Here is a 56910-nt window from a genome sequence, read left to right on the forward strand (position 1 = left end):
GTAGTGCTGACAGGCTGCGCTTCGCAAATGCCGCACCCATCAGTAGCGTCATGCGGGATTTCGGCCCTCCCGACAATATCTATAAGATGAGCGCAAACGAGCAAGCCTATCGATGGAGCCGAACCAAAACGCAAGTCGTTGTTGGTAAGTATAACGGAGAGGTAAAAGAGACACCTCGCGGAGAACGTTATAAAGGAACTGAAACTCGCGGATATGTCGAACATACCGGGTGCTTCTACACCTCCTATCCGCGAAGATCGGGCCATGACTGGTTAGTGGCAAACTTCCGTCGACCACCCCTACAATGCGAATGATTTCAAAGTGTAATTCGCGCATCCGGGCGAAGACTGGTGTTTAAAAAAACTAAGGCTTTCGAGACATTTTAGCATCGAAAGCCTGGTATTTATGGCAGGTGTCTGATGGAGTTGCAAAAGCAAGACCCGATCAGTTCTTCTTCCATTGAACCTCTTCAATTGCGACTTTACCTGAACGCTTATCGTAGAGGCAAATAACCGTCGTGTCTTTGGATTGCTTGCGATTGCGGGTCGACCCTTCACGCAACAGCAGTGCAACTTTCCCAACTCTATCATCAAAGTCGACAGGCTCGGAAACAAAAGGACTGACCATGGACGATTTCGCCATGCATGAACTGACGACTTTGGTATGAAGCGCCTCCCAAGCAGCCGAACTGGATGCATGAGCAGAGCCCACGCAAAAAGCAAACGCAGTAAGTGTAAATGCTACCGTCTTCATTGACAGACCTTTCAAGCAGGATAGTTATTGCTTGCCGATCAGTATCGCACATTGAATAGGCTGTCGGCTCTAACATTTCTAACAGTGAATAAGCCGCAAAAAAGGCATTGTTGCAGGAGGGCGATCACCGCCCTTCTGCCGGTTAGACCAATTCAATCCCGACTTAGCGCGAACTGATGGTCCAGAAATCCTGCCAATCCTGAAGCTTTGAGTAGTCGCTTTCAGCGGTCTCAGAATGCGGGACATAGAGCTGGTCGATGACTTTCACGATGCCAGACACTTCGCTTTCTGGAATTTTCGCGTCCTTATTTGACGAAATCTTTCCGTCTGCCAACTGCGGAGCCATGCCCTCTTCCGTCATCATGTAATGCACGAAGAGCTTGGATGCATTCGGGCTTTTCGTACCGGACGCGATAACGGCAACGCGTGGCGTCAGCTGTCCTGCCCAAGGCTTCATGCCGGCACAAATTCCCATCGTGTAGCCATTCTTCTTGGCATCACGGAAAATCGAGGTGCTGAGGAAGCCCATAAATGGCTTTTCCTGCCCCTTTGCACCGATGATCGGGCCAACTTCCGTATCGCTCCGTGTAACGCTCGGGCGGTTCTTGGCGAAGCGCTTGACCCACTCAGCGGTCGCGCTTGCTTCATCGGTTTTCAATGGCTCACCGAAGAACTCTTCATATGCATTGCGCATGGCTTCATCATCATGCTCGGCAATCTGATTGAACCAGAACATGGTTTCGTTGCGCAGGAGCGGATCAGGAATAGCTATGCGGCCCTTCCATTCTTCCGTGGTCAATGCCCAAATATTGTCAATTGGGCACTTATCGCCATGGACATCCGAGTTATAAGCCCACACCCATGGGTTAAGGCTGGTGATAGCCGGGTTCTGATATTCCACAGGCACCTGATCCTTGAGATCGACAGGAAGCCAACTGAGACCTGCGCCCTGAACTATGATCTCCGATGTAACTGATGGCAGATTGCTCATATTGAAGACATCCGTGCGAACATTGTTCGCAGCAGCTTCACGCAGAATGACCTGTTCCTGGTTCTGGCCGTTCATCTTCACGCCTGTAGCCTTCACACCGTATTTTGCGGTGAAGGCTTCAGCCATGGTGACGATCTTACCAGTGGCGTCCACAACGGTAATACCGGGCTCTTTCTTGGCCGCTTCAATCAGTGCTTCTAGTGAGAAATCCGCATCCTTGATGCCGATTTCAGCGACCGGCTCTGCGAAGGCAGCCGTGCTTGCCAGAAGTGCGGCACTCAACGAAAGGGCTGTATATTTGCGAAGGGTTGAACTCATTATTTCCTCCAAAGTTGATAATTATTGTTTGAAAGCGAAAGCATCGACGCGCATTTGATGCGTCTCTTTTCAGTCGCTGATGCGCTTGCCTTCTCTGTCAAACACATGGACGTGACTGCGTTCGACAGAGAACCAGATTTCATCGCCAGCCTTCTGGGCTGGAGTATCTGCAGCGATTGCAAAAAACTGCTCGCCGTGAACTGACATTTCGACGATCCAGCTACCGCCGGTAGGCACGATATCGACCACTTTGGCCACGCATCCCTGCTCAACAGGCGTATCGCTGAGACGTACGGATTCAGGCCGGACACCGACGGATCCGACATTGCTTGCCGCAAGGCTCTGCGCCTTGAGGTAATCGCGTGCCCATGTCGCCAACGCGCCGTTATTGCTGTCATTAAGCTCAATGATATTGATCGGCAGATTGCCGATGAATTCAGCCACAAAGCGATTGGCCGGGCGCTCGTAAATGTCGTCAGGCGTGCCAAGCTGCTGCAACTCGCCTTCGCTCATCACCGCAATCGTGGTTGCCAATGTCATGGCCTCCCACTGATCGTGGGTTACGAATACGACCGTCGACCCCATTTCCTGATGAATACGCTTGAGTTCCGCGCGCATTTCGAGACGCAGTTTCGCATCGAGATTGGACAGTGGTTCATCGAGCAGAATAATATCGGGCTTAAGCGCCAGCATACGCGCAAGCGCTACGCGCTGCTGCTGACCGCCAGACATCTGCGCTGGCAAACGGTCGCGATAACGCTCAATGCCAAGCTTCTGCAGAACGTCATCGATAATACGCTGACGCTCAGCCTTTGCGACCTTATGCAACTTCAAGCCGAACTCGACATTTTGTTCGACAGTCATATGCGGCCAAAGGGCATAGTTCTGGAACACCAGCCCCATGCCACGCTTTTCGGGTGGTACATAAATGCCGTCATCAACCGACACAATCTTCTGACCATCGACGAGGATCTGACCTTCGGTTGGATATTCAAGACCCGCAATCATGCGGAGCGTCGTCGTCTTACCGCAGCCCGAAGGTCCAAGCAGGCAGAGAAACTCCGACTTTGGAATTTCGAGTGAAAGCTTTTCAACTGCGGCGCGGGCGGCTTTGCCGTAGCTCTTTCTGACATCGCGAATAGTAATGCTCGACATTATTTGCCTCCCAATCCGTCAGACAATTTGCTGTTGGTGAGTTTTTGAACGATGACTGTGCCGCCAAAGGCGATGACACAGATCATCAAAACGACTGCATTTGCGGCCTGGCTGTAGCTGTAGTCGACGAGGCGCAATGCATAGGTGGTGAGAACATCCGTGCCCGGCACAGCCAGCACGACGACGAGGCTCAAGCCTTTGATGCCAGAGATAAACGGCAACAGAATACCTGAAACCAGAGAGCCTTTCTGGATCGGCGCGACAATCGAAACCAGACGACGCCAGAAACCGGCACCCACCATCTGGGCCGCTTCTTCAGGTGCTTTGCCAAGTTGCATCATTGCCGAGATACCCGCACGCGATGCGAATGGCATCTGATCGGCAAGGATCGCGAGAACCAGCAGAATCGGCGTTCCGTAAAGTGCCGGAAGCGGACCACGCTGCACTGCAAACATAGTGAGATAGGCCGCAGCAAATGCAATGCCCGGAACCAGATACGGCAAGAATGTCACCTGACGCAGAAACGTGCCAACAAGCGAAACAGGCGTACGAGCCACGACATAGCCGACCAAAAGACCAAGCAGGCCTGCACCCAATGCAGCCGAGCCGACGATCCACAACGTGTTCCAGGTCGCTTTCCAGAACTCGCCAGTCAGGAGGATGCCATTGCTCATCGCGGTGGTGTTAAGATCGGTGCCGATCCAGAAATCCAGCGTGAAATTATCAAGCGTGAAAACGCCCGGCACGCGCATAACCGTCGTCAGCAGAAGCGCCATCAGCGGAATGAACGCACTGACAACGAACATGAGTGCGGCGAAGCTGAATGCAGGCACACGAAAACGACCGAGGTCTGTCTCGCGGTTCATAGAACCCTTGTTGCCAATAGTGACGAAACGGCGCGCTTCCTTGAGCAGATACATATCGAGGAAGATTGAAATGCTACCAAGAACGACAATGGTTGCCGCAAGAACGGCACTCATGCCAGCCTGACTGGTTGAAATTGCACGGAAAAGAGACGTTGCCAGAACGTCAAAACCAACCGGCACGCCAAGAATATAGGCGACACCAAAGTCGCCGAGACATTTGGCGAAGATCAGCGTTGAAGCCGACACAAGCGAGGGCAGCATCAATGGAAGAATGATCCGGCGCGCAATCAGCAACTTGCCTGCGCCCATGACACGGGCTGAATCTTCAAGCGTGGAATCAAACTGCCGCAACGCATTGCCGAAAAGCAGGATCACGAATGGCGTATAGTGCATGGCCAGAATGAGCGTAATTGGCAACATGCCGTAAGCAAGCCAATCAGGTGGCGAGAAGCCCAAAGCTTCCATCCAGCTTGGCTGACCACCGGTGGTGCGGTTTTTAAACAGGGTCAGCCAAGCCAGCGCGAAGGTCCACGAAGGCAGCATGTAAGGAACGATCAATGCTGTCGAGAACCACTTCTTGCCCGGTAAATTTGTGCGGCTCAAAAGCCATGCGAGTGGAATGCCCGTGACAAGCGCAAAGGCAATCGAACCAAGTGCGATGATTGCCGTGTTCCAAAGCGGACGCCAAAACACATCCGTCGAAATCGCCGAGAAGAACGCACGGTTGAGATAATAAAAGGTCAATTCACCAATCTGCTGGCCCGAGCGTGCCCGATCAGCAAATTGGACAATCACTGCATCTGACAAAAGCAGCACGATTGGCGCTGCAATCAGATAGGCAAAAACGATTGCCAGCATAACCCCGATCAGTGTCGTGGGGTCTGCATTATAGACCTTATATTTGTAGGTTAGTTGCTTGTAAAAACTCATTATTTTATCCACTTTGAGCCGAAGAGACTCCGACCGAAACCCAATCGGGTTGCAGTTGACTGTGTTCTGGCTTGCTGCGGGAGCTGGCACTCAGAGAAATGCCATGCGAATTGATCGCTTACTAGGAAGCGAATTATGGAGGCGGTGCGCCAGCCTTCTCGCTCACCTCGCGCACCACCGACCACGCGGCTGCGTAATCTATCGGAATGAAGTGATTGTCGCCCTGAAACTCGGCTCTCATTTCAGACGTAAATGTGAAATTAAAGAAGCAGCGCTTCATTTCCGCCACAAGAGGTGGAGCAAGATTGTGAGCATATGCAAATGATGAGGTTGGAAACAGATCGCTCTGATAAATCAGACGAATGGCATCACGCTTCACAAGCCCCCGCTCGATCATGCGTTCAAGCACATCGGAGGCAACCGCCGCCATATCGTAATCACCGGCGACAACACCGAGGATCGATTTGTCGTGTCCGCCCGACATGATAGGCGCATAGTCCTGCCCCGGCGTGAGACCCTCTTTTGGAAAGAGAGCGCGTGGCGCGACATTGCCGGAATTTGAGAACAATGATGCATGGGCGACGCGATGCCCTTTAAGATCACCCAATTTTTCATAGGAAGATTCCGCGCGCACGACCGCGACCAGCCTATAGCCGCGCATCTGATCGCCAGTGCCTTTGGCGGCAAAAGGAACGGCACCTGCGCGACTGACCGCCTCAATTGTCGGCCCTGTAGAGAACCCCGCAAAATGCAGACGTCCTGAACGCATCGCCTCAACTTCATCGGCGCTGGACTGAATTGGATAATAAACGATCTGCCGTCCAAGGCAGGCTTCAAGATGCTGGGTGAATGGCTTGAAAAGTCGCGCATAAACCGCCGGGTCTTCGATGGGCGAATAAGCCCATACGAGTGTTTGCGGATCACGCCACTGGGAAGCGTCTTTGGGTGTATCTGCGACAAGGTCGCGGTTCTCGTCGCAATAACGCTCATCCAGCGCACCGCGATAAGCGCAAGCAGCATCAGCGGCATTCGCATAAGCGATGCACAGCTGAAGCCCAAACAAGGTCATGCCGATTCGACATGCCAACCCGCGCCAGAACATTTTTTCCTCCCTGGACACTTGCTATGATACAAGCGCCGCAGCCTCATCCAGTATTGTCTCAGATACTAGCAATTCTAACTGTCAGAATCCTGTCGTCCCGAAAACCTTGAATAGAATCGTCGAACACAACATGCGTATCCTTCTTGTAGAAGACACAATCGATATTGCGTTTGCTATTGCTTCAAAGCTTGAAAAGGAAGGCCACTCTGTCACGACTGTCTATGATGGCGTGCAAGGGGAAGATCTGGCTGTGAATGGCTCCTTTGATCTGGTCGTACTCGACATCAACCTTCCGGGACGTGACGGTTTTGTCATCCTGCGCAGTATGCGCGAACAATCCTTGTCATGTCCGGTATTGGTAATCACCGCTCGCAATCAGATTGCCGACAAGATCGATATTCTCGAGCTTGGCGCTGATGACTACCTAGTCAAACCCTTCGATCTCAGGGAGCTTGTTGCCCGTATCAGAGCAGTCGCAAGACGGCATATGGGCGTGGCGCAGCCGGTCTTGCGGATCGGCGAACTATCGATCAACCTGACACAAAGATCAGTGATGCAGGGTGACGAGCCACTGGATTTCGGGCGGCGCGAATTCGACGTTCTCGAGATGCTTGCCACCCGTTTCAATGTCACGGTCCCAAAAGATATGCTGGTTCTGAAACTGTTTGGCCATGAAGATACCGGCACACCCAATGCTATCGAACTGCTGGTTTCACGCGTGCGGAAGAAGCTCGAGAACAGCACAGTTGAAATTGTCACACAACGCGGCGTGGGCTATCTGCTCAGGCTTAAAGCGCTGCAACTCTGATGGTCAAAGGAGCCGCAAACAGGGAATATTCAATCCAGCGCCGCATTCTGGTGGGCAGTGGATTGACGCTGCTTGCTGTCACCGTTCTGCTCTTCTTTCTTGGCCGCTGGTATGCGCATCGTGCGGCCGATGAAGCATTCGATCGTGTTCTTGGTGCCGCCGCCCTATCCATCGCAGACACGATAACTCTGCAGGATGGTTCGCTCAGCGTCGATCTTCCCCACTCCGCCTTTTCCATTCTGGGCACCTCGCGTCTCAATCGCATTTTCTATCGTGTCGTCGCACCCGATGGCAGCCTCCTGACCGGTTCACCCATTCTCGGGCTAGAAATTCCGCATGGCAATAATAGCCGCGTTCGCCTCAGCGACAGTATGTATCGTGGGGAAAAAGTACGAATTGCTGCAGTCGCACGCTATCACAGCGACGCAAAAGGCGGCGGTTGGGTCGATGTTCTGGTTGGGGAAACGCGGGAAGCACGGAGACAGCTGACCTTGCAACTAAGCCTCAATACTCTCTTGCCTGCGCTTGGAGTGGCTTTGCTCGCACTGGTGCTTATCTGGCTCGCAATCCGATTTGCATTCAGACCGCTGCGGATGGTTGAATCTGATCTGCGCCAGCGTTCCTCATCCGATCTCAATCCACTGGCCGGCCCTATTCCTAAGGAAGTCAGCGCACTTGTTACAGCACTCAATGACTTCATGGGACGTCTGAACAATGTGCTTGCCGGATTGAAGCTGGTCACTGCTGATGCAGCGCATCAGATGCGCACGCCACTCACAGCCTTGCGTGCCCTGACCGAACTGTCGCTCGAAGAAACTGATCCAAATCGGCAAAAGGAAATCCTTGCCCGTGTCCATGCCAATTCCATAAGCGCAAGCCTTCTCGCAAATCAGCTTCTGTCTGAAGCGACCACACTGCACAGTATTCAGTCGCGAAAGCTCGAAACGCTCGATCTGCGGCAGGTTACACAGGAAGCAGTCCGGAGACTGCGCGCTGAAGGCAGCTATTCTGATCTGCAACAAACCATCAGCTTTGATGTGCCTGATGAGCCGCTCTATGTGAGTGGCGAAACCACCAGCCTCAGAGAAATGATTCGCAATATCGTCGAAAATGCACTCGTTCATGCACCCGGCCCTTTGACTATCAGCCTTAGCCAGAATGGAGCTACGATCACACTTGGCGTTCATGACAGAGGGGCTGGGCTTGCGACCGACATGAAAGACCGTGTCTTCGAGCGTTTTGTCCAAGTGGACCAGTCAAAGCCCGGTTCCGGCCTTGGTTTGTCGATAGCAAAAATGGTTGCGGAAGCACTAGGCGGCCAGATCGAACTGCGTGATCGCGAAGGTGGTGGAACAAGCGTGCTGGTGACATTGCCCGCGACGACGCCGGAGCAACGCACATGAAACGCATTATCCTGCAATTCTGTGCCGTTCTGATATTGATTGTTCCTTCATGGCATAACACGCATGCGCAAAATGACCTGGCATCAAAGCCCGAGTTTCAGATTGTCGGTGACATTGCACCCGAAACCATAGCCCCCGTACAAGCTGGTCTGGCCCGTCAGTTGCCTAGCGTCAATATCGCTTATCGACAGATCAGACCGGGCGAATGGACCTCGCGGCTTCTAGCTGGTGCCGAAGAAGCGAGCGCCGCCGATCTCGTTATCCTCTCGACACCCGATCTTGCGGTACTCATCGCCAATGAAGGCGGCGCGCAGCCAAGAAATGGAATTGTTCGCAATGCAGGATTAGCACCACAAGCTCACTGGCGCAGCGAATTGTTCAGCATCGGTTTCGATCCAGCGGTGAGTGTTGTCAAACGCCGCGCGCTCAACAATGAACTGCCAACGACACGCATCGAACTCGCACGATTGCTGGAGCAAAACGCAACGCTTTTTCAACGGCGTGTCGGGCTCGTCAATATCGGCATTGATAATGTCAGCTACACACTGGCGGCTCAGGATTCGATCCGATCACCGCTGTTCTGGCGTATCGTCCGTGCTTTCGGCGCATCACAAGCGCGTATTTTCGATACAAGCGAAGAGCTGTTACAGGCGTTGTCGGCTGGCAACATCGATCTCGCCTATAATGTGCCGTTGTCAGACGTAAGCAAATGGCAATATGACGCCCGGGATTTTGCAGTCATCGTACCACAGGATTACGTTGTCGCCCTGCCCTGGACCGCGCTCATCCCGGATCGAAGCAAACACGCAAACATCGCCGAACAGGCGATCACATTTCTTCTGTCTTCTAACGGTCAGGCGATCCTTCAAGAAACTGGTCTTGTATCGGAAACGAGTCCCTCGGACGTAGCATCACTGCAACCTGTCGAGCTTGGACCGGAGCTTCTGGTTTATCTCGACGGATTAAAACGCAGTCGTTTTCTCGACACCTGGTTCCAGCTTATCGTGCATGAATGATATTTCATATCACGATATGCGATCGTCTAATTTGATCAACGTGCTGGGCGATTCCTCGCCCAGCATCACAGTTTTTGGATTATCTTCAAAGATATCGCGCAGCTGGGTTTGAATTGCCAAACAGCGTGGAGAGTTCACCGCGCGCAGCTTCAAAATCTGTCCATTTCTCAACATCATGCAGCCCTGGAATGGTAACGCGCTCGCCGTTTTTGAGACCGGCAAGTGCAGCATCGACCATATCATCCGTCGACATCACAATGCTTTGCGGCAGCTCTTCCACTGGTTTACCAGCAATGCTCCAGAAGTCGGTGGCCGTCGCGCCCGGTAGAACTGCTTGAACACGAATACCTTTGTCTGCCAGCTCATGGTTGAGGGAGTGGCTGAAACTCAAAACATACGATTTCGAGCTGCCATAAACGCCATTCAATAGCTCTGGTGCTATCGCAACAACTGAGGCGATGTTGATGATCGTCCCCCGCCCCCGCGCGATAAACCCAGGTACGGCGGCATAAGTCAGTCGTGTCAGTGCGGTGATATTGAGCGTAATCATCCTCTCCATATCGTCCACATCGCTATCGAGCAGGGGCTTCACGCCACCCGCGCCAGCATTGTTGATCAAAAGACTGATATTCTTGTCAGATTTAAGTACATCTTCCACGGCGCGGACATCATGAGCGTTCGTCAAATCCGCTGGAAGCACTTCAACTGATCGCCCTGTCGCAGCGATGAGTTTCTTCGAAAGAGCTTCGAGTTTATCCGCACTTCGCGCCACGAGGATGAGGTCGTAGCCTTGTTTGGCAAGACGATCAGCATAGACAGCACCGATGCCAGTTGAGGCACCAGTTATGAGGGCTTTACCTAATGAATTAGCAGACATTCTAGTTCTCCAGATGATCGGAACGACCCGATATCTGATAAATAAGCTAGACGCCTTACGTCTCAAATGACGTATATATTACGTAATTAGGACAAGTGCTGTTCCGCAAAGAGTGTGATTAGATCACCCCCTGCCGCGCATTACGACGGATGGCCTGAGGTGGCTGGCCGAAACCACGAAGAAAAGCTTCACGCATCCGCCGCCTGTCAATGAAACCGGTTTGTCCGGCGATCTCATCAATGCTGTGTCGGCTTTGCTCCATCATAAGACGCGCGGCTTCAAGGCGAAGATTTTCAACGGCCTTCGCGGGAGAATGTCCTGTTTCCGCCTTGAAGGCGCGGCTGAACTGCCGCGGACTAAGTCTTGCAACCTCAGCCAAATCTTCAACTGTTAACGCCCGCGAGAGATTTGCGCGCGCATATGTAAGGGCTGTTTGGATACGATCCGACTTTGCGCCCATATCAAGCAGAGCAGAATGCTGCGACTGACCGCCGGCACGCCTGTGGTACATCACAAGAGCCTGCGCAACGCGGCGGGCAACATCCGGGCCATGATCTTCCTCCACCATTGCAAGTGCCAGATCGATGCCTGCAGTCATACCCGCCGATGTCCAGACTTTGTCGTCTTTCACAAAAATGCGGTCTTCATCCAGTATGACGGTTGGGAAACGTTCTTTCAGGCTGCGCGCACAAGCCCAATGGGTCGTCACCCTTCGGCCATCTAGAAGCCCTGCCTGTGCCAGAACAAAAGCGCCAGTACAGATGGAAGCGACACGACGCGACGATTGAAAACTCCTGCGCGCAAAGTGGATCAGCCCTTCGGAAGCGTCCTCAAAAACCGTCGTCCCACCAGCGATAATCACGGTATCAAATATATTGTCTTGCAAAGGAGCGGTCATGATCGAAAGACCACCAGACGAACTTACAAGCCCGCCATGCTCTGAGAAGACAGCCGCGTGATACTTTTCCTCACCCAAAATCGAGTTAGCTGCCTCGAAAACCGGCTGCGCGGCCAGAGCCATTGATGAAAATCCGTCGATGACTACAAAAGCTATTGTTTGCATTCAGTATGCCTCAATGAGGTGAAATATCTCTTTTATGTAATATAGGCTGATTAACGGACACATTAAACCATCCCGATAAAAGTGGGAACCGGTGTCGCTTTAAACATTGCGCAGACAGACAGTTAGAGCCGCCAAATCTTGGGCGCAGCCGCTCTATCGAGCCGCGATTGGAAAGCAATATGGGGTTTCATAAAGCGGGCGTGGTACGACCAGCGCCTCAATCCCAAACACATCTTTCACCAGTTTAGGTGTCAAAAGCTGCGCTGGTGAACCCGAAGCATAAACGCGGCCCTCGCTGATCGCGATCAGATGATGCGCATATAGAGCGGCGTGATTGAGATCGTGCACGACCATGACGATGGTACGTCCACGCTCCTGATTAAGCTTTTGCAAAAGCTCCAGCACTTCAAGCTGGTGAGAAATATCAAGATAGGGCCCGCACTCGTGCCGTGCTCTTCTCCCAGGCAACCAAAACAAGGCTCGAACAAACTATCAGCACAGCGCCGAAAGCGACATTTGAAGCCGGGATTTCCGCCCAGATTGCGTAACCATAGAGGAACGCCCAAATGAGGCCAGTAAACTCGGTCGGCGCGAGCGCCGAGGCTGGTGCGTGACGAAAACCTTCATAAAGAAGATATTGTCCAATCGTTGCAACAAGGCCAAGGCCAATCATCAATACCCATGCCGATGCGTCAGGGGTTTTCCACACCCAAGGGAAGGACACAGCGCAGGCAATACCAAAAAGAAGGCTTGTCGCCCACATCTGGGTCAAAGTCGTTTCGGTCCGGCTAACGAGACGGATCAAAATCGTGCTCAGAGCCCAGCAAAAGCCGGCAATCACGCACATTATCGCGGGTATCAGGTTTGGCGTATGGGTTGGGTTGGCTGCGATCAACACACCGACGAAGCCGCCCATACACGCAACCCAGCGCCCTGCTCCGATCTTCTCCTTGAGAATAAAGATCGACAGAAACATCACCATGATCGGCGCTGAGAAGTAAAGTGTTGTGAGCTCGGCAAGGCCAAGATGACGGGCGGCATTATAGAACAGAAGCCAAGCCAAGAGCATCAGACCAGCGCGCAGCACAAGTGTGCCGCGATATCTGCTCTTGAAAATTGAGGGATGGCGGAGCCGCCACGCAAGCCCGCCGGTAATGATTACAATCACGAGGCTTCGCATAAATAGAATTTGCGGAACCGCATAATCTGCAACAAGCCATTTAACGATGGCATCTTGCAAGGCGAAGCAGGCATAACCTGCAGAGGCAAGCGCGATCCCGAAAATCGGTTTCGACTCAGCGTTTCCAGAATCCATGGTGACCTCACAGTGAAGCGAAGCCGCTATAGCTCACGACGAATGACTTGAGAAGGCTTGTTCTGATGTACGCAGAACACCGAGCATCTTGCAAAGGCATGAGGCGAGGAGTAAGCAGATTCTATTCAAACATGCAGCGAGATTATCCGGCAAACTTCAGCAATGGATTTGCGCACGAGAACGCGTTGAACCAGTGGTCGGGGCACCCAGAAATTATGAATAAGAAAGCGGCACTTGCCGTGGGCGGCAACGCTGTATTGGCGGGCATCCTTCTGATGCTGCTTGGCGATTTCATGTTCGCATTGAACGACGCCATGGGCAAATGGCTTGTAGCGAGTTTCTCAGTTGGTCAAGTTTTGTTGATCCGCTCGTTTGGTGCCTTCTTTGTGCTCGGCCCGATGTTATCGCGCCAGCCGGCAAGCGCCTTACTTCAGGTTGAAAAACCATCGCTTCAATTGGCGCGCGTGGTTCTGGCAACCGCGGATACAGGCCTTTTCTATGCGGCGGTTACTTTCCTTCCGCTAGCAGACGTGATGACCTTCTACATGGCTGGCCCAATCTACGTCGCAGCTCTCTCGCACTTCCTGCTTGGTGAACGCATCGGCTGGCGGCGCTGGCTTGCTGTCTTCATTGGTTTTATCGGCGTTATCATCGCGCTGCGTCCATCTTCAGCGATGCTGTCATGGCCTTCCGTTTTCGGCCTTTTGGGCAGTATTTCTTTCGCCATGACCCTAGTGCTTGGACGTGTTCTGCGTTCCACACCAGACGCGACGCTCGTAACCTGGCAGACGTTGGGCTGTCTTGTTGTTGGTGGCGTTTTGAGTATTGGACATTGGACGCCGTTTACCACCGGCGAATTGCTGGCATTACTTCTGCTTGGTATTGTTGCCTGCCTTGCACATCTGCTGATTACGCGCGCACTTAAGCTCGCACCGGCATCGGTATTGGCACCACTGCAATATACTCTGTTGCTATGGGCGATCGTGTTCGGTTGGATGTTCTTCAACGATCTGCCAGATCGCCAAACGCTCTTTGGGGCTGCAATCATTGTTCTGGCTGGTCTTTTCATCTTCCACCGTGACAAGGTGAAAAAAACAGAACCTCTCGTTCCAAATGATGCCAGCCATGGTTGATCGATAAAGCCTGCTAATTCGCTGCAGTATCAACCCGAACGACGACAGACATGCCGGGTGCAAGCAAATCAGCATCCGGCTGACCGTCATCGATGGCGATGCGAACCGACAAGCGTTGTGTGATCTTGGTGAAGTTGCCAGTCGCATTATCGGATTTGATAACACTGAACTCCGAACCCGCAGCTGGTGAAAAGGCCTCGATATGGCCTTTCAACTCAGCGTGGCGAAGTGCATCGACGGTGAATGTCACCGCCTGACCAACCTTCATCCCGTAGAGCTGGGTTTCCTTGAAATTCGCAACAACCCATTTGGTGTTGGGAACAAGCGAGACAAGCTGCGTGCCTGCCGTCACATATTGCCCGAGCCGCACGCCAACTTCGCCGAGTTCACCATCACGTGGAGCCATGATCCTGGTGTTTTGTAAGTCGATCTTTGCCAGCTCCACCGTTGCTTCCGCATTGGCTATATCGGCATTCAAGCTGTCTCGATTGACGATAATGGATTGGAGATCCTGCTTTGCAACAGCAAGAGCTGCCTGCGCTTCTTCAACAGAAGCCTGCGCCTGCAACAACGTACCATGCGCTGTGTCGGCCGAGCTTTGCGTTGTAACACCGCGCGGCAGCAGAGCCTCTACGCGCTTTGCATTGGCCTGCGCCACTTCCAGCGCTGCATTCGCACCTGAAATCTGTGCCTGCCGCGACTGGATCGTTGCTTCCGCAGAACGCTGACTCTGCTCGGAATTGGCCAGTGCTGCCTTTTTGTTGGCAAGCGACGCCTCTGCCTGATCCAGCTTCTGCTGATAGCTGCGACTATCGATTTCAAATAGAAGCTGTCCCTGTTTGACCGATTGATAGTCAGTCACATCGACGCTGGTAACATATCCCGCAACCTGCGGGCTTATGACCGTAACCTGCCCCCGGACATAAGCATTATCGGTCGTCTCGATGCTGTGCTTGAACGGTGGCAATTGCCACGCCCAGAGAACCATCAGAACACCTGCAAGGCCGATGATAAGGGCTAAACCGCCGCGAACATATTGCTTTCCAACAGACATTTTCAAACACTCATCGATTAACCAACGGTCGTCACTTCTGGATGACGACGGATTTGCATATTTTCATAAATGCGATAGGCGATCAGACAGCCAAGTGACATGACAGCGATTACCGAGATTGCAAGGAAGGCATCATTGTAGGCCATCACTGTTGCCTCACGCGTAACCTGTTGTCCGAGCAATGCCAATCCTTCAGCCCTGGTTAGCCCTTGATCGGCCAGTACCTTCGCGTACGCACCCGAAAGCGCCTGAATGCGTTGCGCTACCACCGGATTGGACATCACGAGCTGCTCGACCAGATGCGCTGAATGATATTTCTCGCGGATCGCAATGAAGGTGCTGAACACTGCCGAACCGATCAGCCCGCCAATATTCTGCGTAAACAGGAAGATGACGATGAAGCTCGTCATATAGGTCGGCCCCTGTTTGAGCGCTTTCGTGATGCCCGTCAACATCGCAGGTGGTAGGAACAACGCACCACCAAAGGCAATCAACGCCTGACTAAGATATGCATTTTGCGGACGTGTGAGATTGGTTGCGTGACTATCCATAAAGGCACCCACCGCAATGAAAATCAGCGCCAGTCCGAAGATGGAGGAGACGCGTTCAAGGTTCATCCACATGCCACAAAAAAGGCCACCCGCCAGTGATGCGGCGAGGATTATGAGATATAGAGCCTGACTTTGCCCATCCTGCAGACCGAAGGCCTGAAACAGCCCCACGGCGCCAGTTGTTTGTTCGGCAAGCACAATGCGGAATACAAAGAGGATCAGCGTAAAACGCAGGATCTCCGGCGAAAACAACCAATGCAGGTTCATCAGCGGTTGTTCGCGGTTTAATTCTATCGCAGCAGCACAAGCCAAAGCCACAATTGATATGGCAAGACACACGCCAATCCATGGCGCTTCGAACCACCAATAGTTTTTCCCCTGGACCAAAATGACAGCCAGAAGACCAAATCCGATTGCGATCAGTCCATAGGCCACAAAATCGAGCCAATGCAGAACTTTGGCCCGCGGAACCTGTGTCATTGGCAATACATAAACAACCGCAAAGGCCGCCAACGACAGGCCAATCTCAACCATATAGAGCTGCTGCCATTGTCCGATATCAAACAACATCGGCGAGATCACACGCGCAAATGGACCAGCGGCAGCAGAACAGGTTAGCGCGAGGCTCAGCCCCCAGGTCATCTTCTTTGCTGGCGGAAAAGCTTCAAGCATATAGAGAAAGCCGATGGTCGAAACAGGTGCAGCGGCGGCACCGGCGATGAAGCGGATCGGGATCGCTGACCAGATGTCATAGACCAACAGATGTAGCAGCGAAGAAACCAGAAAGATTGCAATCGCGATTTCTGCAAAGCGTCGGAGACCAAACTGTGTGCGGATCTTGACCAGAAGAATGGTGAGGCTCGCATAGGGCGCCATGTAGGCGGCAATCACCCATGAGGTTTCAGTCAAGGTCGCGCCGAGCGAACCCTGAATCTGCTGCGTATTTGCCGAGATGAAATACATGCTGAGGCCGCGTGTCGACCACATGAGAACAGACGCTGCTATGTAGATTGCGGACATGTAAACCGGCATATGCGCAACCGCAGACGTTGCAACCTGTGCGGGAACGACAGGCTCTTTTGCTGGTATCGGTTTATCGTCGCCTCTTTCGGACATACCGCATCACCTGTCTTTATCAGCGAGCGTTGCTTCAACGGTCTGGCTGATTTCCTGAAGGACGGTAAGTGCTGTTTCAAGGGACTTCTGATCAATCTTTTGCAGAAGTTCCGCGCGGATGCCTTGTGTGATTTCCTGAAGCTGCTTGACCTGAGCCTGCGCTTCTTCAGTCAGCTCAATGCGCTTGGCACGACGGTCACCCTCCACAGCTGCGCGATAAATTAGCTGCTGTTTTTCCAGACCATCAAGCAATCGAACAACAGAAGGATGCTCAACCTCAAGAGCGTCAGCGAGTTCACGCTGGTTCCAATCTCGCTTCTCGGCAAGAAGCAGTAGCACGCGAGCACGTGCGAGTGTCAACCCGCGTTCGCGAACACGGGAGTCAAAAAGATTGCGCATTTTTCGTGCGGCCGTTGAAAGGCCCATCGTGAATGCGGCTTCTAATTCTAGTTTGGACTGAGACATTGTATAGCTATCTATAATATGCGTAGCTACATATATAATGCATAACGATGTAGAGATCAATATCGATCTAATGTTGTGCCAGCTAACGAAAACGTTACCTAATCAGATGAATATTTTTCCGAACTGCGGGAATAAAAACGGCGACCCGATTGTCTTACGTCATATCGCATATCGCGATTGTAACCCGTATGAGGCAAACCATGAAAACCGCAACGTTCATGTCTGTTTTGGCAATTGCAGCAGTATCGGCAACGTCAGTGCTCGGAGCCCCCATGGTCAAAACGATGGAAACATCCAAAGGTCAGGTTTTGGCTGGTGCAAAAGATATGACGCTCTACACTTTTGACAAGGATAGCAAAGGCATGTCCAATTGCCATGATACTTGTGCCACGAACTGGCCGCCTTTTATAGCAGCACAGGGTGACAAGGCGTCAGGCGCCTATACATTGGTAAAGCGCAAGGATGGCAGCGAGCAATGGGCAAAAGACGGAATGCCACTTTACTACTGGATGAAGGACAAAAAGGCCGGCGACGTGACTGGAGACGGCGTTAATGGAGTCTGGCACGTCGCAAAGCCGTGAGGCCGATGTGAGCCGTCCTGCCCCCGACAGTTTCGAGGGCCAGCTTCTGGCCCTCCTGCCGATCATGCGGCGCTATTCGCGCAGTCTTGCAACGTCCGATGCCGAAGGTGAAGATCTTTTGCAGGATTGCGTGACCAAAGCGCTGTCCAGGCGCGGCCAGTGGCGAGGCCTCAATCTGCGTGGGTGGATACTCACGATGATGACCAACCTTTACCGCAACAGCTATAAAAGCAAAGCGCGTACCCGGCATGAAACGCTGGATGCTGCCGAAAACATCATTACCCCTTCAACTGAAGACGATCCCTTTCAGTTACAGCAGCTTGAACAAGCCATCAACAGCCTGCCGGAGGACAATCGCTCCGTCCTGATGCTGATCGTCGTTGAAGGATATAGTTATGGCGAAGCAGCAGACATGCTTGAAATTCCCATAGGGACTGTAATGTCACGACTGTCTCGCGCGCGACAACGCCTTGCAGACCACATGAACGGCTCAAATGTCGTAAAAATTCGGGGAAACCTATGACAGAACGCAATTCTCCGATAACAGAAGCGGAACTGCATGGCTTTGTGGACGGTCAGCTTTCCAGTGAAGAAATCGCGCGTGTTTCAGCGATCCTGGAAGACGACCGTCAAAAAGCAGCGATCGTCGCTGAATGGCGCAAGCAGAATGAGGGCATCAGACAGCTTTTCTCCGGCTATGCGCTAGAGAAGAAAGGCGATACGAGGCTTATCCGCGCGCGAACCAAACAAAATGAACGGCGCTATCGCGGGGCCGTTGCGGCGTCCATTCTTGCTGCACTGGCGCTTGGAGGGTTCGGTGGCTTTGCAGGATCTCGCATTTATGACCAGCGACCGCAGGTAGCCAGTATAGAAGCACTACCTCAGCAGGCACAGGCCGCCTATCTGATCTATGCAAGCGAAGTGCGCCATCCGGTAGAAGTCTTCTCGGCGGAAGAAGCTCATCTGGCAACATGGCTTGGAAAGCGGCTTGATATTCCTGACCTTAAAATCCCCGACCTCACCACGTTTGGCTTTCAACTTGTTGGTGGTCGTCTGTTGCCAGTCGACAGCAAACCGGGTGCTTTTTTCATGTATGAAGATGTCGCTGGAAAACGCCTTTCAGTCATAGTCGGTCGCAATCCGGAAAACCGGGACACGAGCTTCCGCTTCGCCTCAAATAATGGCGTTGAAACCTTCTATTGGATCGATGGTGAGCTTGGCTACGCGGTAAGTGGCGAGATATCCCGAGACCAACTACGGCAAATCGCTGAAGAATGCTATCGACAGTTTCCGAGCTGACAAAATCGCGTACATAAAAAAGCAACCAAGATTTCAATAAATTCTGCGCACTTCTATAATACATACAAGTAACTATAATGGGTGTTCTATAAAGACAGACCTGTGAAAAAGGCTGTATGCGTTCGCGTTAAAAGATTGCACGCAAACAAAAGAACTATGGGGAACCCGTGCTAAAATTCCAGAATGCTGTTCTTGAGCTGATTGCAAGAGGCAAGCCTCTGGAGCAGACTCTTGTGCAACTCTGTCGTGAGATGGAGGAGTTGATCGCTGATGCAAGCGTGATGGTCTGCTCTGTCGATAGTGCAGGTATGATGCATCTGCTTGCAGCACCGAGCATCCCTGAAAGCTATGGAAAAATACTTGACGGAACAGTAGTTGGTCCGGAAGTCGGCTCCTGCGGCAGCGCAATTTACCACAATGCTGCTGTGAGTGTGGCGGATATAGAAAATGATCCGAAGTGGGCAACCTACAAGAAATGCGTGTTGCCCTTTGGTTTGTTGGCCTGTAGTTCTGTACCTATACGGAACGAGGCTGGTGAAGTCGTCGGCGCGCTGGCTGTCTATTTCAGCAAGAAGCGCATTCCGTTGGCACAAGAGCAGCAAGTGATCAATACGGGTGGCACACTTTGCAGTCTTGCGATGGCGCGTGAAATGCGCATTCTCAACTATGAGCGCAGAGCGACAGTTGACGAACAGACAGGTCTTCCCAATCGTGCCGCATTTGATGACGCGCTTTCACAACTGCGCTGCGAACTGGCTGGCAGCTGGGCGTTGTTTGTCATCGATATCGACAATCTCAAAATTACCAATGATACATTCGGCCATGAGGTCGGCGACTTTCTGATCCGCACTATCGCAACCAACATTTCGGCAGCGATGGCACCTGACATAACCTTCCGAACAGGCGGCGATGAATTTACTGTCATCCTCCAGAGCCATAGCGCACTTTACGACCTCGACAACACTGCGGAGTTGATCCTTAAATCGCTTACTTCGCATGTCGAATTTGACGGTCAAACAATTCTGCCACGCGTGACTATTGGCGGCGCTGTTCTGGCCGCACAAGATACACAGCCGCAAATTGTGCGCCGCAATGCAGACTTTGCGCTTTACCACGCCAAGGAAAATGCGCGGGGCAGCTTTGTACGCTATCAACCGAACGTCGATACACGGATTGTTCATCGACGCAATTCGATCCGAGAAGTGCGTGAAGCACTCGATCAAAAGCGTATTACTGCGCATTATCAGCCCGTAATGCGGCTCGATACCAGGGAGGTCATTGGTTTTGAGGCCCTAAGCCGCATGACCACGACCTCGGGCGATATTCTGCCCGCGTCGGTATTTCAGGAATGCTTTTCAGATGTGCATATCGCATCTGAAATCACGCAGTATATGCTAACCATCGTTGCTCAGGACATAAGGAGCTGGCTCGACCTCGGCCTGCCTGTACAACATATTGGTGTGAATGTAACTGCTGCAGACTTTTATGTCGGAGATCTCGCGGCTTTTGTCTCTAAAACATTCGCCAAATACGACGTGCCACTACGACATCTCATCATCGAAGTAACTGAAACCGCCTATATCGGCCAACGCGATGACGTGGTGGCTTCTGGCATTCGAAACCTCCGGATGCTGGGCGTTCGCGTTGCTCTTGATGACTTCGGGACGGGGTTCGCCGCCCTTGCGCATCTCCTCACCGTTCCCGTCGATATCATCAAGATCGACAGGTCTTTTGTATGCAGGTTAGCACCGGGCGACCCAAGTGTCGCAATCGTCAAAGGCATCGTGCAAATTGCTGGAGACCTGAAAATCAAACTCGTTGCCGAGGGGGTCGAGACGATGGCCCTTGCTGAAAAGCTGCAGCAGATGGGCTGCCAGCTTGGTCAGGGCTACGCTTTCTCCAAGGCCGTCAATTACGAAAAGGCAACCACCTTATTGCGGGAATTTGGTCAATACGCAGATCAGATACCCACCGTCGAAGCGAAATCGTTGAAAGCAAAAAACTGAAGCCTTTTGCCCCGGCCTGTGATCCAGTTTCATCGAACCTTCGTATGAGGCTTCATGAATACAAACGTTTCCTTTGGCTCACAGACATGGCACAAGAAAGTGGAGCGCAATTTGCTGCTTCTGGCTTCGCGACATCTGAGCGTACGGGATTCGATACGGATGAATGAACGGACTGCTTCTGAAAATCAGCCCTCATTGGAGGAATTGATGCTGGCGGTCAGTTCCCGACGCGACGTGGACGCATTCGAGGCGATTTTCAAACATTTCGCACCCCGGGTGAAGGCCTATATGGCCAAACTGTCTGCCGATACGCAAACAGCGGAAGAATTAATGCAAGAGACCATGATTACGGTCTGGAACAAGGCAGATCAGTTTGATTTTTCCAAAGGTGCCTTGTCGACCTGGATTTTCACCATCGCTCGAAACCAGCGCATTGATGCAGTGCGACGCGCCCGCCGCCCGGAATTTGACCCAACTGATCCGGCCTTCGTACCCGATGAGGAGCAGCCAGCCGACTTGAGGATTGCCGAGCGGCAATCTGCAAGCCAGTTACGCGCCGCAATGGCTGACTTGCCGAAGGAACAATGCACCCTGCTTGAACTCGCTTATTTCGAGGAAAGCACGCATAGTGCCATCGCAAAGAAGCTTAACCTCCCGCTCGGCACGGTCAAATCCCGGCTTCGACTTGCATTCAGCAAATTGCGGGCAGCGCTCGATAATTCGGGGGCGCACTAATGGATATTAAACATCATCTGAGCGACGAACTCCTTTCAAGCTATGCCGCTGGCACACTGGCAGAAGGCTGGAGCATCGCTGTGGCCACTCATCTTGCACTCTGTCCAGCCTGCCGTTCCCGGCTCAAACAGTTTGAACAGATAGGCGGACAGCTTCTTGAGGCCGTCGAGCCGCAGAAACTTGAAGCATCCACATGGGACAGTTTTAAAGAGAGGATCCAGAAGACGCCGCCGTCAACAGCGCATTCGGCACCACGCGCCGAGATAAAAATGCCTGCCGTGATACCGGAACCGCTGAGATCCTATGTCGGCGGCGACTTACTGGACCTCAAGTGGAAATCGCTTGGTCGGGGTGCCTATCAGGTGCCAATCGAAACGCGCGATAGCGAAACACAGGCCCGCTTGTTAAAAATTCCAGCGGGTAGGCCAGTTCCCGAGCATGGGCACGGCGGTCGCGAACTGACGTTGGTGCTAAGCGGCAGTTTCTATGATGAAACCGGGCTTTTCGCTCGTGGCGACATTGAGGAAGCGGATGGTGATCTTGTGCATCAGCCGATTGCCTCGCCCGATGGGGATTGCATCTGTCTGGCGGTCACTGACGCTCCGCTCAAATTCCAGAGCTGGCTTATGCGGTTGGTTCAGCCCTTGATTGGCATCTAAAGCAAAGGCGGCAAATATGCCGCCTTTTTTATTACAGCATAATTCCTTAAATTTGAATCAGTTTAAGGTAAAATTGTTCTGTAAATATAGAGTGTTAGAGCGGCCTTTGTGCGCCCAAGAGGGCGCACCGCGCTCTAGTTTAACACGACGATTGCCGCGTTTAACGCTGTCGCCAGCGATAGCCAGATGAGATACGGCACGAATAACAGAGCCGAGATACGATCTGCTTGCCATGCGCGAATGATAAAAAGAAGTACGCAAAGCCAGACCCCGATGATTACTACAAGTCCCAGCGCCGTCATGTGAGCGCCAAAGAAAATGGGCGTCCAGAGGAAGTTCAAAATCATCTGGCCAAACCACGGTCCGCGCCGCTGCCACCCACTATCACTTATCCATGTGCGCCAGCCCGCAATGGCAATGAAGATATAAAGTATCGTCCAGATGGGACCAAAGGCTGCGTTAGGCGGGGTAAACCACGGCTTTTGAAGCGCTGCATACCATTCGCCCGGCGGGAACCCGATGCCGATTGCCATTCCGACAACAATAATGACGAAGGCGAAGACGGCCAAAAGACCTAATTTTTGCATATGATTACTCCAGTCTATCCGCTGATCCGCGACGTAACCCAATAGCCAATATAGGCTGACACTGCAGATAGAACAGTGCCCCAGATCAGGTCTGCAATCGTCAGTGTCCACGACCAGTTTTTCAAAGTTGCCTGATTGGTAAGATCATAAGTCGCATAGGCGACGAACCCCAGAAGTGCCCCATGAACGAGCGTGACTGTGCCACTTCCAGCAACAAGTCCGGGCCTCACCGCGAAGAAAATCAGTCCGAACACGAAGATCACATAGAAAACGATAGCCGGTGCAAGACGAAAACTCGGCGCAAGCATATCGCCCATGACAGGGCGGTAAAACACATTCGCCATGTTGGATAACCACACCGAGTCGATTGCCAGAAATGCAACCGCTGTCACTACATAGGCGATGAGATAATCTTTCATCGATTGCTCACTCTCTTATTTGATGCGAGTCCAGCCCACATTACGACACAGGAGGCCAGCCAAAACGCAGCCATTGGTCGTCATATTATCTCCGTCGACTTTCACGCTGATCTTGTAAGTCAGGTTGCGTTGCGGGTCGAAAGCAGTGCCTGAATATTGTCCGTCCGCGGTCTCGTTGATGCTCATCACCAGCCGGTCGCCAGTTTTCTCTTTGGGCGTTCCCGGCTTGATCCATATGTTTGTTGCGCAGATATCCTTGCCGCATCCGGCAATTTTTACCCGCGCGTTGCCATCTCCTCGCGCCCAATTGCCGTTGATATCAGCCGCTTGCGCCGAGAAAGCTAGCAACACCGTCATCATGCTGATCGTCAGTATCCATTTCATCGACGCCTCCTCCGTCAGTGGGCATGAAGCCTAAGCATGTTCAATCGTGTAAAGGCCGACATTGATCGCGCCTTCCTCAAACCCACCTTCGCAATAGCAAAGGTAGTATTCCCAAAGCCTCCGGAATCTATCGTCAAAGCCAAGCTTTTCGATTTCTTGCCAATTTGCGATGAAGCGCTGACGCCATTCAGAAAGTGTCAGCGCATAAGAATGGCCGAAATGCTCGGTAGCCGTTAACACCAGACCGGCCTTCACAAGATCACGCTCAAGCACTTTGTCTGACGGCAGAAAGCCGCCCGGGAAAATGAACTTCTGGATGAAATCGGCTTTGCGGCGATAGTTTTCGTATCGCGTTTCTTCGATCGAAATGACCTGCAAGACCGCTCTACCGCCGGGCTTGAGACAGCGCTTCAGGGTTGCGAAATATTCCGGCCAATAGGCTTCGCCAACGGCCTCAAACATCTCGATCGATACGATGCGGTCAAACTGACCTTGCACATCGCGGTAATCCTGCAGCCGAAGGTCAACGGCGTCGCTTTTCCCAACGTTTTTTACCGCAGTTTGAGCCCAGGCGAGCTGTGATGGAGACAGGGTTATCCCCGTCACATGCGCGTCGCCATATTCTGCGAGATAGCTGGCCAAGGCGCCCCAGCCGCAACCGATTTCAAGAATTTTTTCGCCGCCCTCAAGCGCCAGTTTTTCAGCAATGCACTGCAACTTTTGCTCCTGCGCATTCTCAAGGCTATGCGTTTTCTCATTCCAGATCGCAGATGAATAAAGCATCGAAGGATCGAGCCACCGGGCATAGAAATCATTGCCAAGATCGTAATGCGCTTCGATGTTGCGGCGGCTACCACGGCGCGTATTGGCGTTGAGCAGATGTCCCACACGGTTCAGCGCCCGCATCCAACCCGACCCGCGCAATGTGGAGAGCAGCGTATCGCGATTGCGCGCTGCAAAGCGGATGACCGAGGTTAGATCAGGGGATGTCCATTCGCCTTCGATATAGGCTTGGGCAAAGCCAATATCCCCACCCGTCAGCAACCGACGCAGGCTGTTCCATTTTACAATTGCGATCTTGGCTTCTGGTCCGGGTGATGGACCATTGACAGCAATGACCTCACCGCCAGGCAGCGAAAGCACCAATCGCCCATGCTGGACCTGTTTAAACAGCCGTTTCAACACAATAGCTGAAGGGCTGAAAGCAGGTCGTTCGATCCGGCTTGATCCGGAGAGTCGATGATATTCGTCGAGCTGGCTCATGCGGCCTTTTTCCTTTGCTGGACGGTCTCGTTACGAACAGATGTGATGGGAGTTTCAGGCGCTGCGGGTCGTTTGCGTAAACCGATGCCCTTCAACCAGATTTTCAGTGCCTCCCAGTGAATCCCGCCCACCACTTTGAGGGTGAGAAACGGAATTGCAAAAAAGGCACGCAACAGGGCAGCGTCGCTGAGTTCAACCCGGCGCGCCAAATGACGAGCCGTCAAAAGCAGGCCTTCATCGTCAAAACTGTTAATGCGGATGGATAGCCTGTCTGTGGGGGGCGTGACTTCAAACTCATATCGCAGCTTCATATCCATGAAAGGCGAGACGTAAAAAGCCTTGTCACAACTTTGCACGATGCGTCCGCTTGATGCGTTTTCGACGGGGATCATGTAACCGTGGCGCTGGTGAAATGTGTTATCAACTTCCCAAAGGATCGCCGCAAGTTCGCCGCCACGATTATAGCAAAAGAAAACACTCAGCGGATTGAAAGCCCATCCTGCAATGCGCGGCATGGTGAGCAGGCGGATCGCACCGCCATCCGCCGTTACTCCGACTGCATCCATGGCACGTTCGACCTGTTCGCGCAGCGACACAGTCGATCCATCGCCCCTATCTTTTCTGTAGAAAGAAAACAGATTGAAACGGTCGAGCGAGAACAGCTTCAACTTACCATCAAGCGTTTCCAACTCGTCGAGATCAAGCAGGAGCGAGTAGATTTTATAGGCCAGCTTGTGAACCTTCGGCCGCAATCGCGCATGGGTCACATGCCCGGGGAACAGGGCCGACTGAAAGTTTTCGGTCATACCAACGCCCTTTCCGTGATCGGTAAAGGCTGGCGAACGATGCGCGCACTTTCCTGCTCGACCTGCCATGGGCGGCGTAGGCCGCCCAGATCTTCTGCCACGGCAAGACCTGCCTGAAGGCCATCCTCGTGAAAGCCCGAGCCAAAATGCGCACCGCAAAACCATGTCCGGCGCGTTCCCTGCAAAGACCAGATTTCCTTCTGCGCACGATCCGTTGCCATATCAAAAATCGGGTGCTCATAGATTTCGCGACGGATTACCAGTTCCTCACGCGGCGCCCGACACGGATTGAGCGTGACAAAAGTCTCGGGCGCTTTGCCCAATGGTTGCAGGCGGTTCATCCAGTAAGTGATGGATGGCTGCGCTGGGCCAGTACCTGCATTGGTGAGGTAATTCCAGCTCGACCACGCCGCCCTGCGTTTGGGCATTAAAGATGCATCGCTGTGCAGCACCGCTTCATTACGTGAATATTGAAACGCGCCGAGAATGCGGTTTTCATCCGCGCTCGGATCGGCCAGCATCTGCAAGGCCTGATCGGCATGGGTCGCGATTATGACATCGTCGAAGCCATGGGAAATGCCGCTGCCGTCAATCAACTCGACAGATTTTTCGGAGCGTCGAACGGATTTAATCGGCGTCGAAAGCCTGATCCGGTCTGCATAGGGCTTGGTGATACGCTTTACATATTCCCTGCTGCCGCCGGATACCGTGCGCCAGATCGGCCTGTCACGAAGAGCCAGAAGACCGTGATTGCAACAAAAGCGAACGAAGCTTGCTGCCGGATATCGCCCCACCTCCATCGCAGGGGTAGACCAGATCGCCGCCGCCATCGGATAGAGATGATCTTCACGGAAAGCCCGGCCATAACCATTGCGTGCTAAATAATCATCAAGCGAGATGCCGCCCATAATGGCTAGGTCTTTGGGTGCATTGCGATAAAATCGCAAAAGATCGCGGATCATCGACCAGAAACGCGGGCTAACCAGATTGGAGCGCTGGGCAAAGAGTCCGAGGCCCGTGCCGCCTGAATATTCATAGGCGCCATTTGCGACTGAAACGGCAAATGACATGTTCGACGCCGCGGTTGGAACTTCAAGTGTGCGAAACAATGCAGTCAGATTTGGATAGGTCACTTCATTATAGACGATGAACCCGGTATCGACAGCGACCGGACCGAGGCTGCTTTCAAAATCGACGGTATTGCTGTGGCCGCCGATGCGATCCGATGCTTCGAATACAGTTACATCATGGCGTTGCGAAAGCAGCCATGCAGCCGACAATCCTGAAATCCCGCTGCCGATAATCGCGACCCTGAGACGTTTAGAGCTGCCCGTGTGGTTCGTGATATCCATAGTCCCTCTCTTCACCGCATGCTTGGGCCGCGTGTTTGCTGCATTTTCATCGTCTTACGTTTTGAGAAGGGGTTTGGTTCAATCGGCTATCAAACTTTTTTTCATTTTTTGAGCCGCTTACGAAACCAAACGGCCGGACCGAACGTATTGGATGAAGAAAAAGCGAACTCTCGGCTAAAGGTCCACCATGCAACCCGGTCTGCTTTTAATTGTTGCCATCAGCTTGTCGGCCATCATGGCTCTCGCGTGGGCGCTTGAAAGAAAGAGTGGCAAAAGTGGCTGGATCGATGCAATCTGGTCATTCTCTGTAGGCTTAGGTTCAGTCATAGCCGTGATGCTTGCGAATGCGACATGGCAACGGCGCTCCGCGATACTGATCCTCATTCTGGCGTGGTCACTTCGCCTTGGCTTTCACATAGCGCAGCGAAGCATGGGCCATGGTGACGACCCACGCTATGCAAAGCTGATAAAAGAATGGGGAGAAAATGCTTCCTCGCGCCTTTTCTGGTTTTTGCAGATACAGGCTCTCGCAGCCTTTGTTCTGGTTCTGGCAGTCTATCTCGCTGCTGTTAGTCGGCCGGGCTTTCCATCTTTCTGGGATATAATCGCGGTAATAATCATCGCCATAGCACTGATTGGTGAAGCCCTGTCTGACGCGCAGCTCGCGCAGTTTCGCAAGACGCCAGAAGCCAAAACTGAAATTTGCGAAACCGGCCTTTGGGCCTATTCCCGACATCCAAACTATTTCTTTGAATGGTTGTTCTGGTGTGCGTGGCCGCTGATGGCGATCACCGCATCGCCATGGAGCTGGCTGTCGCTACTCGCCCCGATCCAGATGTACTGGTTGCTGGTGCATGTCTCCGGCATCCCGCCGCTTGAAGAACACATGCTGAAATCGCGCGGTGAAAAATTCCGTGCCCTGCAAAGCCGGGTTAATGCGTTTTTCCCCGGCCCCCGAAAAAGCCCCGCTAGATCAGGAGCCAAAACATGAATATGCTGGCATATGCAATCAATGCTGCAGAGCGCGTTCCTCTGAGCGATACCATCACACTTGCGGGTATCGATTATCTTTGCGCCCGAACCAAGCGCCGACTGGCAGGAACATCTGAACAGATCGAGCTGGATTTCCTGAAAACCATGAAGGATTTTCCGGTCGCCACCCATACGGATGAGGCCAACCGCCAGCATTACGAACTGCCGCCGCAGTTTTTTGAGTTGGCACTGGGGCCGCAACGCAAATATTCCTGCTGTTTTTATCCAGACCAGAAGACAACACTTGAAGTGGCGGAAACCTATGCGCTCAGCGAAACTGTGCGCCATGCAGATATCAGCGATGGAATGGACATTCTGGAGCTTGGTTGTGGCTGGGGCTCATTGTCGCTCTATCTCGCTGAAAATTTTCCCAACGCGCGGATCGTCTCCGTTTCAAACTCCGCCTCGCAGCGCGCCTATATCGAAGCACGCGCCGCAACCCTTGGTCTTAAAAACCTCACAGTTATCACCGCCGATATGAACGATTTCTCCATCGACCAGCGCTTTGATCGCGTGGCTTCGGTGGAAATGTTTGAACATATGTCGAACTGGCAATCTTTATTTGAACGCGTACGCGGATGGCTTCATGCAGATGGACGATTGTTCATTCATGTCTTCACTCATCGCGATCGTTCCTATCGCTTCAACCATAAAAATCCGGCCGACTGGATCGCACATCATTTCTTCACTGGCGGCATTATGCCTGCCTTCGACCTGCCGCATCGCTTCGACGATATTTTCACCGTAGAGCAGGATTGGCGCTGGTCTGGACGCCATTATCAGCAAACAGCTTTGGATTGGCTGAACAATTTCGACAATTCGATTGATCAGATAAGGCCAATTCTGCAACAGGTCTACGCGCAGGAAGCCATTCTTTGGGAACGCCGCTGGCGGCTGTTCTTTCTGGCAACTGCCGGATTATTTGGCCACGAAAATGGTGACGTCTGGGGCGTCGGACACTACCTCTTAAAGCCCGTCAAATAAGGATCATTCAATGACTGCGAATGCGCTTGTCTGGTTGCGTAACGATCTGCGCCTTGCCGACAATCCTGCCCTTCAAGCCGCCGTTAAGCTGGGCGGCAAGATCACAGCGCTTTATGTGCATGAAACCAATCCGCAATTGCGCGCACCCGGGGGTGCCGTGATCTGGTGGCTGGAACAGAGCCTCAGTTCACTCAAAAAAAGCCTCAACGAACGCAGTGTCGAGGTGCTGGTGGCACGCGGCGATGCACTCGATATCATTGAGGGTCTGATTGAAGAAAACGGCTTCGATACAGTGTTTTGGAACCGGCGTTATGCGCCGCAGGAGCGTGATGTCGATGCAGTCGTCAAATCCACATTGAAAGACAAGGGACTGAATGTGGAGTCCTTTGCCGGCAATCTTCTGGCTGAGCCTTGGGAGATCAAAACCGGCAGCGGCGGTCCTTATCAAGTCTTTACACCCTATGCCAAAACGCTGCGTCAGCAGGGAGTAAACCGACCGCTCTCCTCGTCCGACTGGAGAGCCGAACCATCAATCCTAAAGGACAAGCCTGCAAGCGAAGCTTACAAGCAGCCTTTCTGGTCAAAAAAGATGAATGGCCTGTGGGAGATAGGCGAAGCGGCTGCCATTGATCAGCTATATCATTTCTTCGATGAGACCATCCGCAATTATGCCGGCGATCGTGATCGTCCGGATGTCGAAGGCACATCAAAGCTTTCGCCGCATCTGCGCTTTGGTGAAATCAGCCCAAGACAGGCATGGTACGCCACGCTTTCGCTAATGGATGAACATCCGAACACACAGACCGGCGGTGAAAAATTTCTCTCCGAACTGATCTGGCGCGATTTTCATTATCATCAGCTCTACTATCGTCCGGACATCGCTGAAAATGATATGCGCGATACGCTGGCTGACGTTCAGTGGCAGAGCAATCCACAAGCGTTTGAAGCCTGGAAAAAGGGTAATACCGGCGTTCCAATGATTGATGCCGGGATGCGTCAACTCTGGGCTACTGGCTGGATGCATAACCGCGTGCGGATGCTGGTAGCGTCAGTCCTAAGCAAAAACATGCAGGTCGATTGGCGCGACGGCGAAAAATGGTTCTGGGATACGCTGGTGGATGCAGATATCGCAAGCAATCCAGGGAGCTGGCAATGGGTTGCCGGTTGCGGCATGGACGCGGCACCTTATTTCCGCGTGTTCAATCCTGTATTACAAGGCGACAAATTCGATACCGGCGGCGGATATGTGCGCGAATGGGTGCCGGAAATCGCCGCATTGCCGGATCGTTGGATCCATAAACCCTATGCTGCACCGGAAGACGTGTTGCAGAAAGCGGGCATCGTTCTTGGCAAAACTTACCCGCTTCCCGTTTTCAAGGCACCCAAAGCGGGTAAATAAACCCGCTTAGTGCATCTCTAGTTGAGACCGAGTGATTGGAACCACTATATCCCACGCAAACTGCTTCGCAATTTTGCTGGAAATGCATTAAAACCTCTGCATCAACCCACGCGCGGCACGCTCGCTGCGCTTCAGATCTTTGTAGATATCGCGTTTCGCAGCATGGAACTCGCTGACCAAACCTTTCTGCGGCGCAATCGTTTCAGCAATTGCGCTCATGCTGGCAGCAATCTGAGCGAGATCCGTTTTCTCAAAAGCGCTAGCGCCCGCGATCCCTGAGCCAAGAAGAACAGGCTCGGCAGAAGACGGCAAGGATACTTCCAGCCCTGTCGCATCAGCCAATATCCGACGCATGAGCGGACTGCGCGCAGCACCACCACTCACGATTATTGTACGGATGGGAATATTTTTGGCAGTCAGTGCATCAACAATATCCGCCGTGCCATAGGCCAGACCACAAAGACCCGCAACGAACAGACAAACCAGATTTTCTCGCGATGCATCGAGCTTGATGCCCGTTATGGTACCGGTCGCATCAGGATCGGCGTCTGGCGCGCGGTTGCCCAGAAACTCCGGCACAACGTGAAGCCCCTTTGCCAGAAGCGCTGTCTTTGAAAACTCACCTGTCGCATCAATGGCCAGCTGCTCAAGGTAGTCGAGAAGTGACAGGCCTTTGGCTGCCGCTTCCTTCTCAGCCTCAGTCTTATAGGGATGCATACCGACCAGATAATCAGTCGCAGCACCAAATGCCGACTGCCCGCCTTCATTAAGCCAGAGGCCGGGCATCATGGCTCCCAAGTAAGGCCCCCAGACACCATCCACAAATGCAGGTTTCTCGGTAACACTCATCGTGCAGGCAGATGTGCCGATAATTAGTGCCAACCTGGACCGCATATCGACGGCGCTGTTCTCATCCGCACTTCCCGCGATAGTGCCGACACCGCCGGCATGTGCATCGATGAGCGACGCACCGACCGCCGTACCGGGTACAAGACCCAGCTCTTTTGCAGCCTGCTCAGTCAATCCCTGAGCCAATGGGGTGGCGATATCAACAATGTCGGTTCCAATACGGGCAAAACCTTCATCGGCCAGCACACCGAGGCCAATGGTGCGGAAGTAATCCTCATCCCATCGCTTTTCGTGGCCAAGATAAGTCCATTTGCAAACCACCGTGCAAAGCGAGCGCGAGTGGCTACCGGTTGCACGATAGGTCAGATAATCGGGCAAGTCGAAGAAGAGACCGGCGGCGTTGAACGTATCAGGGTTGTTTTCCTTCAACCAAAGCAGCTTCGGTGTTTCCATTTCTGGGGAAATGCGCCCCCCGACATATCGCAAAACGGGATTGGCCGTCGCATTGATACGTTCAGCTTGTTCGCGGGCGCGATGATCCATCCATACGATGATGTTTCGCTCTGCGTCACCCGCAGGGCTCGCAGGCAATGGATTGCCGTTTTTGTCGAGAATGACCAGCGAACACGTCGCATCAAAGCCGATGCCTTTGACGGATTCCGGGGCGACATTTGCCAGCTCTAATGCTGCTGCCACTGAGCTGCAAACGGCCTGCCAGATATCGTCCGAGGATTGCTCGACAATATCCGAACCCTGCTTCCACATGCGGATATTTTGCTTGGCACTCGCCAGCAACTCTCCATCGCGTGTAAACAGCCCTGCCCGCGCACTGCCCGTACCGACATCAACACCCAGAAATACGTCCAACTTATGCCTCCCATGCAGGCTAGGTGCGCCAAATGGGCGCTCCTTGCAGCGTCTTGGCTACAACATCGGCTAGAAAATCGGAACCGGTTTTTTCTGTTCTATTGCAATGGCGCACCGTTGGCGCGCGACCCGCAAAGATGAACTTCAATGCCCAGCTGGTGTGCGAGACTTGCTTTGGCCAGCATTGCATCGTCTGCCGCAGAAACATCACGCGAATAGACAACCTGTATATGGTTGGCCTTATGACGTGCCATCATCTGATCACGGGTGACGCCATAGAGCACACCGTGCATCATCGGCCATTCTCGATTGGTGAGATTCCAGCGTCTCTCAGTTTCCTGAGGTGAAAGCGACACCGCCTTTCCGCGTCCGATATCCATTTTAAGCCGCCCATCTTCCACATATATGCGCGACCAGACCAGCTCACCGGGCTTGGCTATACCACGAAGGGTGCCGCCGCCTTTACCAAAGAACATCGGAGGCTGCCGTACAGAATCCGATCCTCGATAGCCACCCTCATGATGAGCAGGCGGTGCTGCACCTGAAATCTCAAACACCCAGACATATTCATCCGTCGTCCCGCCTCGATCCACATCACCCCAACGCAGATCATGAAGTGTGGTCTCAACCGGCTCACCAAGCGCGCGATGCAGGCGATTGATCATCAAAGCATCAAGGCCCGCACATTCATCCACTTCATTGAAATGAACTACGGCCTTACCTTCACGGATGATCTCTCCTTCTGCGTTACGCACAGGCGGGCGATCCTCGTTATTAAGAAGTCCTTCAACGAGGTCGGAGGCGGGAAGCAGATCTTTCAAGCCTTGCTGATACTGGATACCAATCGTCTCACATCCAAACTGCTCTGCCATACGTACGGCAGCGATATAGGTCTGGCACTGACCAAGCACCTGTGCTTCCGTCAATTCCTGCGCCTCATCTTTGCCAAGATGAAAAGTCATTCCAGCATCAAGCAGCCATTGATAGGCTTGCCAAGCGTCCTCCTGAGAAACATTGATCGCAGCATGATAGAGTGCCGACTGCGAGAGGCGTTCTTTGAAAACACCTAATGGAAACAATAGTTCATCGGGAATGATCGCATTATACATTCCCATGCACCCCTCATCGAAAATGCCCATGATGGATCTGTTCTCGAGAAGGTCTTTCGCAATGTGCGAAGCTTGCTCAACAAGATGCACCGGCACTGTCGCATGGTTAAACGACTTCACATGAGATGTATCATGTGAAGTAACGTTACCTGTTTTCAGCCACTCATTGAGCTTGTTCAGAAACCACTGATCGGTGAAATCCTCACTCCAAAGCGAAGCATATCAACGCCCGCCTTTGTCAGCGAGCCGTTAAGATTGAGCAGGCCAACGAGGCCGGGATAGGTTCCCGACCAGTTAGCGACTGTCAGGATCGGACCACGATGAGCGATGAGGCCTGCAAGAATATTCTGGGAATATTGCCAGACCGCTTCCGCAACAATCAGTGGTGCATCGCGATTGATCTTTGAGAAAGCCTCAATGCCCTGCTTTTGCGTTGTAATGAAACCGTGGCCGGTTTTTGGATCGATACCATGTCCGCGTACCGCTTTCCTGCCAAGTTTCTCGATTGCCGCAATGAGACGGCTTTCCATATTGGCCTGTTCAGGCCAGCATTGAATATTCGCGCTTTCACGCAAGTCGCCATTGGCGACGAGAATGATATCCTGCATGTGGTCGTCTCCTCCAGAACCAATGCTTGTCCTCTACGAGCAGTTCAACTGCTCATCAGACAGGCCCGGTTGAGCCCAAAGGCCAGACGCTTTGCAACTTCTCACCAGACAAAATACGTTCTCGGCATTGGATTTCACCATCACCATTGGCATCTGCATCGTCGGCGATAACGGCAACCAGTTCTTCAGGAATAACCACTACACCCGAAATATCAGCGAAAATCACATCGCCAGGGCGCACACGAACACCATTGATGTTCAACTCGACTTGCGACTTAGTCGGCTCCATACGTCCAGAAACCCCGACCGGGCTAACGCCACGCGCAAAAAGCGGGTAATCGAGCTTCTTCACTTCTGCAATATCGCGCACCGTACCATTGACGATTGTCGCAGCAGCACCGGCAGTTTTTGCACCAGTCGACATCAGCTCGCCAGTGCCAGAACCTTCAGCACAGGATGCGTCCACCAGCAGAATGCCGCCCTCGACGACATTGTCGATTGTGCCGTGATAGACATCCTGCGGCTGGCCGGTTCGCGTGCTTTTTTCATAGAGAACCGTATGGACTGGACCGCAGATCACCTGCCCAGGCTTCAATACACTTTGCAGGCTCAGCCCCTGCAGAAACCCATAAAAGCCATGCTTGTCCATGACATCCTGAATATCGCCCGAATACCAGCGCGACAGGCGATTGATGGCATCCCAATTGACGCGCGAATAATCATAGCTGCTCATTGTATTGCTCTTCCGTTTTAGCCCGTTTCAGGCCTGCTTCTGGATTGCCTGATCGCCTGTTCGAGATAAGCCGTACTATTGGTGATGTGTTCGCGCATCGCTTCGCGCGCATCGCTGGCATTACCCGCTGCAATCAGCCCGTAAATATTCTCATGCTCGGCCAGCCCCGCACTCAGTTTCTTGCTCGGAACTCGGCTCGATACTTTGATGACCTCTGAGATGAGCGAATGAAGATTGCCGTGCAGTGACGTTAAAATCTCATTGCCCAAAGATTGCACCAAAGCCCGATGGAAAGCCGCGTCGCCTTCGGCGAAACGCGAAAAATCGTTATCATCGGCAGACTTCCGCATGACATCGAGGGCTGCAGTTACTCCATCACGCAGCTCTCCCTCGCCAGAGGCGAGACGCCCCGCAACGTCCACTTCGATCAGGCGACGCACATCCATGGCCTGAACGAGATAAGACGAGTCTCGCGCAAAAAGCGATCCAACTGACGATACCAGTGAGTCCATGAACTCGCTGACATCATCCCGGACAACTTCCGCTCTTTCACCATGGCGACGCCGCACCAGCCCTTTGGTTTCAAGAACCTGCATGGCTTCGCGCACAGATCGCGTGCTAACACCGAATGTCCTGCCAATTTCGGCCTCAGAAGGCAGACGTTCTCCCACCTGAAGCTCACCAGAAAGAATGCGTGCCTCTATCGCGGCAACAATATGCATATGCAACTTGCCGCGATCGACATGAGGGGAAACTGAACCAATCACCATTTTACCGCTCCGAAGCCGCGATTATCGCGTTTTATTTACATTAGAGTTATGACATATGTCATATGTAAATTCGCATTTCATGTCAAGGTTTTGACATAATCAGGTTCTGGTTTCAGCCTCTTCCTACTCGGTAATATCGAGCTTTACCAAGCAGTAAAGCCGCCGTCCACAACGACATTCGAACCCGTCATGTAAGACGAAGCGTCGGATGCGAGGAAGCGGATGATACCGTTATATTCATTGATCTCAGCCTGGCGGCGCATTGGTACGCGATCAAGGAACGCATCGATAAATTCTTTATCGAAGCTTGCAGTCTTCACACCACCGAACGAAATCAGGTTCACCCGAACGTTCTTCTCACCCCAATAGGTGCCGAGATAGCGCGTTAGATTGATAAGTCCCGACTTGGAAGCGGCATAGGAAATTGCTTTGATGAACGGCTTGCCGTCGCGTTTTTCACGATAGGCATAGAGCGCCTGGTTTGGCGAAACGAGACCGTAGATCGAACCGACATTGATGATTGAACCGCGACCTTCGGATGCCATGTGGCTACCGATAACCTGACTTGTCAGCATAACACCGGTCAGATTGGTATCGATAATCTCATCCCAGAATTTCTGCGGATAGACTTCAAATGGCGCATTCTGCTCTGCCGAACCGTCTGGCTTTGAATCGATACCCGCATTGTTGACGAGTACATGAGGTACGCCCCAATCAGCGATCAGTTGTTTGGTTGCAGCTTCTAGGGCAGCCTTGTCTGTGACACTTGCCTCATAAAGGCGGATACGATCTTCAAGTCCGGGAAACTTTTCAGCAATCTGCTGCTTCGTGAATGGGCGACGGCTGAAGATTGCCACCTTCGCACCTGCTTCGGCCAACGACTTTGAAAACTGCGTTCCAAGCTGCCCGAGTCCGCCTGTCACAACCGCAACGCGGTCTTTGACACTAAAAATATCAGTCATTGTAGGTTCTCCTTGCAGATTTTACGCTTTGGCTGACGCGTCGATTGCTTCGCGCGCCCGACGATTTCCTTCGTTGAGGAACATCACGTCATTACCCATAATAATCATGTCCACGCCCTTCTTTTTGAGCGCAGTTACGCTCTCGGCAACCGGTGGAATGCATGGCGCCATGACCTTGATGTCGCGCGCATGACACTTTTCGATAAGCTCGCTCAACTTCTCATCGACTTCCGGATGCGACATGGAATAGTCGATCGAAATGCGGCGCGAAATCGAGTAGTCGGCTGGGCCGAAGTTGATGACATCAATGCCTTCGACATCAAGAATTTCATCGATATTATCGAAGAATTCGAAGCTTTCTGCCATCGGGATAACGAGCTTGTTGGCGTTCTCGCGTTCCATGTAGGATGACCACTGGAAGCCCGGTCCGGCAAAACCCGCGGCACGACATGAAGCGTCGCCACCACGACGGCCGTATGGTGGGAATTTTGCCGCACGAACGATTGCACGAGCCTGCTCTGCGGTATTGACCTGGGGAACGATAATTCCGGTGGCGCCGATTTCCAACGACTTGCGGATATCCCATTCATTAGTACCGCGAACACGAACCAGCGGTGCGATCCCCGAAAGAAGCGCTGCCATCACCAACTTTTCCATATGGGTATCGACGTTGACGGGCGTATGCTCAGCATCGATGAAGGCAAAATCCAAGCCCCAATTACCAGCAACCTCGATTGCTGTCGTCGAACCGGTGTAGAATGTTGTGCCGAACGTCGCTTCGCCATTGCGCAGCTTTTCAGCCAGTTTCAGATTTTCAACTACAGGCACGGCTCTCTCTCCTTGAGTCAGTAGTTATGTGGGGAATTAATGATTGTTGGTTCACTTCACATCCGAGGAAATAAACGCCTGCAATTCCGGCGTTTTCGGATTTGCGAAAAGTTCTTCGGAAAGCCCGGCCTCCCAAACTTTTCCCTGATGCATGAAGACGGTGTGGGTCGCGACACGACGGGCAAAACCCATCTCGTGCGTTACCAAAAGCATGGTCATGCCAGTTTTGGCGAGTTCAGCGATGGTCTTCAGAACCTCACCGGTCAGTTCCGGATCAAGTGCAGAAGTGACTTCGTCAAACAGCATGACTTTAGGCTTCATTGCCAACGATCTGGCAATCGCCGCACGCTGCTGCTGGCCACCGGACATAGATTCTGGATAGGCATTCTTCTTTTCCAGCAAGCCTACTTTCGACAGCACTTCATCCACCAGCTTTTCCTGCTCTGCTTTGGACACATTCTTCACAAGGCGCGGGGCCAGCTTGATGTTTTCAGCGACGGTGAGATGCGGAAACAGATTGTAGCTCTGAAACACCATCCCAACTTCCTTGCGTAAATCGCGTAGCCCCTTGTTGGTGCCATCAAGCCTATGCCCAACCACTTCGATTGAGCCAGAGTTGAATGGCTCAAGCCCGTTGATGCAGCGCAACATCGTGCTTTTGCCAGAACCAGACCGCCCGATAACGGCAACGGTTTCACCAGGCTCAACCGAGAGGTCCACACCTTTTAGAACAGGCAGAGAGCCGAAAGATTTTTGCAGGTTATCAATGCGCAGCGCTGGCATTTTTCTGCTCCTTTAATTTCTCGCTCCACCACGACAACGGGTAGCAAAGGGCGAAGTACATCACTGCGACCGTCAGGAAGACGTGGAAAGGCTGGAAGGTCATATTGTTGAGAAGCTGTCCGGCGCGGGTAAGCTCGACAAAGCCGATCAAAGCCGTCACCGACGTATTCTTGATCACCTGCACCATAAAGCCGACTGTTGGACCAAGTGCTATGCGAAAGGCTTGCGGCAGGATCACGTAGCGCAGCGTTTGGGTACCACTGAGCGCAAGCGAATCCGAAGCTTCCCACTGAGCTCGGGGGATCGACTCAATGCAACCGCGCCAAATATCTGCCAGAAACGCTGTCGTGTAGATCGTCAGCGAGATTGCTGCGGCTGCCAGCGGTGGAAAGTAAAAGCCAAGGAAGCTAAGACCATAGAATGATAAGAACAGCAGGATCAGAAGCGGTGTTGCCTGCACGAGCTGAATGTAGCCCATGATGATCCAGCGCAGCCACCTCGGCCCGAGCGAGCGCCCCAGCGCAAACAGCAATCCGAGAATGCCACCGCAGACGAAAGTGATAAGCGAGAGACCTACTGTCCACCAAAGGCCCTGGATCAGAAACTGAATGCTTGTCCATCCGAATGACTGGATCATGGCTTTTGCTCCTGAACGTCGAGCGTCAGCGCCCCAGTTTCATTGCCCACATCCACGCGGCGGCGGAACAACCAGAGACCAAACAGCATGTAGATGAAGCGGAAGAAAAACGTGATGCAGATATAGATGGCGGCCACGATCAAGAAGGTTTCTAGGCTCCTGAACGTCTGTGACTCGATCGTTCCTGCTGCCATGGTCAGCTCCTTCGCCGAAACCGCCGACACAATCGAAGTGCCAAGCAAGGTCAGCGTCAGCTGGCCGGTCAATGCCGGATAGATGATGCGAAGCGCAGGAACCAAAACCACGTAGCGCATGACCTGAAACTGAGACAGGCCAAGTGCCAGACCAGCCTGAATCTGGGTCTTGGGAATGGCGATCAGACCTGCGCGAAATATCTCTGCCGAATAGGCTCCAAGATTAAGTGAAACAGCGAATATCGCCGCCTGATTGGCGTCCAGCTTGATCCCTGTGTAAGGCAAGCCGAAGTAGATCAGAAAGAGTTGCACCAGAAGCGGTGTATTGCGGAATGCTTCAACATAGACCGCGCCGATTTTCCTGCCCCAGCGTGGGCCATCAAAGCGCAGCAGGGCCACAGCAAGACCAATCGTAAGGCCGATGGCAATTGCCTCTGCTGACAGGATTATCGTGTTGATTGTTCCGGTTACAAGCTCGGGTGCTCGGGCTAGGACCGGAGCGAAGTCCATTTCATAGGCCATTGTGTTGATCTTTCAGAGTTAACAGCGGCGCAGAAGCGGGGTTGCGAGATGCCGTAACACTTTAACTTTTATGCATATTCTTTCATCGGGCAGGGCCTTGCACAAAGAACACGGCATGAAGGAACAGGCAGTCGCATACATTGCGGCATGCGACGCCGATCAGACAGAAAAGGCTTAGAACGTCGGGAGTTTTCCACCAGGAATAGGCCCGCCGATCCACTTCTCGTGGAGTTCATTCAGGCGACCGGTCACTTCCTGATAATAGATGAAGTTGTTCAGCCACTGATGCAGCTCTGTCGAGCCTTTACGGGTAGCCATCGACCAATAGAGCGTAAAGATCGGAACGTCTTTCTTGATCTCCAGATTGGTGAGGTTGCGCTTTTTTATGATGTCTTCTGCAACTGTTGCCACCGCCGCTGTCGCATCGACTTGGCCTGAAATCAGGGCTTGCATTGCTAGCGCATCGTCATCAAAACGGACAACTTCCAGTCCTTCGATGCCATAGCCGCTGACCGCCACATCCTGCGTACTTCCCTTTGGCACCGAGATGCGCTTTCCAGCCAGATCCTGCAGAGTTTCGACCTTCAAATCCTTGGCGGCAATGAAACGCATTTCATAAGCGCCATAGGGATTGGTCATGAGAAATGTCTTTGCGCGTTCCGGCGTCGCTGTCATCTGCGCAATCAAAAAGTCAACGCGTCCGGACTCAAGTGCCGCAGAACGAGAAGCGTTATTAACCGGCACAACTTCGAGATTGACGCCAAGTGCCTTAGCCGCATCGCGTGCTACATCGACGAGAAAGCCATCGGTTTTGCCGCTGGCATCAACCGTATCATAGGGCGGAATGCCCGTCAGTACACCGATCGTTACAGTGCCTTTTCCAGTGATATCTGACAGAGACTGAGCAATCGCCGATGATGTACCAAAGCACACAACAGACGCGAAAGATGCCGCAAGCGCAAACCGCCTGAACAGTTTCGTAAACATGATTTCCTCCAGCTTTTTTGTCCAAGCACGCTCCCTGTTGCGCTTCGACCTTTCCTCCCGCGGCGTCTTTTGAATACCCCGATCCTCGTCGAGTAAACGCAGCCTCTGTCATATGACTTATGTCATAAGTTGAGTCAAGCAGCTTTTGTGCTTTCATTTCTATTGAGAAAAATCTTTTGAGCGCGTTAAAAAAGCTGCAAACCAACGATGCGGCGAAGGAACGACGTTCCCGCAGCGCCGAAGCGACTATTTTTCAGAGGGATACCCGAGTTAAGCTCTCAACTGGTAATCAGCGTAATGCTTCGAGTTCAGCGATACGGGCCGCACTGTCTTTTTCAAGAACGCGCGTCATTTCACGAATGATTGTTTCAGCCAGCACGAAAAGTGCCGCCGATGAGTCCCATGCAGACGGCACCGCTATGCGGCCTGCAAGAACATGACGCGATACCCGCGCGATCGGCGAAAGCCACTGGTCAGTCACAAGGATAACTTCCACCCCGCGCCCTCGCGCCTTCTCCGCCAGCCTCAGAAGACTGTCCTGATAACGGCGAATATCAAACACCACGAGCACATCACGCTTGCCCATATCAAGCAGACGATCCCGCCATACACTTTCCTGCCCGCCAAGATGAAAAACATTAGGCCGGATAATGGTCATATGCGCTGCCATATATTGCGCGATAGGGTCGGTGAAACGTCCGCCGATCAGGTAAACATTGCCCTTGGAGTTACAAAGAGCAGCAACTGCCTGTTTAAGTTGCTTCTCGCCCAAATGCCGGAAGCTTTCGCGGATATTCTCAAGCGTATGCTCGACAGCCGGATAGGCCTTGTCCTGCTCTTTGTCCGGCCGCGCATTGCGATGATGCGGAGACTGTAATTGGGCAGCAAGCTCATCCTGCAAACGAGCCTGAAAATCAGGATAATTCTGGAAACCCAGGCGATTGACGAAACGCAGGATTGTCGGCGAACTGACCCCGGCCTGTGCGGAGAATTCAGCGACCGTTTTCAAACCCAACATAGGATAATTCGCGATCAGCGTCTGCGCAGCGCTTCGCTCTCCCGCAGGCATTGCATCGATCCGTTCATTGATCAGTTCAGCGACTGTGGCACTCGTCTGCACGCTGTTTCCATTCAAGCCTGCCCTTTTTAAATTTGGGCGAAATTGTGTTTGACAAATTATCATAGGCCGTATCAAATAATCCGCAATAGCGCATAATCTGAAAAAACGTAACATAAGTTACAGCGCGGGGAACAAACAGAATGACGGACGAGCGAGAAGATCGCACGGCTTCGTGCGCGCCTGTTATTGTCGTAAATGGGAACGGCAACAGCCCTTGGCTGTTAGTCTGCGAACATGCTTCAAACTTGATTCCGGAACGCTTCAACAGCCTTGGTTTAGATGCTGAAGCACTGAAAGCGCACATCGCCTGGGATCCAGGCGCAGTTGAGGTTGCGCGTCGGCTGAGTGCAGGTTTGAACGCGCCTCTGGTGGAGTCCGGGCTGTCTCGTTTGCTGATTGATTGCAATCGGCCACTCCACGCAACTGACCTGATACCGGAGATCAGCGAAACCACTCTCATCCCCGGCAATCATGACCTGAGCTCGATTGAACGCACTGCACGGATCGACCTTTCGCACCGGCCTTTTCATACGCGCATCGAAGAAGTTATCGCGGAACGCGCAAAGCGTGGATTGCCGTCCTGGATCGTCACCATCCATTCGTTCACGCCGGTTTATCGTAGTGTCTCACGGCCGTGGCAGATCGGAATCATCCATGATGAGGATGATCGCATTGCAAAGCCGCTGATTGCAGCGCTTGCGCAAGACAAGAACCTGAATGTCGGCATCAACGAGCCTTACTCGCCCGCCGACCGGGTCTATTACACGCTGGAACGCCACGCGCGCCCACGCAACACGCCTTGCGTGATGATCGAACTGCGCAACAACGAAATTGCGGGTGCAGAAACACAAGCGCAATGGGCAGAACGGCTAATTACAATTTTCGCGGCAATCGGAAACGATCTTGCCTCTCAAACTCAACTCAGCGGATCGAAAGCCTGAAGGAGCGGGAAATGCCCAAGCCAATCAGACTGTTCGTCAAATATGTTGATGCACTGAACTACTATGTCGGGCGTTTTGCGATGTATCTGTTCTTCGTGCTCGGCGCATGTCTTCTTTATTCGACCTTCTCGCGTGTTGTTTTGGGCGTACCGGTCAACTGGGTGCTCGAAATGTCCCAGTTTCTGCTTTCAGCCTATTATCTGCTGGGCGGCGCTTACGCCATGCAACAGGGCGCGCATGTGCGGATGGATCTGTTCTTTGATCGCCTCACACCGCGCAAAAAAGCTATCACAGACATGATCACCATTCTCTTCATCATCTTCTATCTCGGCGTGATGGTGATGGGTGGGATTTCATCAACCAATTACGCAATCACCTACAGCCAGAAAAATTATACGGCATGGGCACCAGTGCTCTGGCCAATTAAACTCATCATGACGGTCGGTATCTTCCTCCTCCTTCTGCAATGTATCTCGAACTTCTTCAAGGATTGGGCGTCGTTACGCGGAAAGCCAATCAATACAATTGCAGGATCGGCGATTGAGGAAGGGCATCACATATGAGTTCGGAACTCATCACCCTTTTCATGTTTGCCACAATGATGCTGCTGCTGATGACGGGGCAGCGTGTCTTCGGTGTCATCGGTTTTGTCGGCGCGATTGCGGCCCTTCTGCTCTGGGGCAAAGGCTCTTTCGAGATGCCTTACAATGCTACTTTCGCGGTACTGAACTGGTATCCGCTGATCACGGTGCCGTTCTTCGTCTTCATGGGTTACATGCTTTCGGAATCCGGTATCGCCAGCAATCTCTACCGCATGTTCCACGTGTGGTTCGGCGGCATTCGCGGCGGTCTGGCTTTGGGCACCATCGGCCTGATGGTTATCATTTCCTGCATGAACGGCCTGAGCGTGGCCGGGATGGCTATTGGTGCAACCGTCGCCCTGCCTGAACTTTTGAAGCGCGGTTATAATAAGGTCATGGTGACAGGCGTTATTCAGGCTGGTAGTTCGCTCGGCATTCTGATTCCGCCAAGTGTGGTTCTCGTCCTTTACGCAATGATCGCACGTCAGCCAGTTCTCCAACTCTGGCTGGCGGGCATCGGTCCAGGTCTGCTGATGGCTACACTTTTTGCCATCTATATTTATATCCGTTGCCGCTTGAACCCCGAGCTTGGACCAACCCTACCCAAGGAGGAGCTCGAGCGGATTACCTGGGCCGAGCGAATCTCCTCACTTCAAGTGGGGCTGCTTCCGCTGGTAATCTTCGGTACCATGATGGGAATGTTTTTGACGGGTATCACAAGCCTCGTGGAAAGCTCGGCCATCGGGGCTCTGCTGGCAACTCTGGCTGCACTGTTCACCAAGCGTCTGACAAAAGCCGTGTGGGAAACCACCACCCGCAACACCCTGACCATCACCTGTATGTTCCTTTGGATCATTCTGGCTGCACTTTGCTTCTCGTCAGTCTATGACGGCCTTGGAGCAGTAAAGGCAATCGAACGGCTTTTACTTGGAACTTTTGATTTGTCGCCTTGGACAATTCTAATTCTGATGCTTTTTTCCTTCATCATATTGGGCATGTTCCTTGACGACACCGCTATGTTGGTGATCGTGGCGCCTCTCTATATTCCACTGGTCAAGAGCCTCGGATTCAACCCCATATGGTTTGGCATTCTCTACACCATCACCTGCCAGATTGCCTATATCACGCCGCCATTCGGATATAATCTCTTCATGATGCGAGCGTTGGCGCCGAAGGAGGTGACATTGATGGATATCTATCGATCCATCGTTCCATTCTTCTTTCTCATGGTGCTGACCATTATCATTCTAATGATCTTTCCTGAGATCGCGATGTGGCTGCCGAACTGGTACATGGGCCGATGAAAACAATTACGGAGGAACACGCATAAGAATGGTCAAAAGAGCCGGAAAGCGGCCAGACCAGCAGCAACAAAGGGAACATCAAACAACAATTGGGAGAATGGGCATGAGCGAGAATAACAAGCTTAATAAACGTGACTTTCTCAAAAGAGCGGGGCTGACAACCGTGGGGGCGTTAGGCGCCACCACACTGGCTACACCTTATGTGCGGGCACAAAGCCCCATTAAATGGCGGCTGCAGACCTATGCCGGTCCAGCACTCGCAGAACACGTTATCAAGCCGTCGATCGATGCTTTTAATAAGGCTGCAAACGGCGAAATGGTGATCGAACTTTATACTGCTGATCAGCTTGTGCCGCAGGGCGAACTTTTCCGTGCTGTGCAGTCAGGTACAATTGATGCGGCACAGAGCGATGATGACTCCATGGCATCACCTGTCGATGTTGCCGTTTTCGGGGCTTATTTCCCATTCGCGTCCCGCTACAGTCTCGATGTGCCAGCACTGTTTAACTGGTATGGCCTCAATGAAATCTGGGAAGAAGCCTATAAGGAAATTCCGGGCGTCACATGGCTGAGTGCTGGTTCGTGGGACCCATGTAACTTCGTTACCACCAAGCCCATCCGCAGCGTTGCCGACCTTCAGGGGTTGCGCGTCTTCACCTTCCCGACGGGCGGACGCTTCCTCACAAAGTTTGGCGTCGTACCTGTGACGCTACCGTGGGAAGACATCGAGGTCGCCATTCAGACCGGCGAACTCGACGGCGTTGCCTGGTGCGGCGCAACCGAGGCTTATACTGTCGGCTGGGCCGACATCAACAAATACTACCTTACCAACAACATCAATGGTGCATGGGCTGGCTCTTATTTCGCGAATACTGAAAAATGGGAGGCAGTACCAGACCATCTCAAAACGCTGTTCCGACTAGCGATGGATTCCTCGCACTATCATCGACAACATTGGTACTGGTGGGGTGAAGCGCATTATCGCACCACCGGCGGCAAACTCGAACTCACCACCATTCCAGAATCCGAATGGAAGCAGATTGAAGACGCCGCGCTTGAGTTCTGGGACGATGTTGCCAAGCAGAGCGAACGCAATGCCAAAGTGGTCGCAATCCTGAAGAAGTATCAGGAAACCATGCGCAATGCGGGTGCGCCTTATCGATACAGTTAACAGTTTAGGGCGTCGCGTAAAAATGCGCGGCGCCCATGATTTTATCCCGTGAGGAGCGAAGCATTAAATGGCCGAACAGTTGACTTTCGACACACTAAAAAAAGCCGTCGCAAATGACGAGATTGACACCGTTCTTGCATGTTTTGTTGACATGCAAGGGCGTCTGATTGGCAAACGCTTCTACGGACCATTCTTTGTGGAATCCGCCCATGATGAAACGCATGGCTGCAATTATCTTTTGGCAGACGACATCGATATGGAACCGGTTCCAGGCTATGAGGCCGCAAGCTGGGACAAGGGATACGGCGATTTTGTCATAAAGCCCGATCTCTCAACATTGCGCCGCGCGCCATGGTTGGAAAAGACAGCAATCGTCCTCTGCGACGTGCTGGATCACCACGATCATGAAGATCTTGCACATTCGCCGCGCGCTATCCTCAAGAAGCAGCTCGCGCGTCTGCACGAGCGCGGCTATCGCGCCTATTTCGCGTCGGAACTCGAATTCTATCTTTTTGACGAGACATATAAAACCGCACGCGCAAAACGCTGGCAGGAGATGGAAACCGCCTCTCCTTATGTGCAGGATTATGTCATCCATCTAACCACCAAGGAAGAGCAGGTTCTGCGCGCCATGCGCAATCATCTGGGTGCCGCGGGTATCCCGGTTGAAAACTCCAAAGGTGAATGGGGACCGGGACAACAGGAACTCAATGTTCGCTACGCAGAAGCGCTGGAAATGGCCGACCGCCATGTCATTATGAAAAATGCCATGAAGGAAATTGCCGAGGCCCATGGCAAGTGTATCACTTTCATGGCGAAGTATGATTATAGCAGAGCGGGAAGCTCGAGCCATATCCACAACTCCATCTGGAGTGCCGACGGCAAAGAACCGCTGTTCTTCGATCCCAAAGCACCCAATACGATGACGCCGCTTATGCGCTCATGGGTGGCGGGCCAGCTCAAGTACGCTGTTGATTACACCTATTTTCTGGCACCCTATATCAACTCCTACAAGCGTTTTCAGGCGGGCACATTCGCACCCACAAAAATCATGTGGAGCCAGGACAATCGCACGGCGGGTTTCCGGCTCTGCGGCGAAGGCACCAAAGGCATTCGCATCGAGTGCCGGATCGGCGGTGCCGATCTCAACCCTTATCTGGCCTTTGCAGCGCTTATTGCAGCAGGGCTTAGGGGGATCGACGAAAATCTGGAGCTGGAAGACCCATTTGTGGGGGACGCCTACAGCGCGGTCAAACTCAAGGAAATTCCATACACGCTACGTGAAGCGGCAGAGGCCCTCAAAAACTCGGCATTCCTCAAGGAAGCGCTCGGTGAAAAAGTGGTCAATCACTATGTCCACACCGCGCACTGGGAGCAGATTGAATATGACCGCCGCGTCACAGACTGGGAACTGCATCGCGGTTTTGAACGCTATTAAATTATATAAAGCATAGAGGAATTGCCCAATGAGCGGCACGGCCAGAATTATCTCCCCTATCGATGGCTCGATTTATGCAGAACGCGCCTATGCCAGTGACACCGCGATCCATGCGGCGGTCACAGCGGCGCGCCGGGCGCAACACGGCTGGGCAGCTACAAGTATCGCAGAACGCGCACACTATTGCCGTTTGGCACTTGATGCGCTCGCTGCACTGCAGGACGAGATCATCCCCGAAATCGCATGGCAAATGGGGCGGCCTACGCGCTATGGCGGCGAGAATGGCGGCGTTCAGGAACGCGGTCAGTATATGATCGACATCGCAGAAGAAGCACTGGAGCCTTATGTTCCAGCACAGAAAGATGGCTTTCGCCGTTACGTAAAGCACGTTCCGCTCGGCGTGGTCATGGTCATCGCACCTTGGAACTATCCCTATCTCACCGCCGTCAACACGGTCATTCCGGCATTGATGGCGGGCAATACTGTTCTTCTTAAACACGCCACACAAACTCTGCTAACGGGCGAACGCTTCGCGCAAGCATTTGAGAAGGCTGGTATTCCAAAAGGCGTGTTCCAGAATATCGTTCTTGATCATACATCTACGGAAAAGCTGCTGGGGTCTGGCTCAATCGACCATATTAATTTTACCGGCTCCGTCGGCGGTGGCCGGGCAATCGAAAAGGCAGCCTCCGGCACTTTCATGTCGCTGGGGCTCGAGCTTGGCGGAAAAGACCCGGCCTATGTGCTGCCCGACGTCAATCTCGACCATGCCGTTGCCAATCTGGTCGATGGTGCCTTTTTCAATTCCGGTCAATGCTGCTGCGGTATCGAACGTATCTATGTGCATGAGGCCGTCTATGACCGCTTCGTCGATGGATTCATCGACCTCACAAAGCAATATGTGGTCGGCAATCCGCTCGATAGCGCAACCACGCTGGGACCGATGGCGCAGGCACGATTTGCCGATCTCATCCGCGAGCAGAAGGCCGAAGCCTTGCGCAAGGGTGCCAAAGCGCACGTCAATATGAAGGTTGAGAGCGACATCGCCAGTTCACCTTATATTGCACCAGAAGTGCTAACTCATGTCGACCACCAGATGAGTGTCATGCGTGAAGAAAGCTTTGGCCCCATTGTTGGCATCATGAAAGTGCGCAATGATGAGGAAGCGCTCGCGCTGATGAATGATAGCATCTACGGCCTCACCGCTTCGTTATGGACAAGCGACACGGACCATGCAGCGAGCCTTGGCGACCGCATCGAGACCGGAACGGTCTTCATGAACCGCTGCGATTACCTCGACCCGGCACTGGTCTGGACAGGGGTGAAAGATACCGGCAAGGGTGCTGCCCTTTCGCCCATTGGTTACAGCAATCTCACGCGACCAAAATCCTTCCACCTGCGTGAAAAAATCTGAACAATTTCTCTGACGCATTATTCGGAAAAAATGACATGACCACTCTGACTGCCAAATGGAATTTCCCGACAACCGTGCTTTTTGGGCCAGGTCGCATAAAGGAACTGCCTGCAGTTCTCAAAGCAGCCGGTATTGAACGCCCATTGTTCGTTACCGATCCCGGCCTCGCAAAACTTCCCGTCGTCGCTTCCACACTCGCTATTCTTGAAGGAGCCAGCGTCAAATATGCAGTCTTCTCCGATGTGAAGCCCAATCCGGTTGAAAGCAATCTTTATGCTGGTGTGCAGGTTTTTAAAGACGGCAAGCATGACGGCGTGATTGCTTTTGGTGGAGGCTCGGCGCTTGATCTAGGCAAGCTCATCGCTTTTCAGGCAGGCCAGACCCGCGATGTCTGGGACTTTGAAGACATTGGCGACTGGTGGACCCGCGCCGACAGCAATGCGATTGCACCTATCATCGCAGTACCGACAACCGCTGGTACCGGCTCGGAAGTTGGACGCGCCGGCGTGCTGACCAATGAATCCACCCATACAAAAAAAGTCATTTTCCACCCCAAAATGCTGCCTGTAACGGTCATTGCCGATCCAGAGCTTTCGACCGGTATGCCGCCCTTCATCACGGTAGGAACCGGCATGGATGCATTGGCACATTGTCTGGAAGCCTATTGCGCACCGGGCTTTCATCCGATGGCTGACGGCATTGCGGTTGAAGGCATCCGTCTTGTGTTTGAAAATCTGCCCAAAGCTTATGTCGATGGGGCAGATATTGAAGCGCGCGCCAATCTGATGGCCGCAGCTTCAATGGGAGCAACTGCGTTTCAGAAAGGGCTTGGTGCCATCCACTCCCTCTCTCACCCAATCGGCGCGCTTTACGACACGCATCATGGCATGACCAATGCCGTCTTCATGCCCTATGTGCTCAAGCACAACCAGGCAGCTATCGAAAAGCGCATTGAACGCCTTGCCGATTATCTGGATATTGAAGGTGGTTTCGATGGCTTTGTTGATGCTATCTTGAAGCTGCGCACAGACCTCGGCGTGCCGAATACATTGCCGGAATTCGTCAAAGGCCTTGAACTGGATACAGCCCGCAAAGACCTCATCGCCGAGATGGCCATCGTCGATCCAACGGCTGGCGGCAATCCAATCGAGCTCACAAAACAGGGCGCACTCGATTTGCTGAATGCAGCCTTGACTGGAAAACTCTGACCGGAACCCGGTCAGAGTATTCTCAAATTTATAGCATTTTCAGCAAAAGTGCGAAGCGGTTCCAACGATTTAATCTTAACTGGAACCACTTTAAGCGTAGTTGCGAATTCGCGGCTACGCTTTTTGTTCAACCAGATCGCGTCGTTCTCTGGCTTCCGCATCAAGCTTTTGCGCTTTCTCAACAGAGAGCACGGACACCGTGGTGATCAGGCAATAAAGCGCAGTAATCACGGCGACTGGCCAGGCGGATTCGTACCAGCTTACCAGAGCTGTTGCGAGCAGCGGCAGTGGGCCAACAAAGAGCGCGCCCGTTACTTCTCGCGCAAAGGCAATCGCACTGTAGCGAACTTCCGTTGGAAAAATATCGCAGTAAAACGATGGCTGAACGCCGAACGAAGAACGCGCACCAATCGCATGGCCGATGATAATCAGCACCACTGCAGTCCAAGGCGTACCGGCACCCAGAAGCTGGAAATAGACCAGCGAGTAAATTGCAGCTGCAGCGGAACCCATAGCCATGATCGGCACGCGGCCAACACGGTCAGATAGAGCGCCAAATACCACGCACATAACCGCACCGAATGCACTTGAAAGCATCACGCCCATAAGAATGATTTCCCGCGGGAAACCGAGCTTAGATGTCGCGTAGGCCAATGTGAATGTTTGAAACACATAGGACAGGTTTGGAGCGAGGTTTGCGCCCATTGCCGCCAGCATCGTTCTTGGGTGGTCCCGCAGAACTTCAAGCACCGGCAGTTTGGCGTCGCGACGCTCTTCCTTTACCTGCAAAAACTCAGGCGATTCTGGCACTTTCTGACGAATGTAGATGCCAAGAAACAGCACCAGACCGCTCAAAAGGAACGGCACGCGCCAGCCCCAGCTCATGAAGGCTTCTTCCGGCAGAAGCGTGAAAAGCGCAAAGACGCCTGCTGCAAGAATTGTCGCCACATCAACAGCTGCGGCAGGAAGACTTGCAAAGAAACCGCGGCGATTGCCTGCGATTTCCCCCGCCATGACCACAGCGCCCGCATATTCTGCACCAGCACCAAGCCCCTGAACGACGCGAAGAGCCAGCAACAGGATCGGTGCCCAAATACCGATTGAATCATAAGTCGGCAGGCAACCGATCAATGTGGTGCTGATACCCATCATCAGAAGGGTAAGCATCAACACAGGCTTGCGCCCGATGCGATCGCCCATCCAGCCAAAGACGATGCCGCCAAGCGGACGCACCAGAAAGCCGACCGTATAGGTCGCAAAAGACGCAATGATACCGGTAGTCGGATCGAATTGCGGAAAGAACAGATGATTGAAGATCAGCGCTGCAGCCGTCGCGTAAAGAATGAAGTCATACCATTCAATGACGGTGCCGATGGTGCTGGCAAAAATCGTACTGCCAAGCGCCTTCTGCTTGCTTTTAGTTTCGGTTGTCAAAATCCCTCTCCCTCGATTTGACGTATATAAAGCCCCCGGCCTTTGTTAGCGCCGCTTGAAAACCGGCGCTCTTTTCTCCTTGAACGCCGCTCGCCCCTCCTGCGCATCAGCAGTTGCAAAGCAGATGGTTTGCAGGTCGCGCTCATACTCGATGGCTTTTTCAAGCGGCATCGAGACAGAAGCTTTGAGGTTGAGCTTCGCGGTTTCGGCAGCAATCGGTGCGCGCGATGAGATCACACTCGCAATTTCGCGCGCCCGCGTGAGCAGATCAGCCTGCGGCACGACTTCACTCACAAGCCCCCAGCGCTCCGCCTTCTCGGCTGAAATCGGGTCGCCTGTCATAATCATCAACGCTGCGTTGGATGCGCCAATAGAGTGCGCCAGATGGGCCGCCATGCCACCACCACCGATCCAACCGAGTTTGATCTCAGGTGCAGCAAATTGCGCATTTTCAGACGCAATGCGGATATCGCAGGACATCGCGGTTTCAAGCCCGCCACCAAAGGCATAACCATTGACGGCCGCAATCGATGGCTTAAGAAGCGCGCGGAATGCATCGCAGTAATCCGGCCGGTTGCGGAACTGCCAAGGCGTCTCATAGGTATCGAGTTCGCGAATATCCGAGCCCGCGCAAAATGCACGTTCTCCAGCGCCCGTCAGAATAACGCAACGGATCGTGTCGCTGTCGTTGCATTCGGTCACGGCTGCAACGATTGCATCAGCCATTTCCGGCGTCACGGCATTGAGTTTCTGCGGACGGTTCAAGGTGATAACGGCAACCGCGCCATCGATTTCGAATTTGATGTCTTCAGTCATGCAAAACTACCTTTCACCTGCATGCACGCGCGAAACGGCGTAGAGAGTTTGCAGCTCATTCAATACTGCAGATGCCGGGCGACGTTCATCAAAGGCCGCCCCCAAAAGCGCCGAAGCCTTGCCCTGAAAGGCGATGTAGCCATCGTGGCGCGGACGCACATAGGCCTGCTCCAGTGTGTCCGCCGTGTTGCGATAGAAGTTGCCCCATCGCCGGTTCACCCGCTCGTCGTGCCAGGCGTCGCGGCGCGATGGCTGGCCTTCATGATCGGGAATGAAACCGGACTGGGCTTCGCGGCTCATCAGCCACAAAAGATGACTTTTGAGCGACGAGGTGATGTGAGCGCGGCGCGAAATACCAATGCCCGTGCCGCCCAGTGTTGAGCCAGGACGGCTGCCAGTGGCGGAGCTTGGCGCATTGTGAAACGCGACAGGCTTTCCACTTTGCGGCGCTGCATAATTCACATAACCATAGACCAGCGGGCTCAATGCAACATCGTCATGCTCGGCCATATGGCCCAATATACCGATGGGATTCTTATGCCTGACAGATGCCGGGCTGCGCGCCGCAAGTTCTGCCATCAGGTCATAGACCTGCTGCCCCACACTTTTTGAAACCAGTATGTTCGGGTCTTTTTCAGCAGGTGCCTCGCCAAAAGCTGCCGCGATAGACAGAAAAGACAGGCAAGCATGTGGGCCAGCAAGCGAAAGCGCAACCTTGCCACTTTGCTGCGATAGACGAAGCACATCATCCCAAATGACAGGCACGCAATCTGAGAGATCAGGACGAAGAGCCATAACCTGCGTTGCGGCATCAAGCGGCAATGCCCAATGCTTGCCTGCAAAGCGGTAACTCGTCAATGACGGACCAATACTCGCCTTGGCAAGCTCAGCAACCGTTTCAGCACCAAACACGTCTTCAAGCGAAAGCAGACAATCGCCGGAAATGGCCTCGCCCACATGGGGATGATCGAGAACCACGAGATCATAGCGGGCGCAGAGATCAGCAATCGGGTGAGATTCAAAACCTTCTAGCGGCTGCTTGTCCCAATGGATGTTGAGACCGGCAGCAATAACATCCGGTAATTTTGATGCCGTCGCCAATGCATTATAGCCACGCGGATGATCCCAGGTGAGAGCTTTAATCACCTGCATTTCAGATGTTCCCCGACACGATGGCACCTGATTTTTCAAGTGCTTCAATCTTGTCTGCCGCATATCCGGCTTCGGCCAGCACATCCCGCGTATCCTGCCCGGTCACGGGTGCGCCACGGTCTACCGTCGATGGCGTCTTGGAAAAGCGGATCGGGAAGCCCGGCGTTTTTACCTTGCCTTCGGTCGGATGCTCATATTCGACAAAGGTGCCGTTATGCTTGATTTGCTCATCGTCCACGAGATCGGCATAGCCATAGACAGGCCCGCACCAAATATCGGCTGCGCGAAGAAGCTCCAGCCATTCGGCAGAGGTTTTCGTTTTCAGCTTATCGCGTGTCTTGGCAAAGATTTCATCGCGGCGCGCCCAGGTATCAACCTCATCATTCATGGTGAGGAAACTGTCTTCGCCGATCACTTCACCCAGCGTTTTCAGCTTCGGAAAAGCGACAATGATAAAGCCGTCAGAGGTCGCAAAAGCACCGTAAGGCGCCCGGATATAGACATGGGCATGTGGCTCTTCCGAACGGGTTTGCGGCTTGCCACCGACCGTGAATACCGAAAGTTCCTGCATCTGAATGGTGGTGATCGCATCCAGCATATTGACCTGCACCAACTGCCCCTCCCCCGTGCGCTCGCGATGGAGAAGTGCTGCAAGCGCGCCTTCAAAAGCAGTATAAGCGGTGATTGCATCAACCAAATATTGCCCAGCAGCGGTTGGCGGCTCGCCCTCACGGCCTGCCGAAAGCATAGCGCCCGACATACCTTGCAAAACGAGATCCTGCCCCGGACGATGGACATAAGGACCATCTTCGCCATAACCGGAGATCGAAACATAGATCAGCTTTGGATTGATCTTTGAAAGCGACTCGTAGTCGACGCCAAGACGCTTTGCGACGCCCGGGCGATAATTTTGCAAAAACACGTCGGCGGTTTTGACAAGGTCAAGAAGCACCTGTTTGCCGTCTGGTGATTTCAGATCGACCGCAAGCGAACGCTTGTTACGGTTGAGCGACAGGAAAGAGACATTAACGCGATTGCCTTCGGCACCGCCCGCCGCCACATGGCGCTGCCATTCGCCTGTCGTCGGCTCAACCTTCACCACATCGGCACCAAGATCACCCAAACGCTGCGCTGCAAATGGCCCGGCCATCGCAATTGAACAATCCAGCACACGAAAGCCTGATAAAACACCCATGGCAGCTCCACTCCCTGCTCAAATCCATTCGCGTCAGAACCTATCCAATATTTTTGCCTTGTCTATAGTGAGCGCTAACATTTTTATATTCATATCCTCATGATTTATGAGATAATTCTATAAACTGGTTTAGCGCTAACATTTTTCAATTGACGTAATGGCGCATATGTGAATAAAGTTTTTACAAGTGAACGGGAGGTTCACGCTGGAGGAGAACACATGACCAGAATTTGCTCAGGCCTTGGTTTGAAGGCACTCACACTCGCCATTTTGTCGGCATCTGCACTGGGCGCGAGTGCGCAAAATCAGGACCGCGCGGCATTACTCGGCACCCTGCCAACCGAAATTCAGGCACTTTACACCGATGTGGTTGAAGTTGGGCCTTCTGCTTATGGTGATTTCAAGGCGCCCGCCAAGCCATGGCGCTGGTGCCATTCGGAATCCTATATGGGCAATCCGTGGCGTGTGACCTTCAATGACGAACTCAAGCGCCTTGTGGATGGAGCTATAGCCGCAGGTGATGTATCTGAATATGTTGTTTCAGACTCCAATGGTGATGCCACACAGCAGATTTCGCAAATTCGCGCCTTCATCGAGCAGGGCTGTAATGTCATCACGACGATTGCCGGTTCTTCCACCGCGCTCAATGCAGTGATTGACGATGCCTATAAGGCTGGCATTCCGGTTATAACGTCCGCTGGTTCCGTAACGACCCCTAATGCGATCAATGTCATGCACAACCAGAACCTCTGGGGCTACCAGATGGGCAAAGGCATTGCGGAAGTGCTCAAAGATGGCGGCACAGTCCTTCAGGTTGAGGGCATTTCCGGTCATCCGCTTGTACAGCAGGAAAATGCTGGACTTGAAAAAGCGGTTGAAGAGGCCGGTAATCTCAAGATTGCCCGTAAAGTGAGCGGCGAGTGGACCGGCACGACAACGAAATCGGCAGTGCTTCAGGCACTTGCCACCACACCGCAGCAAATTGATGCAGTCTGGTCGACGGGCAGCGAAGCACGCTTTATTGCGGAAGCCTTCCATCAGGCGGGCCGTCCGCTTCCCTTGATTGCCGCTTCCATTTCAGGCGATGCACTTGGCTACTGGAATGCCAATCAGGACACGTTCAAGTTCTATGGCGGTGAAGTATCACCGCATGTTGCAGCTCAGAACGCCTTCCGTGTGGCATTACGGGTTCTTGAAGGTCAGAAGCCGCTCGTCAACACGATCATCGCTCCGATGCCGCTTGTGACGCAGGCCGACCTTCCAAATTGGTACAAAGACTGCATGAAGCCAGATTCCGCGGCCATCTTCCCGATACCGCCGCAGGATCCATTCCCGGAAGAACTGCTCAATGGCTACTTCTCGAACGGAAGTGCCACCGCGCTTTATGATTTCGCGAAAGTTCCAGCCTCCTGCTCCAAGTGAGAGCTTGCAGGACCACGTGCTGAATAACGTCATTGCCAAGATCAAATTGGTCCAAATCACTTGGCCCAAACCATTGGCAATGACTTTCGCTTATCGCATGCAGAAAGTCATTTCATTATGCCAGACTCTGAGCATCCCCCGCTGGGCACGTCCAGCATACACAGGCTGCTTGCCGAAGCGGGGCTGCCCAACATCACGCACACTCCGGTCATGTCACTACAGGTTGAAAACCTTGAAAAGCGCTATGGTGAAACAATTGCGCTCACAAATGCCAATGTGATTTTCAGCCATGGGGTTCATACGATCCTAGGGGAGAACGGATCAGGCAAGAGCACGATGCTGAAAATATTGTCTGGCGTGGTCGCCCCCACGCATGGGCGTGTCGTTCTCAACGACAAAACCGTCTCGGCCAGATCGCCTGCAGATATGAAGGCACTGGGCCTTGCGACGGTTTTTCAGGAAGTGTTGATCGCTCCGCATCGTTCGGTGCTCGAGAATATCTTTCTCGGATTTGACGGGCTCATTACCCGTAAAGTCAGCAAATCAGTGCGCGAAAAGGCAGCCCATGCAGTTCTGTCAAAAATTGCACGCTTTCCGATCGACTTGCACGCAGCGGCGGGTAGCCTGTCACTTGCAGCGCAGCAGCTCGTTGTGATTGCGCGCGCCTTCATCAGCCGTCCTTCGATCCTGCTTCTCGATGAAGCAACAGCAGCGCTCGACTATGCAGATCGTGATCTCGTCTTTGAAACAATCGAAGATTATGCTGCATCCGGCAATATTGTGATCTTCATTTCGCACCGGCTGGAAGAAGTGAAACGCCTTTCCGATGAGGTCACGGTGCTGCGCAGTGGCCATGTTGTCGATACGCTCAAAAGGCAGCAGATAAACAGCCAGATCCTTCTGGAACTCATGGCGCCGGAGGCTCATCTCCATGTTGAATGATCAAATCATTCTTACCTATGAAAATCTCGTGCTTGCCCCGGGGCGCGAAGCGCTATCAGGCACCATCCGCGCAGGTGAGATTACCGGACTTGCAGGTCTTGAAGGACATGGCCAAGAGCAGTTTCTGCTGGCGCTTGCAGGCTTCAATCAGCCTCGTCATTCAAAGGTAGAAATCGTCACCCGGTCCGGCGTGCAGAGTGCCTATAGCAATCATCACAATGCAGCCAGGTGCGGTGTGGTTTATTTACCGCGTGACCGGCGCGCGACCGGCATTTTCCCTGTGCTTTCCGTACTCGACAATTTTGGCATGCCTTCCATGCCACGTTTTTCATGGGGTGGCATTCTCAACCGCCGCAAACAGAAGGAAGAGCTGCAGCGATATACCGAATTTCTATCTATCCGCTATCCGGCAATGGAAGCGCCGATCACGGCACTCAGCGGCGGCAATCAGCAAAAAGTGCTGCTCGCGCGGCTTTTGGCGCTCAAACCGCGTGTAATGCT

58 protein-coding genes (1 of these 58 only partly in view) are annotated in these 56910 nt (G+C 53.0%); 24 read left to right on the forward strand and 34 right to left on the reverse strand.

All coding sequences use genetic code 11. The features are described from left to right. The first annotated feature begins 27 nt into the window (after nt 1-27). Nucleotides 28-90 (forward strand): hypothetical protein, encoded by a 63-nt coding sequence (locus tag QSJ70_RS27680; RefSeq protein ID WP_352231002.1) that lies wholly within the window; start codon nt 28-30, stop codon nt 88-90. Between the two features lie 354 nt (nt 91-444). Here QSJ70_RS27680 and QSJ70_RS12295 read toward each other — a convergent pair whose 3' ends face one another. The 5 genes from QSJ70_RS12295 to phnD form a co-directional block, all read right to left on the reverse strand. Beyond that, a complete protein-coding gene (locus QSJ70_RS12295) occupies nt 445-753 on the reverse strand; it encodes a hypothetical protein (protein WP_215778487.1) in 309 nt (102 codons plus the stop codon). A gap of 163 nt (nt 754-916) precedes the next feature. After that, nucleotides 917-2062, reverse strand: coding sequence for an ABC transporter substrate-binding protein (locus QSJ70_RS12300; protein WP_215778485.1), 1146 nt, complete (start codon nt 2060-2062; stop codon nt 917-919). Nucleotides 2063-2131: 69 nt separating this feature from the next. Then, complete coding sequence (locus tag QSJ70_RS12305; protein WP_285536703.1) at nt 2132-3217, reverse strand: ABC transporter ATP-binding protein; 1086 nt, start codon at nt 3215-3217, stop codon at nt 2132-2134. Continuing rightward, complete coding sequence (locus QSJ70_RS12310) at nt 3217-5013, reverse strand: ABC transporter permease (RefSeq protein WP_285536705.1); 1797 nt, start codon at nt 5011-5013, stop codon at nt 3217-3219. The genes QSJ70_RS12305 and QSJ70_RS12310 overlap by 1 nt, the downstream gene beginning before the upstream one ends. A 133-nt stretch (nt 5014-5146) precedes the next feature. Then, nucleotides 5147-6115: a phosphate/phosphite/phosphonate ABC transporter substrate-binding protein gene (gene phnD, locus QSJ70_RS12315; RefSeq protein WP_285536707.1), complete on the reverse strand. Its 969-nt coding sequence runs from the start codon at nt 6113-6115 to the stop codon at nt 5147-5149. Nucleotides 6116-6245: 130 nt separating this feature from the next. Here phnD and QSJ70_RS12320 point away from each other — a divergent pair, with 130 nt between their 5' ends. Genes QSJ70_RS12320 through QSJ70_RS12330 form a run of 3 tightly spaced genes read left to right on the forward strand, consistent with a single transcriptional unit; the run spans nt 6246 to nt 9342 of the window. Then, nucleotides 6246-6923, forward strand: a complete 678-nt coding sequence (locus QSJ70_RS12320) for a response regulator transcription factor (protein ID WP_285536709.1) — start codon at nt 6246-6248, stop codon at nt 6921-6923. Beyond that, nucleotides 6923-8326 (forward strand): sensor histidine kinase, encoded by a 1404-nt coding sequence (locus tag QSJ70_RS12325; RefSeq protein WP_285536711.1) that lies wholly within the window; start codon nt 6923-6925, stop codon nt 8324-8326. Before QSJ70_RS12320 ends, QSJ70_RS12325 begins: the two co-directional genes overlap by 1 nt. Further along, on the forward strand, nt 8323-9342 hold the full coding sequence (locus tag QSJ70_RS12330; RefSeq protein WP_285536713.1) for an ABC transporter substrate-binding protein: 1020 nt from the start codon (nt 8323-8325) through the stop codon (nt 9340-9342). The genes QSJ70_RS12325 and QSJ70_RS12330 overlap by 4 nt, the downstream gene beginning before the upstream one ends. A gap of 85 nt (nt 9343-9427) precedes the next feature. Here QSJ70_RS12330 and QSJ70_RS12335 read toward each other — a convergent pair whose 3' ends face one another. The 4 genes from QSJ70_RS12335 to QSJ70_RS12350 form a co-directional block, all read right to left on the reverse strand. Beyond that, nucleotides 9428-10219, reverse strand: coding sequence for an SDR family NAD(P)-dependent oxidoreductase (locus QSJ70_RS12335; protein WP_215778473.1), 792 nt, complete (start codon nt 10217-10219; stop codon nt 9428-9430). 118 nt (nt 10220-10337) lie between these two features. After that, on the reverse strand, nt 10338-11282 hold the full coding sequence (locus QSJ70_RS12340) for a GlxA family transcriptional regulator (protein WP_215778471.1): 945 nt from the start codon (nt 11280-11282) through the stop codon (nt 10338-10340). A 153-nt stretch (nt 11283-11435) separates the two neighbouring features. Continuing rightward, nucleotides 11436-11675, reverse strand: a complete 240-nt coding sequence (locus tag QSJ70_RS12345) for an ATP-binding cassette domain-containing protein (RefSeq protein ID WP_215778469.1) — start codon at nt 11673-11675, stop codon at nt 11436-11438. 31 nt (nt 11676-11706) lie between these two features. Continuing rightward, nucleotides 11707-12597, reverse strand: a complete 891-nt coding sequence (locus tag QSJ70_RS12350; protein ID WP_215778467.1) for a DMT family transporter — start codon at nt 12595-12597, stop codon at nt 11707-11709. A 215-nt stretch (nt 12598-12812) separates the two neighbouring features. Between QSJ70_RS12350 and QSJ70_RS12355 the strand changes: the two genes are divergently transcribed. Further along, the gene (locus QSJ70_RS12355) at nt 12813-13730 is read left to right on the forward strand and encodes a DMT family transporter (protein ID WP_215778465.1); all 918 of its coding nucleotides are present in this window, start codon (nt 12813-12815) and stop codon (nt 13728-13730) included. A gap of 13 nt (nt 13731-13743) precedes the next feature. Here the strand turns inward: QSJ70_RS12355 and QSJ70_RS12360 are convergent, their stop codons facing one another. The 3 genes from QSJ70_RS12360 to QSJ70_RS12370 are packed head-to-tail and all read right to left on the reverse strand — an operon-like array spanning nt 13744 to nt 16916. Beyond that, nucleotides 13744-14784 carry an HlyD family secretion protein gene (locus tag QSJ70_RS12360; RefSeq protein WP_215778464.1) on the reverse strand — a complete coding sequence of 347 codons (1041 nt, stop codon included), beginning with the start codon at nt 14782-14784 and terminating at the stop codon, nt 13744-13746. Nucleotides 14785-14801: 17 nt separating this feature from the next. Further along, nucleotides 14802-16451 carry an MFS transporter gene (locus tag QSJ70_RS12365; protein ID WP_502871678.1) on the reverse strand — a complete coding sequence of 550 codons (1650 nt, stop codon included), beginning with the start codon at nt 16449-16451 and terminating at the stop codon, nt 14802-14804. Between the two features lie 6 nt (nt 16452-16457). Next, nucleotides 16458-16916 (reverse strand): MarR family winged helix-turn-helix transcriptional regulator, encoded by a 459-nt coding sequence (locus tag QSJ70_RS12370; protein ID WP_215778462.1) that lies wholly within the window; start codon nt 16914-16916, stop codon nt 16458-16460. Between the two features lie 200 nt (nt 16917-17116). Here QSJ70_RS12370 and QSJ70_RS12375 point away from each other — a divergent pair, with 200 nt between their 5' ends. The 6 genes from QSJ70_RS12375 to QSJ70_RS12400 all read left to right on the forward strand — a co-directional run bounded on the left by QSJ70_RS12375 (nt 17117) and on the right by QSJ70_RS12400 (nt 22196). Beyond that, nucleotides 17117-17497, forward strand: coding sequence for a COG4315 family predicted lipoprotein (locus tag QSJ70_RS12375; protein ID WP_215778460.1), 381 nt, complete (start codon nt 17117-17119; stop codon nt 17495-17497). Next, complete coding sequence (locus tag QSJ70_RS12380) at nt 17469-18020, forward strand: sigma-70 family RNA polymerase sigma factor (protein ID WP_285536720.1); 552 nt, start codon at nt 17469-17471, stop codon at nt 18018-18020. The genes QSJ70_RS12375 and QSJ70_RS12380 overlap by 29 nt, the downstream gene beginning before the upstream one ends. After that, entirely contained in the window at nt 18017-18796 is a 780-nt protein-coding gene (locus QSJ70_RS12385; RefSeq protein WP_285536722.1) for an anti-sigma factor family protein, read from the forward strand. Before QSJ70_RS12380 ends, QSJ70_RS12385 begins: the two co-directional genes overlap by 4 nt. A gap of 167 nt (nt 18797-18963) precedes the next feature. Beyond that, on the forward strand, nt 18964-20802 hold the full coding sequence (locus QSJ70_RS12390) for a sensor domain-containing phosphodiesterase (protein ID WP_215778456.1): 1839 nt from the start codon (nt 18964-18966) through the stop codon (nt 20800-20802). A gap of 159 nt (nt 20803-20961) precedes the next feature. Next, nucleotides 20962-21537: a sigma-70 family RNA polymerase sigma factor gene (locus QSJ70_RS12395; protein ID WP_171379810.1), complete on the forward strand. Its 576-nt coding sequence runs from the start codon at nt 20962-20964 to the stop codon at nt 21535-21537. Further along, nucleotides 21537-22196 (forward strand): ChrR family anti-sigma-E factor, encoded by a 660-nt coding sequence (locus tag QSJ70_RS12400; RefSeq protein ID WP_285536726.1) that lies wholly within the window; start codon nt 21537-21539, stop codon nt 22194-22196. The genes QSJ70_RS12395 and QSJ70_RS12400 overlap by 1 nt, the downstream gene beginning before the upstream one ends. Nucleotides 22197-22330: 134 nt before the next feature. Here QSJ70_RS12400 and QSJ70_RS12405 read toward each other — a convergent pair whose 3' ends face one another. From QSJ70_RS12405 to QSJ70_RS12430, 6 genes are read right to left on the reverse strand one after another with little or no spacing between them, the layout of a single operon-like run. Continuing rightward, on the reverse strand, nt 22331-22783 hold the full coding sequence (locus tag QSJ70_RS12405) for a TspO/MBR family protein (protein WP_215778454.1): 453 nt from the start codon (nt 22781-22783) through the stop codon (nt 22331-22333). A 14-nt stretch (nt 22784-22797) separates the two neighbouring features. Further along, nucleotides 22798-23202, reverse strand: a complete 405-nt coding sequence (locus QSJ70_RS12410; RefSeq protein WP_112812943.1) for a DUF2177 family protein — start codon at nt 23200-23202, stop codon at nt 22798-22800. Between the two features lie 15 nt (nt 23203-23217). Then, nucleotides 23218-23586: a DUF2147 domain-containing protein gene (locus QSJ70_RS12415; RefSeq protein WP_215778453.1), complete on the reverse strand. Its 369-nt coding sequence runs from the start codon at nt 23584-23586 to the stop codon at nt 23218-23220. Nucleotides 23587-23616: 30 nt separating this feature from the next. Then, nucleotides 23617-24849 carry an SAM-dependent methyltransferase gene (locus QSJ70_RS12420; RefSeq protein WP_215778452.1) on the reverse strand — a complete coding sequence of 411 codons (1233 nt, stop codon included), beginning with the start codon at nt 24847-24849 and terminating at the stop codon, nt 23617-23619. Next, nucleotides 24846-25655, reverse strand: a complete 810-nt coding sequence (locus tag QSJ70_RS12425; RefSeq protein ID WP_285536730.1) for a DUF1365 domain-containing protein — start codon at nt 25653-25655, stop codon at nt 24846-24848. Before QSJ70_RS12425 ends, QSJ70_RS12420 begins: the two co-directional genes overlap by 4 nt. After that, on the reverse strand, nt 25652-27007 hold the full coding sequence (locus QSJ70_RS12430) for an NAD(P)/FAD-dependent oxidoreductase (RefSeq protein ID WP_285536732.1): 1356 nt from the start codon (nt 27005-27007) through the stop codon (nt 25652-25654). Before QSJ70_RS12430 ends, QSJ70_RS12425 begins: the two co-directional genes overlap by 4 nt. A 187-nt stretch (nt 27008-27194) precedes the next feature. Between QSJ70_RS12430 and QSJ70_RS12435 the strand changes: the two genes are divergently transcribed. From QSJ70_RS12435 to QSJ70_RS12445, 3 genes are read left to right on the forward strand one after another with little or no spacing between them, the layout of a single operon-like run. Continuing rightward, entirely contained in the window at nt 27195-27998 is an 804-nt protein-coding gene (locus QSJ70_RS12435; protein WP_215778449.1) for a DUF1295 domain-containing protein, read from the forward strand. Further along, nucleotides 27995-29023 carry an SAM-dependent methyltransferase gene (locus tag QSJ70_RS12440; RefSeq protein ID WP_285536735.1) on the forward strand — a complete coding sequence of 343 codons (1029 nt, stop codon included), beginning with the start codon at nt 27995-27997 and terminating at the stop codon, nt 29021-29023. Before QSJ70_RS12435 ends, QSJ70_RS12440 begins: the two co-directional genes overlap by 4 nt. 10 nt (nt 29024-29033) lie before the next feature. Further along, nucleotides 29034-30422 carry a cryptochrome/photolyase family protein gene (locus tag QSJ70_RS12445; protein ID WP_285536736.1) on the forward strand — a complete coding sequence of 463 codons (1389 nt, stop codon included), beginning with the start codon at nt 29034-29036 and terminating at the stop codon, nt 30420-30422. A gap of 87 nt (nt 30423-30509) precedes the next feature. On the opposite strand, the gene QSJ70_RS12450 is transcribed toward QSJ70_RS12445, so the two are convergent. The 12 genes from QSJ70_RS12450 to QSJ70_RS12505 form a co-directional block, all read right to left on the reverse strand. Further along, nucleotides 30510-32138, reverse strand: coding sequence for an FGGY-family carbohydrate kinase (locus QSJ70_RS12450; protein ID WP_285536737.1), 1629 nt, complete (start codon nt 32136-32138; stop codon nt 30510-30512). A 98-nt stretch (nt 32139-32236) separates the two neighbouring features. Beyond that, nucleotides 32237-33367 (reverse strand): hypothetical protein, encoded by a 1131-nt coding sequence (locus QSJ70_RS12455; protein WP_285536738.1) that lies wholly within the window; start codon nt 33365-33367, stop codon nt 32237-32239. A 56-nt stretch (nt 33368-33423) separates the two neighbouring features. Beyond that, a complete protein-coding gene (locus QSJ70_RS12460; protein WP_285536739.1) occupies nt 33424-33855 on the reverse strand; it encodes a hypothetical protein in 432 nt (143 codons plus the stop codon). Nucleotides 33856-33910: 55 nt separating this feature from the next. Beyond that, nucleotides 33911-34588: an RraA family protein gene (locus QSJ70_RS12465; RefSeq protein ID WP_215778440.1), complete on the reverse strand. Its 678-nt coding sequence runs from the start codon at nt 34586-34588 to the stop codon at nt 33911-33913. Nucleotides 34589-34605: 17 nt separating this feature from the next. Then, nucleotides 34606-35358 (reverse strand): FadR/GntR family transcriptional regulator, encoded by a 753-nt coding sequence (locus QSJ70_RS12470; RefSeq protein WP_215778439.1) that lies wholly within the window; start codon nt 35356-35358, stop codon nt 34606-34608. Between the two features lie 143 nt (nt 35359-35501). Further along, entirely contained in the window at nt 35502-36320 is an 819-nt protein-coding gene (locus QSJ70_RS12475; protein ID WP_215778438.1) for an SDR family oxidoreductase, read from the reverse strand. 21 nt (nt 36321-36341) lie between these two features. Further along, nucleotides 36342-37148, reverse strand: a complete 807-nt coding sequence (locus QSJ70_RS12480; protein ID WP_007878391.1) for an HpcH/HpaI aldolase family protein — start codon at nt 37146-37148, stop codon at nt 36342-36344. 51 nt (nt 37149-37199) lie between these two features. Continuing rightward, complete coding sequence (locus tag QSJ70_RS12485; RefSeq protein ID WP_285536749.1) at nt 37200-37931, reverse strand: amino acid ABC transporter ATP-binding protein; 732 nt, start codon at nt 37929-37931, stop codon at nt 37200-37202. Beyond that, on the reverse strand, nt 37912-38568 hold the full coding sequence (locus QSJ70_RS12490; RefSeq protein ID WP_021585820.1) for an amino acid ABC transporter permease: 657 nt from the start codon (nt 38566-38568) through the stop codon (nt 37912-37914). The genes QSJ70_RS12485 and QSJ70_RS12490 overlap by 20 nt, the downstream gene beginning before the upstream one ends. Next, a complete protein-coding gene (locus QSJ70_RS12495) occupies nt 38565-39284 on the reverse strand; it encodes an amino acid ABC transporter permease (protein WP_215778435.1) in 720 nt (239 codons plus the stop codon). The genes QSJ70_RS12490 and QSJ70_RS12495 overlap by 4 nt, the downstream gene beginning before the upstream one ends. Before the next feature lie 174 nt (nt 39285-39458). Next, the gene (locus tag QSJ70_RS12500; RefSeq protein ID WP_215778433.1) at nt 39459-40271 is read right to left on the reverse strand and encodes a transporter substrate-binding domain-containing protein; all 813 of its coding nucleotides are present in this window, start codon (nt 40269-40271) and stop codon (nt 39459-39461) included. Between the two features lie 289 nt (nt 40272-40560). Continuing rightward, a complete protein-coding gene (locus tag QSJ70_RS12505; RefSeq protein WP_256443866.1) occupies nt 40561-41505 on the reverse strand; it encodes a MurR/RpiR family transcriptional regulator in 945 nt (314 codons plus the stop codon). A gap of 26 nt (nt 41506-41531) precedes the next feature. On the opposite strand from QSJ70_RS12505, the gene QSJ70_RS12510 reads away from it, so the two are divergent. The 7 genes from QSJ70_RS12510 (at nt 41532) to QSJ70_RS12540 (ending at nt 49448) form a co-directional block, all read left to right on the forward strand. Further along, nucleotides 41532-42332, forward strand: a complete 801-nt coding sequence (locus tag QSJ70_RS12510) for an N-formylglutamate amidohydrolase (RefSeq protein ID WP_285536753.1) — start codon at nt 41532-41534, stop codon at nt 42330-42332. A gap of 11 nt (nt 42333-42343) precedes the next feature. Continuing rightward, nucleotides 42344-42895, forward strand: coding sequence for a TRAP transporter small permease subunit (locus tag QSJ70_RS12515; protein ID WP_215778429.1), 552 nt, complete (start codon nt 42344-42346; stop codon nt 42893-42895). Then, nucleotides 42892-44217, forward strand: coding sequence for a TRAP transporter large permease (locus tag QSJ70_RS12520; protein WP_215778428.1), 1326 nt, complete (start codon nt 42892-42894; stop codon nt 44215-44217). Before QSJ70_RS12515 ends, QSJ70_RS12520 begins: the two co-directional genes overlap by 4 nt. A gap of 103 nt (nt 44218-44320) precedes the next feature. After that, entirely contained in the window at nt 44321-45388 is a 1068-nt protein-coding gene (locus QSJ70_RS12525) for a TRAP transporter substrate-binding protein (protein ID WP_215778427.1), read from the forward strand. A gap of 67 nt (nt 45389-45455) precedes the next feature. Beyond that, a complete protein-coding gene (locus QSJ70_RS12530; protein WP_285536756.1) occupies nt 45456-46826 on the forward strand; it encodes a glutamine synthetase family protein in 1371 nt (456 codons plus the stop codon). Nucleotides 46827-46854: 28 nt separating this feature from the next. Further along, a complete protein-coding gene (locus QSJ70_RS12535) occupies nt 46855-48240 on the forward strand; it encodes an aldehyde dehydrogenase family protein (protein ID WP_285536758.1) in 1386 nt (461 codons plus the stop codon). Between the two features lie 35 nt (nt 48241-48275). Next, nucleotides 48276-49448, forward strand: a complete 1173-nt coding sequence (locus QSJ70_RS12540) for an iron-containing alcohol dehydrogenase (RefSeq protein WP_285536760.1) — start codon at nt 48276-48278, stop codon at nt 49446-49448. Between the two features lie 114 nt (nt 49449-49562). Here QSJ70_RS12540 and QSJ70_RS12545 read toward each other — a convergent pair whose 3' ends face one another. The 4 genes from QSJ70_RS12545 to QSJ70_RS12560 are packed head-to-tail and all read right to left on the reverse strand — an operon-like array spanning nt 49563 to nt 54045. Then, nucleotides 49563-50882, reverse strand: coding sequence for an MFS transporter (locus QSJ70_RS12545; protein WP_215778413.1), 1320 nt, complete (start codon nt 50880-50882; stop codon nt 49563-49565). Between the two features lie 45 nt (nt 50883-50927). Beyond that, nucleotides 50928-51698, reverse strand: a complete 771-nt coding sequence (locus tag QSJ70_RS12550; RefSeq protein ID WP_215778411.1) for an enoyl-CoA hydratase/isomerase family protein — start codon at nt 51696-51698, stop codon at nt 50928-50930. 6 nt (nt 51699-51704) lie between these two features. Further along, the gene (locus QSJ70_RS12555) at nt 51705-52850 is read right to left on the reverse strand and encodes a type 2 periplasmic-binding domain-containing protein (RefSeq protein WP_285536762.1); all 1146 of its coding nucleotides are present in this window, start codon (nt 52848-52850) and stop codon (nt 51705-51707) included. A gap of 1 nt (nt 52851) precedes the next feature. Continuing rightward, nucleotides 52852-54045: a CaiB/BaiF CoA transferase family protein gene (locus tag QSJ70_RS12560; RefSeq protein WP_215778407.1), complete on the reverse strand. Its 1194-nt coding sequence runs from the start codon at nt 54043-54045 to the stop codon at nt 52852-52854. Between the two features lie 219 nt (nt 54046-54264). On the opposite strand from QSJ70_RS12560, the gene QSJ70_RS12565 reads away from it, so the two are divergent. From QSJ70_RS12565 to QSJ70_RS12575, 3 genes are all read left to right on the forward strand, one after another. After that, the gene (locus QSJ70_RS12565; RefSeq protein ID WP_215778405.1) at nt 54265-55467 is read left to right on the forward strand and encodes a substrate-binding domain-containing protein; all 1203 of its coding nucleotides are present in this window, start codon (nt 54265-54267) and stop codon (nt 55465-55467) included. 117 nt (nt 55468-55584) lie between these two features. Continuing rightward, nucleotides 55585-56409 (forward strand): ATP-binding cassette domain-containing protein, encoded by an 825-nt coding sequence (locus tag QSJ70_RS12570; RefSeq protein ID WP_215778403.1) that lies wholly within the window; start codon nt 55585-55587, stop codon nt 56407-56409. Beyond that, nucleotides 56399-56910: the 5' portion of an ATP-binding cassette domain-containing protein gene (locus QSJ70_RS12575; RefSeq protein ID WP_215778401.1), read on the forward strand. Its footprint extends 250 nt past the window's final position; only the first 512 of its 762 coding nucleotides appear in the window; it begins with the start codon at nt 56399-56401; its stop codon lies beyond the right edge, outside the window. The genes QSJ70_RS12570 and QSJ70_RS12575 overlap by 11 nt, the downstream gene beginning before the upstream one ends.

The sequence above is a fragment of the Brucella sp. NBRC 12950 genome, from assembly GCF_030268145.1.
In the GTDB taxonomy this organism is placed as follows: domain Bacteria; phylum Pseudomonadota; class Alphaproteobacteria; order Rhizobiales; family Rhizobiaceae; genus Brucella.

Bases quoted from the DNA above. Each gene is read 5' to 3' on its own strand.
- QSJ70_RS12295 (WP_215778487.1), bottom strand. From the start codon at position 753: ATGAAGACGGTAGCATTTACACTTACTGCGTTTGCTTTTTGCGTGGGC.
- QSJ70_RS12300 (WP_215778485.1), bottom strand. From the start codon at position 2,062: ATGAGTTCAACCCTTCGCAAATATACAGCCCTTTCGTTGAGTGCCGCA.
- QSJ70_RS12305 (WP_285536703.1), bottom strand. From the start codon at position 3,217: ATGTCGAGCATTACTATTCGCGATGTCAGAAAGAGCTACGGCAAAGCC.
- QSJ70_RS12310 (WP_285536705.1), bottom strand. From the start codon at position 5,013: ATGAGTTTTTACAAGCAACTAACCTACAAATATAAGGTCTATAATGCA.
- phnD (WP_285536707.1), bottom strand. From the start codon at position 6,115: ATGTTCTGGCGCGGGTTGGCATGTCGAATCGGCATGACCTTGTTTGGG.
- QSJ70_RS12320 (WP_285536709.1), top strand. From the start codon at position 6,246: ATGCGTATCCTTCTTGTAGAAGACACAATCGATATTGCGTTTGCTATT.
- QSJ70_RS12325 (WP_285536711.1), top strand. From the start codon at position 6,923: ATGGTCAAAGGAGCCGCAAACAGGGAATATTCAATCCAGCGCCGCATT.
- QSJ70_RS12330 (WP_285536713.1), top strand. From the start codon at position 8,323: ATGAAACGCATTATCCTGCAATTCTGTGCCGTTCTGATATTGATTGTT.
- QSJ70_RS12335 (WP_215778473.1), bottom strand. From the start codon at position 10,219: ATGTCTGCTAATTCATTAGGTAAAGCCCTCATAACTGGTGCCTCAACT.
- QSJ70_RS12340 (WP_215778471.1), bottom strand. From the start codon at position 11,282: ATGCAAACAATAGCTTTTGTAGTCATCGACGGATTTTCATCAATGGCT.
- QSJ70_RS12350 (WP_215778467.1), bottom strand. From the start codon at position 12,597: ATGGATTCTGGAAACGCTGAGTCGAAACCGATTTTCGGGATCGCGCTT.
- QSJ70_RS12355 (WP_215778465.1), top strand. From the start codon at position 12,813: ATGAATAAGAAAGCGGCACTTGCCGTGGGCGGCAACGCTGTATTGGCG.
- QSJ70_RS12360 (WP_215778464.1), bottom strand. From the start codon at position 14,784: ATGTCTGTTGGAAAGCAATATGTTCGCGGCGGTTTAGCCCTTATCATC.
- QSJ70_RS12365 (WP_502871678.1), bottom strand. From the start codon at position 16,451: ATGTCCGAAAGAGGCGACGATAAACCGATACCAGCAAAAGAGCCTGTC.
- QSJ70_RS12370 (WP_215778462.1), bottom strand. From the start codon at position 16,916: ATGTCTCAGTCCAAACTAGAATTAGAAGCCGCATTCACGATGGGCCTT.
- QSJ70_RS12375 (WP_215778460.1), top strand. From the start codon at position 17,117: ATGAAAACCGCAACGTTCATGTCTGTTTTGGCAATTGCAGCAGTATCG.
- QSJ70_RS12380 (WP_285536720.1), top strand. From the start codon at position 17,469: ATGGAGTCTGGCACGTCGCAAAGCCGTGAGGCCGATGTGAGCCGTCCT.
- QSJ70_RS12385 (WP_285536722.1), top strand. From the start codon at position 18,017: ATGACAGAACGCAATTCTCCGATAACAGAAGCGGAACTGCATGGCTTT.
- QSJ70_RS12395 (WP_171379810.1), top strand. From the start codon at position 20,962: ATGAATGAACGGACTGCTTCTGAAAATCAGCCCTCATTGGAGGAATTG.
- QSJ70_RS12400 (WP_285536726.1), top strand. From the start codon at position 21,537: ATGGATATTAAACATCATCTGAGCGACGAACTCCTTTCAAGCTATGCC.
- QSJ70_RS12405 (WP_215778454.1), bottom strand. From the start codon at position 22,783: ATGCAAAAATTAGGTCTTTTGGCCGTCTTCGCCTTCGTCATTATTGTT.
- QSJ70_RS12410 (WP_112812943.1), bottom strand. From the start codon at position 23,202: ATGAAAGATTATCTCATCGCCTATGTAGTGACAGCGGTTGCATTTCTG.
- QSJ70_RS12415 (WP_215778453.1), bottom strand. From the start codon at position 23,586: ATGAAATGGATACTGACGATCAGCATGATGACGGTGTTGCTAGCTTTC.
- QSJ70_RS12420 (WP_215778452.1), bottom strand. From the start codon at position 24,849: ATGAGCCAGCTCGACGAATATCATCGACTCTCCGGATCAAGCCGGATC.
- QSJ70_RS12425 (WP_285536730.1), bottom strand. From the start codon at position 25,655: ATGACCGAAAACTTTCAGTCGGCCCTGTTCCCCGGGCATGTGACCCAT.
- QSJ70_RS12430 (WP_285536732.1), bottom strand. From the start codon at position 27,007: ATGGATATCACGAACCACACGGGCAGCTCTAAACGTCTCAGGGTCGCG.
- QSJ70_RS12435 (WP_215778449.1), top strand. From the start codon at position 27,195: ATGCAACCCGGTCTGCTTTTAATTGTTGCCATCAGCTTGTCGGCCATC.
- QSJ70_RS12440 (WP_285536735.1), top strand. From the start codon at position 27,995: ATGAATATGCTGGCATATGCAATCAATGCTGCAGAGCGCGTTCCTCTG.
- QSJ70_RS12445 (WP_285536736.1), top strand. From the start codon at position 29,034: ATGACTGCGAATGCGCTTGTCTGGTTGCGTAACGATCTGCGCCTTGCC.
- QSJ70_RS12460 (WP_285536739.1), bottom strand. From the start codon at position 33,855: ATGCAGGATATCATTCTCGTCGCCAATGGCGACTTGCGTGAAAGCGCG.
- QSJ70_RS12465 (WP_215778440.1), bottom strand. From the start codon at position 34,588: ATGAGCAGCTATGATTATTCGCGCGTCAATTGGGATGCCATCAATCGC.
- QSJ70_RS12470 (WP_215778439.1), bottom strand. From the start codon at position 35,358: ATGGTGATTGGTTCAGTTTCCCCTCATGTCGATCGCGGCAAGTTGCAT.
- QSJ70_RS12475 (WP_215778438.1), bottom strand. From the start codon at position 36,320: ATGACTGATATTTTTAGTGTCAAAGACCGCGTTGCGGTTGTGACAGGC.
- QSJ70_RS12485 (WP_285536749.1), bottom strand. From the start codon at position 37,931: ATGCCAGCGCTGCGCATTGATAACCTGCAAAAATCTTTCGGCTCTCTG.
- QSJ70_RS12490 (WP_021585820.1), bottom strand. From the start codon at position 38,568: ATGATCCAGTCATTCGGATGGACAAGCATTCAGTTTCTGATCCAGGGC.
- QSJ70_RS12495 (WP_215778435.1), bottom strand. From the start codon at position 39,284: ATGGCCTATGAAATGGACTTCGCTCCGGTCCTAGCCCGAGCACCCGAG.
- QSJ70_RS12500 (WP_215778433.1), bottom strand. From the start codon at position 40,271: ATGTTTACGAAACTGTTCAGGCGGTTTGCGCTTGCGGCATCTTTCGCG.
- QSJ70_RS12505 (WP_256443866.1), bottom strand. From the start codon at position 41,505: ATGTTACGTTTTTTCAGATTATGCGCTATTGCGGATTATTTGATACGG.
- QSJ70_RS12510 (WP_285536753.1), top strand. From the start codon at position 41,532: ATGACGGACGAGCGAGAAGATCGCACGGCTTCGTGCGCGCCTGTTATT.
- QSJ70_RS12515 (WP_215778429.1), top strand. From the start codon at position 42,344: ATGCCCAAGCCAATCAGACTGTTCGTCAAATATGTTGATGCACTGAAC.
- QSJ70_RS12520 (WP_215778428.1), top strand. From the start codon at position 42,892: ATGAGTTCGGAACTCATCACCCTTTTCATGTTTGCCACAATGATGCTG.
- QSJ70_RS12525 (WP_215778427.1), top strand. From the start codon at position 44,321: ATGAGCGAGAATAACAAGCTTAATAAACGTGACTTTCTCAAAAGAGCG.
- QSJ70_RS12530 (WP_285536756.1), top strand. From the start codon at position 45,456: ATGGCCGAACAGTTGACTTTCGACACACTAAAAAAAGCCGTCGCAAAT.
- QSJ70_RS12535 (WP_285536758.1), top strand. From the start codon at position 46,855: ATGAGCGGCACGGCCAGAATTATCTCCCCTATCGATGGCTCGATTTAT.
- QSJ70_RS12540 (WP_285536760.1), top strand. From the start codon at position 48,276: ATGACCACTCTGACTGCCAAATGGAATTTCCCGACAACCGTGCTTTTT.
- QSJ70_RS12550 (WP_215778411.1), bottom strand. From the start codon at position 51,698: ATGACTGAAGACATCAAATTCGAAATCGATGGCGCGGTTGCCGTTATC.
- QSJ70_RS12555 (WP_285536762.1), bottom strand. From the start codon at position 52,850: ATGCAGGTGATTAAAGCTCTCACCTGGGATCATCCGCGTGGCTATAAT.
- QSJ70_RS12560 (WP_215778407.1), bottom strand. From the start codon at position 54,045: ATGGGTGTTTTATCAGGCTTTCGTGTGCTGGATTGTTCAATTGCGATG.
- QSJ70_RS12565 (WP_215778405.1), top strand. From the start codon at position 54,265: ATGACCAGAATTTGCTCAGGCCTTGGTTTGAAGGCACTCACACTCGCC.
- QSJ70_RS12570 (WP_215778403.1), top strand. From the start codon at position 55,585: ATGCCAGACTCTGAGCATCCCCCGCTGGGCACGTCCAGCATACACAGG.